Raw genomic sequence first — 49,060 nt, 5'->3', positions numbered from 1 at the left:
GTTTGTCGCGCGGGGCTTACGGGCGGCCGTTTGCGAACGGCCATTCGTAAACGGCCGTTCGCAAACGCCTGCCCTCCCCCCAGTTCGCGAACGCGCATTCGCAAACGGGGTTCATGAATGCCTGTTCGCAAACCGGGTTCACAAACCGTCGTTCGCGAACGCATTCGTCAATGGCCGTTCGCGAACCGCGTTCATGAACAGCCACTCGCGAACCGGATTCATGAACAACCGTTCGCGAACGGCGTTCATGAACCGCCGTTCACAAACCGGTGTTCGTGAACCGCCGACAGCTCACCCCGCCCGGCACGGCGCCCCGCCGCACACGTCCACAACCTGCCCCGTCGTCAGGAACGCCGCCTTCTGTACACGCGCCGCCGCCGAGTTGCGCGGGTCGGAGTGCGGGTCCTCGCCGTAGTCCGGCTCGAACGGCGGAGTATTGGTGGTCGGCGGCGCCGGCGTACCGCTGTCCCACACGACCAGCGCCGACGACCCCGAGAACGGGTAGCGCGTGATGGGCGCGATACCCCAGTACGGCGTCACGTCCGGACTGCGCCCCGGCGCGAGCGCCGGCGTCGCGATCCGCGCGCCCATCGTGCGCGCCTGCGCCTCCGCCGACACGTTCGCCACCTGGTGGTCGCCGAACGCGATCTGCATGAGCACCTGGTGCCGCGGCGTGTGTGGCAGCGGACGGTCCGTCAGGTTCGCGGCGTACCCGTTCGTCTCCGCACGGTCCCACAGCAGTTGCATCAGCAGCAGACCGAGCTGCTGGTCGATCTTGTCCGGGTACGCCTGGTCGATCAGCGGCTGGAACTGCACGAAGTCGCTGCTCCGGTTCAGCAGCAGGCCGCCGTAATTCATACCGGTCACGCCCAGCACACCCCGCCTGACGTCCTGCGACACGGCGACCGTGATGCCGCCCATGATCCCGCCCTGGCTGTTCCCGTCGTAGACCACGCCCTTTCGGGTGTCGATGACCGGACGCCCTTCGGCCGTGCGGAACGCCGGGTCCGCCGCGAAGCCGCGGGGGTTGCCCAGCAGCCGCCCGAGGAACAACGTGTCGAGCACCCCCTGCTGCAACCGGTCCGCCACCGCGTCGAAGTGGCCGATGTTGGTGAGCGACGCGATGACGACCGGGATGTCGTCCTCGCTCATCCCGATCCACTTGGTCGCGCAGAACGTGAAGTTGTGCTCGTTGGCCATCGACCGCACGTTCGAGCCGCGCACCTCCCGCTCGCTGCCCAGCAGACCGTGCCCGTACAGCGAGGCCTGCGACGGCGCCGCAAAGGCACTGCGCGGGATCTCGCACTGGAACGGCGCCTGCTGCACGTTGCCCGGCAGCTGCCGCGGCTTGCCGTCACGGCCGTAGTTGAACGACGAACCCGGCGGCCCTCCCGGCGCGTTCAGATAGCTCGGCACCGCCACGAAGCCCTTGATCTCGCGGGCGATGCGGTCGTCCTGCTCGGGCGTGAAGTCCTGCACCGACGTGATCGTGTACGCGGGCGCCTGCCGCCCCAGGTCCTCGAACGCGTCGTCGCGGATCTCCAGCAGGCTGCCGGTGGTGTTCTCGGTACTCGCCACCGTGAAGTCCCAGGCCAGGTACAGGCTCCGCGGGTCCACGCGGCCGTGGTCGGCGAGTTCGCGCAGCACGGGCCGCAACTGCTTCTGCCGCGCCCACAGCGGGTCGTGGCGCGGGAGCGTGCGGCCGACGAGGCTCGCGAAGACCGAGTTGGGGGCGATCGACGCCCCCGACCCGTCCCGCAGGTTGCGCAGGCCTACCGAGTACGTGTGCCCCGGGATGAAGTTCCGCGCCGGGTGCACCAGCAGGGCCTGCCGGTCCGGGCTCGTGGCGTGCGAGTCCAACTCCGCCCAGTAGGGCCAACGTTGGCCGGTCTCGTTGTCCACGATGACGATCGGCGCGTCCCGCGAGAGCGAGCGCGCGATGTCGGTGACCGGGGCGGCGCCGGACCTCGGCAGGCTTATCCCCGGCACCCGCACCACGAGGGTCGACCCCGGCGAGAACCCGTCGCCGCGGTTGTACGCCCCGGGGTCCGCGGTCTGGCCGGCCGCGTTCACCGGCATCATCGACGGGGTGAGCGCGAGGCGCCTCCCGGTCTCACTGCGCCGGTCCCTGACGGTGTACCAGTCATTCGGGTACGGCAGCATGCACGCGGCCGGGTCGATCGGATCGCATTCGGGCGCGCCCGCGCGCTCCTCGGCGGTCAGCGCCTCCGTGCGGCCGTCGCCGCCTTCGTCGTGGGCAAGTGCGGGACCGGCCGGCACGGACAGCAGCAACGCGCCCGCAAGCGCGACGACGGCACGGGTTCGGGGCCTCAACGGACCACCTCCTGGGACTTCCGCGTACAGGGCATGGACGGCGCCGCGCGCTGAACGCACCTCCCCGACGGCCCTCGGCGCCACGACAGAGGCCCCGGATCGCGGCGGACGATCCGGGGCCGAGTCACGGCGCGACCGGACGCCGGATCCCCCCACCCCCGCCGCGGCACGCTGTGCGGGCTGTCGCAGCAGTGCGCGGCAATGGTTCACTGACATCTTGCTGGTCTCACGACGCGTTGCCACCTGGGAAGTTACGCAGACTTAACGGGGGTGCCCTGTGACCCGTCACAAGCCCGCCACGCCGCGCGGCCGGTCCGTCACCCCCGAAACCGCCCCGCACCACTCCCCCGAAGTACCCGCGGACCCCGCGGACCGCGCCGCACCACCCGGTCCAGCGCCACCCGGTCCGACGCCGCCCGGCCCGACGCCGCCCAACCCGACGCCGGCCGCCCCGACGGCGGCCGGTCCCAACGCGACGGCCCGCCCCCCGCTGCCGCTTACCCTCGGCGGCCGTGCGGTGGGGCCGTGGCTGGAGGGGCGTGCGGCGCGCCTGACCGGGCACGTGGTGCGGCGCATCGTCGACGAACTCCCCGTCTACCGGCTGCTGCCGCGCGAGGAAGTGCACGGCGAAATCGCCGAGATCATCGACCACAACCTGCGCATCCTGGCGCACGTACTGGCCGAGCGGCGGCCCGCCACCGAGGGCGAACTCGGCGCGCAGCGGCTGTCCGCCGCACGCCGCGCCGAGGAGGGCATCCCACTGGACGCGGTGCTCGGGGCGTACCACGTGGGGATGCTCGCAGCGTGGGAGCAGATCTCCGCCGACGCCCGTCCGGAGGAACTGGCGGACGTCAAGGAGGCGTTGGCCCTCCTGCTGCGCATGCTGCGGCAGGTGACGGTCGCGGTGAGTGCGGCGTACCTGGAGGAGCGCCGCACGCTGGAGAACCAGGAGCACCACGGGCGGCGCTCGCTGATGGCGGCGCTCATCGCCGGCGAGCCGGTGGACGACCTGGCCGAACGCGTCGGCCTGCGCCCGGCCCCGAACTACGTCGTGCTCACGCTCGTGATCGGACCGCACCCCGACGAGCGCGACACGACCGGCAGCCCGAAGATCTCGGCGCGGCGCAAACTCCGGCGCGCACAGGCCGAGTTGGAGCGCTTCGCCGACGAACCCGTGCTCGCCGTGATCGACGCGGCCGGCGGCACGGTCCTCCTCCCGGTCTCGGACCGGCCGCCGGCGTGGTCGGACCTGTGCGCGCTGATCGACCGTACGGCCAAGGCCGCAGGCGCGGAGATCACCGCGGCCGGGGCGGTCACCGCACCGGCGGGGGTGCCCGACGCCGTACGCCAGACCGCCGAGGTCGTCGACCTGGTCCGCCGCACCGGCCGCGGCACCGGGCTTTTCCGCCTCGCCGACGTGCTGCTCGACTACCAGCTCAGCCGCCCGGGCGAGGCGCGCGAACGCCTCGCCGCCCTCCTGGAGCCCCTGGCGGCACGGCCCGAACTGCTGGAGACTCTGGAGGTCTTCCTGCGCCTCGGCCTCAGCCGCCGCCGAGCGGCCGCCCGTCTGCACGTGCACCCCAACACGATCGACTACCGCCTGCGCCGCATCGCCCAGCTCACCGGACTGAACGCGGCCCGCACCACGGACCTGCCGGTGATCAGCGCCGCCCTGGTCGCGCGCCACGCCGGCGGAGGCGCCACTTTGCCGATCAATGGTTGAACATGCAACGACACACTGGTTGAATGAGCAACGACCTAGGCGCAGCGGGCGATTCCCCGGCAATGCCCCACGCCACCGTTCCGCGATTTCCTGGGAGTTCCCATGACCACCGCACCTCTGCGTCCCGAGCTCGCGTCCGGCACCTGGGTCATCGACCCGGTGCACTCGGCCGTGACGTTCTCGGTACGCCACCTCGCCCTCGCCGGGGCGCGCGGCGCCTTCGGTGAGTTCTCGGGCCACATCACCGTCGGCGACGACCCGCTGACCTCCGAGGTACGCGCCGAGATCTCCATAGCGTCCCTCAACACCCTCAACGAGGCCCGCGACGGCCACCTGCTCAGCCCGGACTTCTTCGACGCGGCGAACCACCCCACCGCGGTCTTCACCTCCACCGGCGTCGTCCAGGACACCGACGCCGACTACGTCGTCAAGGGCGAGCTGACCCTCAAGGGCGTGACCAAGCAGGTCGAGCTCAAGCTCACGTACAACGGCACCGTCACCGACCCGCAGAGCGGGGCCGAGAAGGCGGGCTTCAGCGCGGTCACCGAAATCCTGCGCAGCGACTTCGGCGTCGGCACGGTCATCACCCTGCCCAACGGCTCCCTCGCGCTGGCCGACAAGGCCCGCATCGAGCTGGAGATCGAGGCCGCGCTCACCACCTGAGCGATCCCCCGACCGGCACGACGACCAGCGCGACGCCGCCGGGCCTGCCCCGGCGGCGTCGTCGCGTTCCGGGCGGCTCGTCCGGCGGCCCCTATGTACGTACGCCGAGAACGCGGTCAGCCGGGACCGCCCGTCGCGACGCCGTCCACCAGGAACGCGCACTCGCCGCTCTCGCGCATCCGCAGGGCGACCTCCACCCGATGCGACACCCGTACGTGCAGCGCGGCCAGCGCTTCCTGGGCGGGCAGCGCCGCGGCACCGATCAGCTCCGGGTCGACCGCGCGCAGGTCGCGGACCTGATCGTCGGTCAGCACCGGTGCGTCGAACAGGAAGTGCATCAGGACGCGGCCGTAGACCCGTGGCGGGGTGACGTCGCACACGAGCAGGCGCCCGAGGTCCAGGTCGAGGCCGATCTCCTCCAGCACCTCGCGCCGGGCCGCGGTGTACGGGTCCTCGCCCTCCTCGGCCATCCCGCCGGGCAGTTCCCACCCGTCCTTGTACGAGGGGTTCACCACCACAACCCGCCCGCGCCCGTCCAGGATCACCGCCCCGGCAGCAACCGCCGCCCCCGCCTGTCCCCCCACGAAATCCTTGACGCCTTCGGCGACCTCGCCGCCCTCGACCTGAGACACCATCAAGTTGCCGCCCTTCGCCGGGGTGCGTACTGTCCCCCGATCATCCCCCTGTTTGCGTGTACGCCGCGCAACACGCCGACACCCCGTGCGGTGCCCTCACGGGTTGCACGGGGTGTGGGTCCTGGGCTCCTGGGCTCCTGGCGTCCGGGAGCCAGGAGCCAGGGAGCGCGGCTACTCGGCGGAGATGGCGTTGAGGATGTTCATCTTTGCCGCGCGGGCGGCGGGGCGGGTCCCGGCGATCAGGCCTCCCGCGGTTCCGGCCGCGAAGAGGACGGCCAGTTGCAGGGGCGGGAGGACGTACGGGAGTTCCTGGTCCCCGGACAGGACCGAGACCGCCGCCCAGGACAGGAACGCACCCAGGACCAGCCCGGTGAGCGCACCGAGAGCGGCGACGTACGCGGACTCCCAGCGGAGCGAGGCCCGCACCTGGCCGCGTTCGGCGCCGACCGCGCGCAGCAGGCCCAGTTCGCGGCGGCGTTCGTGGGCCGCGAGGGACAGCGTGTTGGCGATGCCGCCGAGGGCGATCAGCAGGGCCAGCGCGAGCAGGACGTACACGACGGTGACGAACTGGTCGACCATGGCCATGGACGAGTCGACGTAGCCGTCCCGGTCCTCGACCGGCGGATTGCCGTACTGCACCGCCACCTTCTCGGCGGCCTCCCGCACCTCCGCGGCCGAGGCGCCGGGCGACAGCGCCACCACGGTCAGTGCGTCGACGTCGGTCACCGCATGCGGGGACCACGCCTGACGGTCGATCAGGTAGTCGCCGACGATCGTGGTGCGGTCGTAGATGCCGGACACCGTCAGCGTCGCGCGGGCGCCGTCGGGGTAGGTGATCTCGACCGGCGAGCCCGTCTTCCATCCGGCGTCCTCGGCCTTGGGCTGCGACACCGCGATCCCGCCGGTGCCCAGGCCGGTGGCCGTGCCGGAGTCGAGGCCGAGGTCGAGCGCGGCGTCGAGCCGGGAGGTGTCGGCCGCCACGATCGTCTTGCTCGAACCGTCCAGCAGCGCGTTGCCCTGCTGCATGCCGACGGCGGTCTCGACGCCGGGCAGTTCGCCGGCCTGGCGGGTGAGTTCGGGGCTGTGTCCGCCGCCGGCCCATCCCGCGGGCGACGACCCGCCGATCACGACGTCCCCGACGATGGTGTCGCGGGTCTCGGCCGCCGCGCCGTCCTTGAGCGACGCCGCGAAGACCGCGAAGACGGTGACGACCGCGATGCCGACGAACATCGCCGTGGCCGCGCCGGCCGTACGCCTCGGGCTGCGCAGCACGTTGCCGCGCGCCAGCATCGGCCCCGCGCCGAGCCGCCGGAACGGTGCGGTGATGACGCCGCCGACCGCGCGTACCACGACCGGGGCCACCAGGAGTACACCCGCGAGGGACGCGAGTGCGGCGGCGGCCAGCAGCCACACGTCGTCGGCGAGGATCGTCAGCGTGATGCCCGCCGCCGTGAGGACGGCACCGGCCGCGGTACGCATCGGCGGGATCCCCGCGGACTCGGCCGCGGAAGTGCGGAGCGCCGCGATCGGCGGTACCCGGGACCCGCGTACGGCCGGTACGAGCGCCGACAGGATCGTCACGACGATGCCGACCGGCAGCACGATCATCGCCGTCTCCGCACGGAAGACCAGACCGTCCACCGGGAACGCGAACCCGAACGCCGCGAACATCGCCTTCAGCCCGGCCGCGAGCCCGAGGCCGGCCAGCAGGCCCACGACCGACGCGACCACGCCGATCAGTGCCGCCTCGCCGATGGCCTGCGACCGGATCTGCCGCCGGGACGCGCCCAGCGCGCGCAGCAGCGCCGCCTCGCGCATGCGCTGCGCGGTCACCACGGAGAAGGTGTGGTTGATGGAGAACGCCGCGACCACGAGGGCGATGGCGGCGAAGGCCGACAGGAACGTCCGGAAGATGTTCAGGAATCCGTCGGATACGGCGTCGACCTGTTCCTGTGTCGCGTCCGAGCCGGGCAGGGCCTGCACGCCGGGCGGCAGGACCCGCTGGATGGCGGCGGCCGCGGCCTCCTGGTCGGCGCCTTCGTCGAGGCGTACGGACACCGAGCTGATCTGCCCCGGATCGCGCGCGACGTGGGCCAGCGCGCCTTCCAGGGTGAACCCGGTGTACGAGGAGCCGCCGAACGCGTCGGCGTCGCCGAACCTCGCCACCCCGACAACGGTCACCGGGACCGGAGACGGCGTCAGAACGGTGATGCGGTCCCCCGGTTCGAGGTCGCCCTGTTCGGTGGAGGCACGGTCGACCACGACCTCGTCCGGCGTCTGCGGGGCGCGGCCCTCGGCGAGCGTGTAGGGGTTGAGGGCGGGGTCGCCGACCCAGTTCCCGGCGATGCGCGGACCGTTGCCGGTCAGCATGTCGCCGTCCTTGCCGACGAGTTGCCCGTAGCCGACGACCACGGGCTCGGCGGCCGCGACGCCGGGGACGCCGCGTACCAGGTCGGCCGTGTCGCCGGGGATGGCCGCCCGGGTCGTGCCGGGCTCGTCGGTGACGTCGGTCGCGTTGCGGACCACGACGTCCGTACCCGCGCCGTTGTCGCGGATCAGGCCGGTGATCGAGGACTTGACGGTGTCGGACAGGATCAGCGCGCCGGACAGGAACGCCGTGCCGAGCACGACGGCGAGGACGAGGCCGGCGACGCGGCGCTTGTACGCGACGAGGTTGCGTACCGCCAGGCGGCCGATTCCCACGCTGCCGAGCCGGGTTCCGGGCGGGGAACTCGTGGACTTGTGACGGGTGTTCGCAGAGCTGCTGTTCGCAGGGCCGCTGTTCGAGGGGCTGTTCGTGTTCACAGGGACACACCGGCCTTCGGCAGGTCGAATGCCTTCATGCGGTCCAGGACCGCCTGCGGGGTGGGGGACTCCATGCGGTCGGCGATCCGGCCGTCCGCGAGGAACACGACGGTGTCGGCGTAGCCCGCGGCCACCGGGTCGTGCGTGACCATCAGGACCGTCTGGCCGAGCGAGTCGACGGCCTCGCGCAGCAACCCCAGCACCTCGGCCCCGCTGCGCGAGTCGAGGTTGCCGGTCGGCTCGTCCGCGAGGATCAGCTCGGGCCGGGTGGCCAGCGCGCGGGCCACGGCGACGCGCTGCTGCTGGCCGCCGGACAGCTCGCCGGGCCGGTGGCCCAGGCGGTCGCCGAGGCCGACCGCACCGACGACGCGCTCCACCCACTCGGGGTCGAGGGTGGTGCCGGCCAGGGCGGCCGGGAGCGTGACGTTCTCCCCGGCCGTCAGCGTGGGCAGCAGGTTGAACGCCTGGAAGACGAATCCGATGCGGTCGCGCCGCAGCCGGGTGAGCTGCTTGTCGGAGAGCGTGCCGAGGTCGGTGTCGCCCAGCAGGACCTGGCCGCCGGTCAGCGTGTCCAGGCCGGCGAGGCAGTGCAGCAGCGTCGACTTGCCGGAGCCGGACGGGCCCATCACGGCGGTGTACCGGCCGCTCGGGAATCCGACGGTGACGTCGTCGAGGGCGCGTACCTCGGTGTCGCCGGTGCCGTATGCGCGGACCGCGTGCACCGTGCAGGCCGCGTACCGACCGGGCTCCGCGGCGGACGCGGGGAATACGGGGGACGAACTGGACATGGTGGGCTCCGGGTTCGGCTGAAGGAGGCTGGGAGGTCCCCAGCGGGGAGGTCCGCGGTCGGGAGGTCCGCAGCTGGGAGATCCGCAGTTGGGAGATCCGCAGTTGGGAGATCCGCAGTTGGGAGATCCGCAGTTGGGAGATCGGTGGAGAGGTGTCGCGGAGGAGGCGCCGGGAAGGGTGCTGCGGAACTGCCTCAAGCCTCGTCGCCGGGCACCGCCGTGACGTCCCTCGCCAGGAGTGACCCGCACGCATCCCCCGGGAGTCGCCGGGGGGCGGCGCCGGTACCTGCGCCTACTCCCCCGGGAGCAGTGCCGCGTGCCGCGCTGCGCCGCCGGGAGACGCCGCGACGTCGCCGGTCAGGGGACGTTTCGGACGGTCCGGGCGGCCTACCCTGAAGCGGTGATCCCCTCCACCCCACCCAGCGGTCCCCCCGGGGCGCACCCGCGAACCGGCCGGTCCGCCACCGGCCGGGCGACCGGACCGACGTCCGGCGCGACGTCCGACGCGGCGTCCGACACGGCCTCCGGTGCCGTGCCCGGTACCGCGTCCGGCGCGGCTCCCGGCGACGACAGCCCCCCGCCGCTGTTCGGCCCGCCGCTGCCCCCGCCCTTCGGCCGTATCCCCCGCGACCTCCTCGTCACCCTCGCCCTGGGCGCCTTCCAGATCGGCGGCACCTTCGCCGCCGCGCACAACCAGCGCGACGAACCCGGCCTGCGCGACCTCGACCCGCTGGCAATCGTGCTGGTCGTGATCGGCCCGCTGCTGCTCCTGGTACGCCGCCGCTACCCCGTCCAGGTGCTCGTCGCGTCGCTGCTGCCGCCGCTGGTCTACACGCTCCGCGAGTACCCGCCCGGACCGGTGTTCCTGTCCCTCATCGTGGCGCTGTTCACCGCGATGATCGCGGGCCACCGCGCCGTGTCGTACTCGGTACTCCTCGCGGGGTACCTCGCGATGGGCTGGCTGGGTCCGCTGATCCGCGACAACGAGCTTCCCAACCTCGCATGGGCGGGCGGGGTGGCGGCGTGGCTGCTGGCCCTGGCGGCGTTCAGCGAGGTGGTGCGGGTGCGCCGGGCGTACGTGGCCGCCGAACGCCGCCGCGAGGCCGAGGAGGAAGCGGCCCGCGAGGAGGCGGAGCGCGCTCGCGCGGGCGAGGAACGCCTGCGCATCGCCCGGGAGTTGCACGACGTGCTCGCGCACCACATCTCGCTGATGAACGTGCAGGCCTCCGTGGGGCTGGAGTTGATGGACGCCAATCCCGAGCAGGCCCGGACCGCACTCACCGCCGTCAAGCAGGCCAGCCGCGAGGCACTGGGCGAACTGCGCGGCGTCCTCGCGATCCTCAAGGGCGAGGGCGAGGCGGCCCCGCGTACCCCGACCGCCGGGATCGCGGACCTCGACGACCTGGTGGCCCGTGCGTCGACGGCGCATCTGGCGGTGCGTCTGGAGCGGGACGACGCGGTGCGGGCGCTGCCGGGGCCGGTGGGGCTTGCGGCGTACCGCATCGTGCAGGAGTCGGTCACCAACGCGGTGCGGCACTCGGACGCGTCGCTGGTCACCGTACGCCTGGCTCTGGAGCGGACGCCCGACGGCGAGGCGCTGCGGGTGACCGTCGAGGACGACGGGCGCGGGGACGCCAAGTCCGCGTCGACGTCGGCGCAGGCGGCGACGCCCGCCGCGGGCGGGGGCCACGGCCTGCGCAACATGCGCGAGCGCGCGACCGCCCTCGGCGGCACCCTGACCAGTGGCGCACGGCCCGGCGGTGGATACCGGGTGGTGGCCCTCCTGCCCCTGGCCGGACAAGATGGTGGCGACTCCGCCGCCGACCCGGACTCCGGGACCGGCGGCAGCCGCCGCACCGAAGGGGACGACGCGTGATCAGGTTGGTGCTCGCCGACGACCAGGCGCTGGTCCGTGCCGGGTTCCGGGCCCTGCTCGACGCCCAGCCGGACATGACCGTGGTCGCCGAGGCCGCCGACGGTGCCACGGCACTGGCCGCGGTACGCGAACACCGTCCCGATGTCGTGCTCATGGACATCCGCATGCCCGGTGGCGACGGCCTGGAGGCGACCCGGCACATCACCGCCGACCCGGCGCTGGCGGACACCCGGATCGTCATCCTGACGACCTTCGACCTCGACGAGTACGTCTTCGAGGCACTGCGCAACGGGGCGAGCGGGTTCCTGGTCAAGGACACCGAGCCGGCCGAACTGCTGCGCGGCGTACGGTCGGTGGCGGAGGGCGACGCCCTGCTCTCGCCCGGCGTGACCCGCCGCCTCATCGAGGAGTACACCGCGCAGGCCAGCGCCCCGGCCGAGGTCCCGGACCTCGAACTCCTCACGACGCGCGAGCGCGAGGTTGTGGGGTTGGTGGGCCAGGGCCTGTCCAACGAGGAGATCGCGGAGCACCTGGTGGTGAGCCCGCTGACCGCGAAGACGCACGTCAGCCGGGCGATGGTCAAGCTCGCGGTGCGGGACCGCGCGCAGTTGGTCGTGTTCGCGTACGAAACCGGTCTGGTGCGCCCGGGTCGCCGCTGAGTCCCACGCCGGCGGGCTCGGCGCGGCCCCGCCGCCCGGCCTGTCGCCCGGCCTGTCGCCGGGCCTGCCGCCTTGTCCCGTCGGCTCGGATCAGGAGCCCTGCGCCGCCAGTTGCCGCCAGACGGCCTCCCGGGTGACGCCGAAGCCGGCGAGCACGTCGGCGACCGTACCGGGCAGCGACACCATCGACAGGAGCAAGTGCTCGGTCCCCACGACGCGTTCGCGCCGGTCGACGGCGTCCCGCAGGGCACGTTCCAGGACCTGCTTGGCCCCGGGTGACATGCGGTGGCGTGCGCGCACTGCGGTACGGGCCGCCTGTCCGGCGGGCCGCCGCCCCGTCAGGCTGCCTTCCCCGTGGGCCGCTTCCACCCGCGCGACGACCTCGTGAATGTCGATGCCGAGGGTCGCCAGGGCGTCGGCGTCCGCGTCCGTGAAGCCGCCGCGACGGCGGCGACCGGCCATTCGGCGCGCGATCTCCTCCTGTTCGGCGGCTCCCACGCCCAGTTCGCGCAGTACGCGTGCCGCACGCCCCTCCTGATGCGCCAACAGGGCGAGCGCCATCTCCTCCTCCCCGATACGGTCGCCGCCGGTCTCCGCGACCCACTCGGGCGAACTCCCCACGACGCTGCGCAGGGACGGGCTGAACCGCTCGAACATCACTGCCTCCCATGCTTCTTGTGCACGGCCTGACGGGAGACGCCGAGTTCCTGGGCGATCTCCTGCCACGACCATCCCTGGTTGCGGGCGCTGCGGACCTGTACGGACTCCAGTTGCTCGAGCAGCCGCCGCAACGCGGCGACCGCCCGCAACCCGACCCGTGGATCACGATCCCCGGCCTTCGTGGCCAGGTCGGTTGCGTTGCTCATACCTGTCAATCTAAGTTGACATCGGCGCCTTGTCAACCACAGTTGACGCCGCGCCATGGCGGCCGCTCCCCGGGCCCCGGGCAACCTGCGTCGGTGTCGGCATCGGCGAACAGGGCTTCCGGCGCGCGGCGTTGGCGAGCCGCCGAAGCCATCGATGCGTCCCGGTTTTGGCAACGAAAGTTCCCGATCGAGCATCGGCGCTGCCATGGTCCTCGCGGAGGTGAGGGTGATGGAGACACACCGCGACATGACGGTCGACCGCGCCGACGAGGTCCGGCCGCCGGACGGAACAGCAGTTGACGGAAGAGGCGTTGAGGCACCGGGCGGGCGGATGCCGCTGGGCGTCTATTTGCTGGCTTTCAGCCTGTTCGCGATGGGCAGCGCCGAGTTCCTGCTGGCCGGCGTCCTGCCCGCGGTCGCCGACGACCTGGACGTCTCGCTGTCGTCCGCGGGCACGCTGATCTCGGCCTTCGCGGCCGGCGTCGTCATCGGCGGGCCGCCGCTGGCCGTCATGACGCTGAACTGGCCGCGGCGTACGACCCTGGTCGTCACACAACTGCTCTTCGCCGCTTCCGTCGCGGCCGGACTGGTCACCGACAGCTACGCCGTCCTGCTGGTCAGCCGCTTCGTCAGCGGGCTGGCGTACGCGGGGTTCTGGGCGGTCGCGGCGGTCACCGCGATCAGCCTCGTCACGCCGGACCGCACGGCCCGCGCGTCCGGAGTCGTGGTCAGCGGCTTGGGCATTGCGATGATCGCGGGCGGCCCGGCGGGCGCTCTGCTCAGCTACTTCACCGGATGGCGGGGCGGGTTCTGGGGAGTGGTCGCGCTCACCGTCGCGGGGGCGCTCGCCGTCCTGTTCACGCTGCCGGAGACCCGTGCGGACGGGGAGCCGAGCGTACGGCGCGAACTGCGCACGCTGCGGCGGCCGCAACTGTGGGCGGTATACGGCGTCACGATCCTCAGCACAGCCGCGTACATGATTTCCTTCAACTACCTGGCGGCGTTCCTGACCGACGTGACCGGCATTCCCGAGGTGTGGGTCCCGGCCGTCCTGGCGCTGTTCGGTGCCGGCGCGTTCATCGGCCTCGCGGTCGGCGGCCGAATCTCCGACGGACGACCCTTCCACGCGCTCTTGATCGGAGCGGCCGGGATTCTCGTCGGTTCGGTGCTGCTTGCGCTGCTTGCGGAACACGTGTGGGCCGTCGTACCGCTCGTGCTGTTCCTGGGAGTTGCCGGGTTCGTGCTGAACCCCGCGATCTACGGACGGGTGTTCGCCATCGCCGCGGACGCACCGACGCTCGCGGGGGCGACCACGGTCTCCGCGTTCCAGTTGGGCATCAGCATCGTCCCCGCGCTGGCCGGGGTGGCGCTGGACGCGGGTGCCGGGGTCACGTCGGTCGCGTGGATCGGCGCGGGACTGGCCGCCGCGACTGTGCCGGTCGTACTCCTGGACCGCGCCCTCACCCGTCGGTGACGCCGCGGAGCGCGGGGGGCGCGTTTGCCGGACATCCCCGCGCTCCCACTGGTACGGGCAATTCGCGGACTTCCGGGGAAGAACACCGGAATGGACGCACAGGTGATCGCCGGCGCGCTCGGAGTCGTTGCGGGACTGGTCGGGGCGTACCTCCACCGGCGGGGCCAAGTGCGGTCATGGGCACCGCACTTGGCCATGGGGGCGGCCATGGGGGCGATGGTCCTGCCGCAGCACGACCCACTCGGTCCGGCGGGCTGGATGCTCGTCCTCGGCGGCGCGGCGGCCTGGGCGCTCGGCCGCCCGGGCCCCGGCCTGCCGCGTCGGCGCGTGGCGGTCGCGCTGGATCTGTACGTGATGGGCGTACTCACACTCCTGATGCCGGCCCTGCACGGCGGCGCGGCGCACGGCTCGACCGGCGGCGGCGCGCACGCCGGAACATCCGACTGGTGGCTGGGACCGTACGTCGGCGTCCTCGCCCTCTGGGCCGTCGCCCGCTTCGCCCTCGCCGCCACCGACCGCCGCCGTCCCGCCTTCGCTTGCGCTGCCGAACCCGAGACCGGAGCCGTAATCGGACCCGGCCCCGGACCCGCCCGCGGCGCCGGCGGGGACGTGGGCGTGAGCCCGAGTGTGAGCGCCGGTCCCGGACTCCAGGCGAACCCCTCGGTCACATCCGCCTGTTCAGCCGCGATGATGACCGCAATGGCGCTGATGGCCTTCGTACCCTGACGCCTCGCTCGGGGGACAAGGGCTTCGTGGTCATGTCGTGGCGTCGCGCGCCGTGCTGCGGGACGCGTTCAACAGGGTGGCGGCCAGGATGGCGGCCAGGGCCAGGAGGGCTGCGGCTCCCAGGAGGGCGAGGGAGAAGCCGTCCGTGGCGGCGCGGTTCGGGTCGGCCGAGTCGGCCAGGGCGGCGTCCGTACGGTGCGTGGCGAGGGCGACCAGGGTCGCCAACCCGACGGCTCCGCCGATCTGTTGCATCGAGGTGAAGACGGCGGATCCGAGCCCCGCGTCGTGTTCGCCAGTGCCGGTGAGTGCGGCCGTCGCCAGGGCGGGCAGGGCGAGTCCGCAGCCCAGGCTCGTGACGAGAAGCCCCGGAAGGACGCCGGAGGCGTACCCGTCGCCCGGTTCGATGCCGGCCAGCAGCACGTTGCCGGCCGCGGTGATCAGCAGTGCCGCCACCAGCGCCCACCTCATCCCGAGCGCCGCGACCGCGCGCGAGGACAGCCACACACCGGTCAGGATCCCGGCGCCGTAGGGCAGATAGGCCATCCCGGCGGTGAACGGCTCGTAGTGCAGCACCGATTGCAGGTGCAGCATCAGCAGGAAGGCCATCGCGTACAGGGACGCGGAGACCAGCAGCGTCGCCCCGTTGGCGACGAGGCGCGCGCGGACAGCCAGAAAGGCAGCCGGCACGAGCGGTTCGGCGGTACGCGCCTCCACCGCCGCGAACACCGCGGCCAGGACCGCGGCGAGCACCAGCGGCACGACGGACGCCGCGTCGCCCCAACCCGATTCCGCGGTCTGAAGCAGGCCGTAGACGAGCGCCACGACCGCGCCGGTGCCGAGGACGGCGCCGGGCACGTCGAGCCCCCGCGCGGAGTCGGGCGCCCGGCTCTCCGCGACCAGGCGCGGCATCAGCACCAGTGCGGCAGCAGCTACCGGCAGGTTGATCAGGAAAATCCACCGCCACGACGCGAGGTCCGTCAGCGCCCCCGAGACCACCAGGCCCATGGTGCCGCCCAGCCCGGCGATGCCACCCCAAATGCCCAGCGCCCGGCCGCGCTCCTCGGGACCGGGGAACAGGCAGCTGATCAGCGACAGCGCCGCCGGACTCGCGACCGCGGCACCCGCGCCCTGCACGAAGCGCCCGGCCACGAGCTGCCACGGCTCCTGCGCCAGCGCGCAGAGCAGGCTCGCCGCGCCGAACAGGGCCACGCCCCACTGGAACACGCGGCGGCGCCCGAGCAGGTCCGCCATCCGGCCGCCGAGCAGCAGCAGTCCGCCGAAGGCGAGGAAGTACGCGTTGACGACCCATGCCAGGCCCGCCGTACCGAACCCGAGATCGCCGCGAATGCTCGGCAGCGCGACGCTCACCACGGTGTCGTCCAGAACCAGCATGAACTGGACGAAGCACAGGACGGTGAGAGCCACCATGCGGCGGTCGGCGAGGCCTTGCCGAGGGGTGGAGGGGGCAACGGACGGTACGGTCGCGGCGGACGAAGCTGCCGCGCCCGGAGGATCAATGGGCATACGACGACGCTAGGCGGCACCCACCGTGTCCGCGATCCGCTACCGGGCCACGTGATAGCGCGTTGAGGACATAGCCTTGCGGCCATGAAGGTCGTGCGGGAGTTGGAGGCGCTGAACGCGGACACGGTGCCACCGGGCGTGGGCGCCATCGTCGTCGGGAACTTCCCGCTGACGTCCGGGGACTGGATCGCCGCGCACAGCCACACGCACCACCAGTTGGCGTGGACGCGCAGCGGAGTCCTGGGTGTCGCGGTCGACGACGCATACTGGGTGCTGCCGCCCACGCTGGCGCTGTGGGTGCCCGCCGGAGTCGTGCACCGGACGGGCGCGACGCGCGACGCGGTGCTGTCGAGCCTCTACATCGACCCTGCCCGCTGTGTCCTGGACTGGACGGAACCCACCCCCGTCGCGGTGGACGGGCTGCTCGCGCACCTCATCGCGTACCTCAACCGGGACGACCTCGCCGACGACGTCCGGCTGCGGGCCGAGGCGGTGGTGCCGGACCTGCTGCGGCCGCTGCCGTCGACGCCGATCGACGTGCCGCTCCCCGCCGACGACCGCGTACGCGAGGTGGCGGACGCACTGCTCGCCGACCCCGCCGACGCCCGCGGCCTCGAGGCGCACGCGCGTGCCGTCGGAGTGAGCAGGCGTACGCTCACCCGGCTGTTCGTGCAGGACACCGGCATGAGCTTCGACCGCTGGCGCACCCGCGTACGCCTGCGCGCCGCCCTCCCCCTGCTCGCCGAGGGCCTGCCGGTGTCCCGCGTCGCGCACGCCGTCGGGTACGCCACCCCCAGCGCCTTCCTCGCCGCGTTCCGCCGAACCGTCGGCACCTCCCCCGGCCGCTACCTCCACGGCGATCCGCCCGACGAACACCCGTGACCCGACGAGCGGGTGACGGCGGCCCCCGAAGTTCGGAAACAAGAGGACGGGAGAGCACCGTGATCGGCGGGGCCGTGGCCGGGAGCCGGGGCCGGGCCTGGGACCGGCTCCGGCGAGGGCCCGGACCGAACGCGTCGCCGATGCGGACGGAGCCATCGAGCCGTTGGCCTTCCGCACCGCACCCCGGGGCGCCATACTCGCCCCCCGTGCCCACCCCGCCTGACCAGTCGCACCCATCCCGCACCGAAGATCCGGGCGGCCGCGGTACGGCACGAGTTGTTCCCGGGCGCGATGGCGGCGGCGCCGGGGTCGCCTCGGTCTTCTGGCGGATTCTCGACCGGGCCGTGCGGAGGCGACGCCAAGGGCGTGTGACCTGCGAGTTTTGTCATCATACGTTGACCTGACGTTGCGTCAGTTCTACGGTGGGGGCGGCCCCGGCGGATCGTCGGTGCGGCAGGACGGCCTGGAGGTGTGGTGGCGGCACGGCGGATGGACGGCAAGGTCGTGGTGGTGACCGGGGGCGCCAGTGGGTTGGGGCGGGCGTCGGCGCTGCGGCTGTCGGAGGAAGGCGCCGCCGCGGTCGTCGTGGCCGATCTGGACGGGGAACGCGCCGCCGCGGTCGCGGGGGAGGTCACCGCGGCCGGCGGGGCGGCGAGCGCGTTCGCGGTGGATGTGACCGACGCCGAGCGGTGCGAGGAACTCGCGCGCGACGCGGTCGAGCGGTGGGGACGTATCGACGTCCTGGTCGCGGCGGCCGGGGTCAGCAGCGCCGCCGTCGGCGCCGGCGAGCAGGAGCACGACGGCACCGACGCGGGACTGCTGTGGTCGACCGACACCTGGCACAGGGTGGTCGACGTCAACCTCAACGGCCTGATGTACACGGACCGCGCCGTGGCCCGGCAGATGATCGCCGCAGGTCAGGGCGGGTCGATCGTGAACATCGCGTCGATCTGCTCGGTGTGGACCAGCGGCAACAGCACCCCGTACGCCGTGTCCAAGGCCGGCGCGTGGATGCTCACCAAGTCCCTCGCGGTCGAACTCGCCCCGCACGGCATCCGCGTCAACGCCGTCGGCCCCGGCTTCATCGAAACCCCGATGACCGCCGCGACCCGCGCCGACGAGGCCGCCGCCGCGGGCGTCACCGGCCGCACCCTCATGGGCCGCTTCGGGCAGCCCCGCGAGGTCGCCGACACCGTGCTCTTCCTCGCCTGTGACGAGTCGTCGTACTTCACCGGCTCGATCCTCTACCCCGACGGGGGCTTCAACGCCCCCACCCGCTGAGGACGGCCGCGCCCGCACCGTTCACCCAGTGCCCGAACTCTCACTCCTCTTCCGCGAGGGCGAGGAGTTTGGTGACGGTGGCCCAATTGCGGCCGGTGCCGCGGACCTTGAGCTTGCGTTCGACGACGATCGGAAGCTTGGCGTCGCGCATGCCTTCGGGGAAGTTGTAGTAGATCTCCCGTTCGGAAAGGGCCATTTCCTCGGGGGCGTGGGCGCTCGCGTCGAAGCCTTCGAGCTTGGTGCGGTCGACGGGGTCGGCGTAGAACACCACGAGGAACTTCGAAGGGTGGCCCACGTCGAGGGGGTTCGCGTCGACGGCGGCGCGGATCTCGTCCGCGGTGCGGACCATGACGGCGATGTCGGTGCCGTACTTCGCGGCCAGTGTGGTTTCCACGGCCTTGGCGACCTTGGCCGTCGCCGTGGCGGGCGCGGTGAAGACCGCATTGCCGCTCTGCAGCAGCGTCTTGGCGTCCGCATAGCCGATGTCGGCGAGGAGGGCCCGGAGTTCGGCCATCGGGACCTTGTTGTGGCCGCCGACATTGATGCCGCGCAGCAGTGCGATGTACCGGGTGGTCCGGGTGGTCATGTGAGCGCGTCCTTGGGGTCGAGGAGTCGGGCGACAGTGAAGGCCGAGTCGCCGGGGCGGCCGAAGTCCTGGACCATCCACACCTCGGAAAGGACCGCCTTCGCGAACGCCCAGGCGGTGAGCCGCTCGCGGCCGAGGTCGGCGCCGGGGACCGTGCCGTCGAGGTCCGCGGCGAGGCGGTCCAGGCGCGCGTCGAGCGCCCGGCCTGCCGTACAGCCCAGGGATCCGGCGAGGAAGTCTCCCGGGTTCCACAGCAGTTGCGCGGTGTCGAAGCCCGGGTCGCCCACCGCGCCGTGCGGATCGACGGCCAGCCACGCCGGGCCGTCGGCGCGTCGGGCGCGCAGGACGTTGTCGTGGTGCAGGTCGCCGTGCAGGAGCACCCGGGTTCCGGACGTCGCGACCAGGACGTCGAACACCTCCGCCGCGCGGTCCACCAGGCCGTCGCCGAGCGGGCCACCGCTGCCGAACTCGGCGCGATACCAGGCGAAGTGCTGGGCGTGTGCGGCGATGTCGGGGACCTCGAGCCCGGGTGGCACGGGCCGCCACAACGCGCGCATGGTCGCGGCCAGGACGCCGGTCGCCTCGTCGTCGGCCGCCGCCGTACCGGACGCTGTCACGTCGGCCGCGAGCGGCGTACCGGGCTCGGCGCGCTCCATGAGGTAGGCGTTGAGATCCGGGTCGAAGTCGTATACGCGCACCGCACCTTGGCCGTCCCAGGCGCGCAGGACGGCCGCCTCTGCCGCGAGGTGGCCGGTGCCGGGCGGAGCGATCTTCAGGACGGCCGCGCCCTCCGGCCCGTCCACCGGGACGACGAAGTTGTAGGACAGGGGGTAGGGATCACCGACCGTGAGTGCGCGGCGTGCGGCGTACGCCTCGACCAACTCCGGCAGTTCGGCGAGCCAGGCACGTCCCGCGGCGCCGTGCGCGCCGCTGACGAAGCGCCTGAACGCGCGGTCCGGCTTCCAGTCCGCCCGCATCCCGGTCGGCCCCCGTTCGTGGTCCCCGTACGCCCGCTCAGACCGCCGCGGGCAGTTCGGCCGGACGCGGTTGCAGCAGGGCGTCCATCAGCGGTGCGGACGGGTCGATGGTCAGGTCGAGCGACGCGGGCGGACGGCCCGCCCGGATCAGCAGATCGCCCACGGCCGCCGTCATCGCGCCGTTGTCGGTGCACAGCCGCAGCGGCGGTACGCGCAGGGTGATGCCCGCTTCCGCGCAGCGCTCCTCGGCCATGGCCCGCACCCGCGAGTTCGCCGCGACGCCGCCGACCACGACAAGGGTCGCCACGCCGCGGGCCCGGCACGCCGCGACCGCCTTGCGCGTCAGCACGTCGGCGATCGCCTCCTGGAGCGAGGCCGCGGCGTCGGCGACGTTGGGGTCGCGTCCGGCCCGGCGCTCCCCCTCCACCCAGCGGGCCGCGGCGGTCTTGAGGCCGGAGAAGGAGAACCCGAACGGGTCGTCGCGCGGCCCGGTCATCGGACGCGGGAACCGCACGGCCCGCGCGTCGCCGTCGCGTGCGGCGCGGTCGACGTTGGGACCGCCCGGGTAGGGCAGGCCGAGCACGCGCGCGGCCTTGTCGAAGCACTCCCCCGCGGCGTCGTCCACGCTGTCGCCGAGGTGCTCGATGGGGTCGACGGCCAGGTCGCGGACGTAGAGGAGGGAGGTGTGGCCGCCGGAGACGATGAGCACGACCGACGGGTTCGGCAGCGGTTCGCCGTCAAGGGTCGCGGCGGCGACGTGGCCGGCAAGGTGGTGCACGCCGTACAGCGGCACGTCGAGCGCGACCGCGTACGCCTTGGCCGCCGCGACACCGACCTGGAGCGCCGTCGCCAGCCCGGGGCCCGCGGTGACGGCGACCGCGCCGACGTCGGCCAGCGTGAGCCCCGCGTCGTCCAGTGCCGCCCGGACCACCGGGGTGACCGAGTGCAGGTGTGCTCGTGCCGCGATCTCGGGCACGACACCGCCGAAGCGCGCGTGCTCGTCCATGCTCGACGCGACCGCCTGACCGAGGACGACGCCGTCCCGGACCAGGCCCACGCCGGTTTCGTCGCAGGACGTCTCGATCCCGAGGACCACCGGACCCACCGCTGCCACCATGCCTTCCGCCGCCGGCCTGCCGCTGCCTGCCGCTTGCCTGCCCTATGCGTGCTGCCTGCCCGAGGCCGTTCGCTCCGGTTGCCTGCCGGTACTGTCGCCCGGCCGCCGGGACGATGCTAGTCGCCGAACACGCGATCCGGCGTCCGCGCAGGTCAGCGTGGGTGGGATCGGCGATACCACCGTCATCCGGAATCCGGACCGGGCGGAGTCGGGTTGGCCGCACACGTAGCCAGAACCGCCCATCCCACAGGCCCGGCACCGTCGGGCCCGATCCCCCGGAGGGGACCATGCAGCAGCAGACGCAGACCGCGGCCGACGACCGCCAGGTGCACGGCCACGTCGCGGACGGCTTCGAGGAGGTGCGTACCGAGTTCGAGGCGTTCGTGGCCGCCGAGTACAACGAGCCCGGCTCGCAGTTGGCCGCGTACGTCGGCGACCGCCTGGTGGTCGACCTGTGGGCGGGCGAGGGCATGCGCGGCGACTCGCTGCACCCGGTGTTCTCCATCACCAAGGGCGCGGCGTTCACGGTGGTCGCGATGCTCGTGCAGGACGGTGTGCTGGACCTGAACCGCACGGTGGCCTCGTACTGGCCCGAGTTCGCCGCCGAGGGCAAGGGCGAACTGACGGTGCGTGAGCTGCTGGCCCACCGGTCCGGCGTCATCGGCGTCGACGGCGGCTTCAGCACCGACGAACTGGCCGACGACCGCATTGTGGCGGCGCGGCTGGCGGGGCAGAAGCCCTTCTGGGAGCCGGGCAAGGGGTACGGCTACCACGCCTACGTCATCGGCGGGCTCACCGGCGAGGTCGTGCGGCGCGCCACGGGGCAATCCGTCCAGGAGATCTGGGAGGAGCGCGTACGGGCGCCCTACGGCCTCGACTTCTACATCGGGCTGCCGGAGGACCAGGAGGCCCGCGTCCAGGACGTCCGCCCGATGGCGCCGCCGCCGGAGGTGGCCGCCCAACTCGCGGCGAACCCGCCGGCCCGGGACAGCCACCTCGCGGTGGCGTTCAACTTGCACGCCACCCCGCCCACGGATCTCGCGACGTTCGCGAACACGCGCTCGGTGCGCGCGCTCGGCCCGACCTCGGCGGGCGGCGTCGGCAACGCGCGCGGGCTGGCGCGGTTCTACGCGGCCGCGATCGGCGACGTGGACGGCCGGGCGGCGCTGCTGCGACCGGAGACGATCGCCGAGTTCTCGCGTCTGCGCACGCCGGGCACGGATCTGGTCACCGGCGAGGAGGACCACTTCGGACTGGGGTTCGAGACGTCGCACCTGCGCTACCCGTTCCTGGGCGGCACGGCGTTCGGGCACAGCGGGGCGGCGGGGTCGCAGGCGTTCGCGGACCCGGCGAGCGGGGTCGCGTACGGATACACCCGGCGGCGCTTCCACTTCCCGCCGTCGGGCGGCGCGCCGGAGAACGACCAGCTGGCGGCGGCAGTCGTACGTGCGGCGAAGCGCCTCGGCAAGTAGGGGCCGCCCGTGCCTGCTCATCAGCGGACCGCGACCCGCACAACGGCCAACGGCCAACGGCCAACGGCACAAGGTACGGCCGTCGTGCGGGTCCGCCGAAGAGCGGTGTGACGCCGGTCACATCCTCCCGATCGACTGAACCTTTCCGCCACGCTCGGTCTGTCTTCTCCGTGAGGGTTGAGGGGGCGAGCGTGGCGGACACGGCGCGGGCCGGGGGCACACCGCCCCTGGACGGCGACTTCGCGGGGTACGTGATGCGGCGCTGGCCGGTCGTCGTACGCACCGCCTACCTGGTGTGCGGCGACCGCTCGACTGCCGAGGACCTCGCCCAGGGCGCGTTCGTCCGACTGCACCGGCACTGGAAGCGGGTCAGCGCGAGCGGCGCGCCCGACGCGTACGTCCACCGCATCGTCGTCAACCTGGCCGTCCGCCACGCCCGCAAGCACCGCCGCGAGGTCGCCGACGCGCAGCCGCCGGACGGCGTCGCGGAGGACGGATACGCGCGCGTCGACCAGCGCGACGAACTGTGGCGCGCGCTGCGCAGCCTGCCGCCCAGAATGCGGGCCGTGCTCGTCCTGCGCTTCTACGAGCACCTGAGCGAACGCGAGACCGCCGACGCGCTGGAATGCGCGGTCGGCACCGTCAAGAGCCAGACGTCGCAGGGCCTTGCGCGGTTGCGCGGCCTGCTGGGCGAGACGTACGACGCGGGTCGGCCCCACGGCACAGCACCGTCGGCGGCCCACCGACCGGATGCGGAGCTGCCATGAACCCGGAGACCGAAGGGAGGCTGGCCGCGGCGCTTTCCGAGCGGGCCGACGAAATGCCTTTCGGGGACGCCCCGTTGGCGGCGATCAGGCGGGAGAGCGCGCGACTGGACCGCAGACGGCGGCGTCTGGTGACGGCCGGCGCGGCGTGCGTGGCCGCGACGGTGGTCGCCGCAGGCGCGGTCGCCGCGTTGTCGGACACGGACGGGCAGGCACCCGCGAAGCCGCTGCCCTACCCTTCGGACCTGGCTCCCCGGCCCGCCCCCGGGCCCCTCACGCCTTCGCCGGGTGCGACGGCACCCCCGGACGTGCCGACTGCCGCACCGACGGCGGCGTTTCCGCCCGCCCCCGATCCGGCGATCGGGGCGCTCGACGCGGACGCCGTACGGTCCGCGATGCGTTGGCCGACCCGCGGATCACTGCGCGGCGACCCCGCCGTGCTCGACGCGGCGCGGGCCCGCCTGATCGCGGATTCCGCGACGGGCAAAGGAGTTCTGCGCTCGCCCGACGACGCCGCCTGGCTCGACGTGACCGTCTGGTACGCGGCCGACACCCCGGCCGGCCGCATCGTCGTGGTCGGCGCCACGGTGAACCGGCCCGGCGCTTCGGCGGGTGCGGACATCGTCGTATGGGCGGGCCCGACCGGCACACCGATCGCGGATCTCCGGATCGTCGGCAACGTGGTCGAGTCGCTGGATGCCGACATGACGCTGTCGCGACTGATCGAAACCCCGGGCGGCTGGTGGCTGTTCGCCATGTCGGCGCCCGGCGCGGACGCCGCGAAGGTCTCGTGGCACCCGCAGTTCGACAACCGGGGACCGGCACCCCGGACATGGGTGGACGTCGGTGCCGACGACGGCGTGGTGCTCACCCCCGCCCCCGGACGCGCCGTCGCCGCCCGCATCGCCCTCCTGCGCGGCGGAACGGTCGCCGAACAGCCGGTGATCGAGGACAGCCACGACCTCGACGACCCCAGTTTCCTCCCCCCGGGGCCGACCCCGGACTCGGCCCCGGTCATCGAATGGCTCGCGGCCCGGCTGGCGTTGCCCCTCGGGGTGTCGGCCCGCGACCTGGCCGTCAACGAAGTCGCCTACGGCCGCGGCACGAACGGCCACGCCAACACCCTGCTGACCGTCCGCCTGCCGAGCGGTGCCGTCCTGGTCGCCCTCGTCGCGGACCGCCCCGTCCCCGACGGGCCGCCGCTGCGCAGCCTCATGGTCGCGGTCGCCCCAGGCGCGGTCGCGGCAGGCGACGAAGCCGGCGGCTCCACCGACACGATGGTCCGGGACCGGGTGTGGACGTGGATCAAGGAAGACCGCGTCACCGTGGCCGCACCGTCCGCTCCGGACACCGAAGTACGCCTGAACCAGCCGGGATCGCCGCCCCGCCTCGGGACCCTGGACGCCGACGGCTTCGCCGACCTCCCCGTCCGGCCGGACCTCCCGGTCGCCGGCGTGACGGTCGAGGTCGCCCAAGCGAAGGACATCTGGCGCCCCTCGGTCACCCCCAGCGCCAAAACCCACACCGACCCCTTCAACCTCCGCGACTGAAGCGCGGCCGAACCAACTGTCCCGACGGAACCGTGCCGAGCCCGGCTCAAGGGCCATCGCCGCGCCGCGGAACGGTGCGTGCCCGCCGTCAACGGGTCAACGGGTCAACGGGTCAACGGGGAGCGGACGGCTGCGCAGGCGCCGCAGTGGCCGGTTAGGGCTACTGCGGTGGGGTCGAGTGTGAAGCCGTGTTCGGTGGTCAGGCGCTTTGCCACGTCGGCGAGCAGGTCGGCGGCGACCTCGTCGACGCGGCCGCAGGTGCGGCAGACGACGTGCAGGCGCGGCTCGGCGTCGCCGAGTAGGGACGCGGACAGTTGGTAGGCGGCGGCGTCCTGGCCCATCCTGGTCTGGACGACCAGCCCCAGCCGTTCCAGTGCGTCGAGCGCGCGGTAGATGGTGGTGCGGTGGACGCCCGGGGCGGCGCGGTTCACGCGTACGAAGATCTGATCGGCCGTCAAGTAGCTCTCGGTGTCGGCGAGGACGCGCAGCACGGCGGTCCGGGCGATGGTGACGCGTTCCCCGTGCGCGCGGATGCGGCGTACCGCCTCGTCCACCGGGTCGGGGTGGGAGGGGGTGGGGTGGGGCGCCGCGGGGTCCATATGCAACAGTGTCGCATCTGGGTGCGGAACGGACGACGCCGGGACCGGGGACCGGACGGAAAGCGGGGAGGGCGGCATGGACTCGATGGCGGGATCGCCGGGCGCCGCTGCCGCGCGGCCGATCGAGCCCCCGGCCGACGGCTCTCCGACGACGACTGGAGCATCCGGGGTTGTCCCGGGCCGGGTACGGCAGCGCGCCGACGCGTGCCCGGGCACGGTCGACGCGGCGCCTGCGGATGACGGCCTGGTTGCCCGGGTGCGCCTCCCCGGCGGCCGGATCTCTCCCGCGCAGCTCACCGAACTCGCCGCAGTGGCGGCTACGTTGGGCACCGGATCGGTGGATCTGACCGCGCGGGCGAACGTCCAGGTACGCGGCCTCTCGGCAGACGGCGTCGGCGAACTGGGCCGAAGGCTCGCGCGGGCGGGCCTGCTGCCCTCGCCGACGCACGACCGGGTCCGGAACATCGTCGCGAGCCCCTTCGCGGGGCGGGCGCCCGGTGCGCTGGTCGACGGCGACGAGTTGGTCACCTCGCTCGACGCCGCACTGTGCGCGGATCCGGAACTCGCCTCTCTGTCAGGGCGTTTCCAGTTCGCCGTGGACGACGGAACGCTGCCGGTCGCGACCGCCCGGCACGATGTGGCCCTCGTTGCGGTGGCCCCAGGCGTCGTCGCGTTGCGGGTGGCGGGGGTCGACACCGGGCTGTACGGCACGTCGCCCCACGAGGCAGTCACTCTGGCGACGGCGGCGGCCCGGGCCTTCGTGCGGGCGAGTGAGGCCAGTGGGGCTTGGCACGTCCGGGAACTCCCTGGCGGAGCAGAGGAGTTGGTCGCGGCCCTGGGCGGCGGCCCGGTGCGCTCGCATGAGTCGGACGGTGCCTCGCACGGCGGCCCGGCTCCTCGGACCCGACAAAAGCGCGTCGCGGTCGGTGTCCTCCCGCAGGCGGACGGGCGGCTCGGCATTTCCGCGCTCGTACCACTGGGCCGCCTGACCCAGGCTCACCTGGCTGTCCTGGCCGGATTCGGCGCGCACGGCTTCCGGCTGCGCATCGCGCCGTGGCGTGGCGTGGTGGTCGGCGACGTACCCGAGGTGGAGGGACGCGAGGTCGGGGGACGCGAGGTCGGAGTACGCGAGGTCGGGGTACGCGAGGTCGTCGCGGCGCTCGACGCGGTCGGCCTGCCGTCGGATCCCGGTTCGCCTTGGCTCGGCGTCAGTGCGTGCAGCGGGCTCGGCGAGTGCCGCCGGGCAGGAGCCGATGTGCGGTCGCTGGCACGCGACTTCGTCGCCCGGAGGAGCCACGACGACGGGACCGCCGTGCACTTCGCCGCCTGCGAGCGCGGCTGCGGCAGACCCTCGGGCGCGTCGCTCGTGCTCGCCGACGGTGCCTTTGCCGAGACCGATGCCGAGACCGACGCCGATGCCGACGCGGCCACGATGCCCGGCGTATCGCCCACCCGCTCCGAACCCCCGTACCCCGCACACCTCGAGAGGTCCTCGTGGACGACTGGCTGAAGGACGGCGCCGAGATCTACCGGCGTTCGTTTGCGACGATCCGCGCCGAGGCCGATCTCGCCCGGTTCCCCGACGACGTGTCGCGCGTCGTCGTACGCATGATCCACGCCTGCGGCATGACCGACCTCCCTGACGACGTGGAGTTCCACCCCGACGTCGTTCGCGCCGCCGGCGAGGCGCTGCGCGGCGGCGCGGTGATCCTGTGCGATGCGCAGATGGTCGCGTCCGGTGTGACGCGCGCCCGCCTGCCCGCGGACAACGAGGTCAAGTGCCTGCTGTCGGACCCGCGCGTACCGCAACTCGCGTCAGACCAGGGGACGACGCGCAGCGCCGCAGCGGTGGACCTGTGGGGCGACGACCTCAAGGGAGCCGTCGTCGCGGTCGGGAACGCGCCCACGACGCTCTTCCGGCTGCTCGAACTCCTGGACGCGGGGGCCCCGCGGCCGGCCGCGATCGTCGGGGTGCCGGTCGGCTTCATCGGCGCCGCCGAGTCGAAGCGTGCGTTGGCCGAACGCGCCGGAGACATCCCCTACTTGGTGGTGCACGGACGCCGCGGCGGCAGTGCGATGGCCGCCGCGGCGCTCAACGCGATGGCGAGCGTGCGGGAGTGAGCGCAGCCGTCGCCCCCGACTAGTCGTCAGCCACCACCGAGACCGTCCCTGTGAGCCACCCGCCGGAGCCCCCCGTGACCGAAGCCGCGCTTGACGCCGTGCTCGCATCCACCTCCCCCGCCGCACCCGCAGTCGACATCGACGCCGACGCAAAAGCCGCCGACTCGGCCGCGTCCGCCGCAGGCGCCCCCACCGGCCGCCTCTATGGCGTCGGACTCGGCCCCGGCGACCCCGAGTTGATGACGCTCAAGGCGCACCGGCTGATCACCTCCGCGCCGGTGATCGCGTACCCCGTAAAGAAGGGCGCCCCGGGTGTCGCGATCACGATCGCGGCGCCGTACCTGCGCCCGGAGCAGATCCGGCTGCCGATGGAGTACCCGGTCACGACCGGCGAGACCGACCACCCGGGCGGCTACGACGGCGCGCTGGCCGAGTTCTACGACTCCACGGCGGCCGAGATCGCCGCGCACCTGGACGCCGGGCGCGACGTCGCCGTGCTGTGCGAGGGCGACCCCTTCTTCTACGGCTCGTACATGTACTGGCACGAACGCCTCGCCGACCGCTATCGCGCCGAGGTCGTCCCGGGTGTCACGTCGGTCAGCGGGGCATCGGCCGTGCTGGGCCGACCGCTCGTGCAGCACGACGAGGTGCTGACCATCCTGCCGGGCACGCTGCCGCCCGATGTGCTCGCGGCACGGCTGCGCACCGCCGACGCCGCGGCGGTGATCAAGCTGGGGCGCCGGCACTTCGGGCACGTGCGCGAGGCGTTCGAGGACGCCGACGCCGCCGGGCGCGCGTGGTACGTCGAGCGGGCGACCACCGATCGGCAGCGCGTCGCGCCGTTGTCGGAGGTCGACGCCGGATCGGTCCCGTACTTCTCCCTCGTCATCGCCCCGTCGCCCTCCCCCGGCACGCCGTTCGCGACCAACCGCACGCCGGACACGGTCGTCACGGAGGAGTACGCGGTGCCCGCCCCCACCGGCGTCCTCGGGTCGGTCGACGTGGTGGGACTCGGCCCGGCCGGGCCCGCGTGGCTGACCCCGGAGGCGCACGCCGCTCTCGCGGCGGCCGACGATCTGGTGGGGTACGGCCCGTACGTCGCCCGCGTGCAGCCGCGTCCCGGCCAGCGGCGGCACATGACCGACAACCGGGTGGAGGCCGAACGCGCGCGCCACGCCCTGGCGCTCGCCGAGGCAGGTGCGCGGGTGGCGGTCGTGTCGTCCGGTGACGCGGGCGTCTTCGCGATGGCGTCCGCGGTCCTGGAGGCCGCCGACGAGACCAAGAGCCCCGTGCCCGTGCGGGTCGTCCCCGGGCTCTCCGCCATGCAGGCGGTCGCCTCCCGGGCCGGGGCGCCGCTGGGGCACGACTTCTGCGTCATCAGCCTGTCCGACCGGCTCAAGCCCTGGGACGTGATCGCGCGCCGCCTGACCGCCGCGGCGAGTGCGGACCTCGCGGTCGCGCTCTACAACCCGGCGTCGAAGGAACGGCGGCACCAAGTGGCCGACGCGCGGGACCTGTTCCTGGCGTACCGCGATCCCGCGACGCCCGTGGTCGTGGGGCGGGACGTGGGCGGCCCCACCGAAGCGGTGCGGATCGTACCGCTGGGCGAACTCGACCCGGAGACGGTCGACATGCGGACCCTGCTCATCGTGGGCGCGTCGACGACGCGGACGTACCCGCGGCCGGACGGAAGCCTCGGGGTCTACACGCCGCGCCGCTACCCGGCCTGAGCGCGCGGGACGGCGCCTGCCCACGTACCGCACAGGTCCGACGGCACAGGTCTGACGGCACAGGACAGTCAGGACCGCGAGGCAACAACGCGGCCGCGGGGTGCCTCACTCCAGGACGTGCGCGACCCACCGCTCCGCCTCGGCGACCGAGGCCACGCACGTCTCGGCGGCCACCGCCGGACGGCTGATCACGACGACCGGCAGCCGCAGTTCGCGCGCCGCGTCGAGCTTGGCGGCGGTCTGCCCGCCGCCGCTGTCCTTGGTGACCACGACGTCGATCGCGTGCCGGCGCATCAGCGCGATCTCGTCCTCGACGGTGAAGGGGCCGCGGGCGAGCAGGAGTTCGAGGTTGCGCGGGACGGCGTCCTCGGGCGGCTCCACGCTGCGCAGCAGAAACCACAGGTCGTCGAGGCCGGCGTAGGGCGTGGTCTCCATGCGCCCGGTGGTCAGGAACACCCGGCTCCCGACGCCGGGCAGCAGCGCGGCGGCCTCCTCGGCCGACCCGACACGCCGCCAGTCGTCGCCGTCGCGCTCGGTCCAGCCGGGCCGCTGGAGTCTGAGCAGCGGTACGCCCGCCGCCGCGCACGCCGCGACGGCGTTGGCGGAGATCCGCGCGGCGAAAGGATGCGTCGCGTCCACGACGGCGGCGGCACGATGCTCGCGGAGCCACGCGGCGAGTCCCGGGGCACCGCCGAAGCCGCCGACCCTCGTCTCACCCGGCGGCAGAACGGGCGCCTTCGTGCGGCCGGCCAGGGACGAGACGACGCGTACGCCGCCCGGCGGCGGCTGCGCCACCAGGCGCGCCGCCAACTGCCGCGCGTCGGACGTACCGCCGAGGATCAGGACGACCCGCCGCTCCGCCACCGCCCGTTCTCCTGCCTGTCCGCGCCGGGGGCCGCGCCAACCGCCGCCGTGGCGCCTGATCCCCGCGTTGTGCCGATCCCCGATCCCGATCCCGGTGCCGCGACGGCGCCGGTGTCGCGTCCATCCCACCATCCCGCTCCGGGGGCCGCGCCAAGCCCCCCGGGGCGGGCGCCGTACCGGCGCACCACGCCAAGCACTCCGCGCGCACCCGCGCGCCCGCCGGGAAGGCCGATAAAGCTGACATATAGTGAGGAACCACTATCTCTAGTCGCCGAGTCCCGGAGGCCGCCGTGGACGCCCGTGCCCAGCAACTGGCCGATGCGCTCGTCGCGAAGTGGTCCGCCCCGGCCGGAGTCGAACTCATGACCGCCGGCGCCACCGTCCTCGGCCAGATCATGGGCGAGGGACCGCTGCCGGTACGCGACGCCGCGGCAGTGCTCGGCTGGCCGGACGAGGACGTCCTGCGCCGCTTCGACGCCATGGGCTTCCGGCTGGAGCTCAACGGCAAGGGCGACATCGCGGGCGCGGGGCTCTCCCTGCTGCCGAGTGCCGCGCACACGGTCGAGATCAACGGCACGCGCTACCACGGCTGGTGCGCGATGGACGTCCTGATGTTCCCGATCGTGTTCGGCAACTCGTCGCCCGCCGCGTCCCGTTGCGCGGCGACGGGCGACCGTGTCCACCTCACCGTCACACCGGACGGGCTGAAGGACCTCGACCCGGCCGGCATCCACGTCACGCTGGCCCCGGCCGCCGGCGGCGAGATCCGCGAAGTCTTCTGCAACCGCGTCAACTTCTACGGCAGCCGGGAGGCCGCGGAGGCGGCCGCCGGAGCCGACCCGGACCTCGCCGTGTGCACGGCCGCCGAGGCGTGGACGGTGGCCCGGCGGCTGGCCGCACTCTTCTGACCGGGGCGGCCCGGTCGGCGGAGTCCGAAGGCGCGACAAGCGGATCGACGCCACACCGACTCCCACACCGGCGCCGCCCCCGAACCCGGCACCGAGCGATGTCCGCGGGCACCGGCGGCGGTGCGCGCGGGCATCGTCCGGACGCCCAGCCGTCGACATACGGCCGGCGGGCGGTCATCCCAGCTGGCCGACCTTGTAGTCGCCGTTTGCGGGCTGCTTGACCATGACGTTCCCGCGGTTGAAGGCGTTGATGACGGAGATCGCGCAGACCAGCGCGGCGAGTTGCGCCTCGCTGTAGTGCTTGGCGGCGTTCTCCCACACTTCGTCGGTGACTCCGCCGGCCGCGTCGGCCATGCGCGTGCCCTGCTCCGCAAGCTCCAGCGCCGCGCGTTCGGCCTCGGTGAAGACGGTGGACTCGCGCCAGGTCGCGACCAGGTTGATGCGCGTCGCGGACTCGCCCGCATGTGCGAGCTCTTTGGTGTGGATGTCGATGCAGACGCCGCAGCCGTTGATCTGGCTGGCCCGGATGTTCACCAGCTCCAGCGTGGAGTACGGCAGATCCGTCTCCCTGAGCAGGTGGCCCGCGGCGATGAAATTCTTCATGATCTTCGCGACGACCGGGCTGCCGAAGAGGTTGAGTCGAGCGTCCATGATGCAACTCCTGTGTCGTCGTTGTGGCCTACACCCCCCGAGACGAGACAGCCGCAACCCCTGTGACATCGACCGGCCCCCCGCCTTCGGAGCGCACGGGCGGCCGCTTTCGAAGCTTGCCGGGGCTGCATCGGTGACGGCCGATTCCCGCCGGTCATCGGGTGCGCGGCCCGCTGTACTGGATCTTGCCGCCGCCACCCGGCGGCGTCCGATCCGGCGCCGAGCCGATGCCGAGCCAGCGGGAGAAGCACCGTGCCCACCGCCAAATCCCCCGTACCTGCTCCCCTACCCGAACCTGCGCCCGTCCCGGGTCCCGACACCGAAGGCCGCTCGGTGCCCGGCAGCGGCGGCCGTACCCCTGCCCCCGACGCACCCGCGCACTGGTCCGCCGTCGTCGGCGTGGCGCTGGGCATCTTCACCATCGTCACCAGCGAGATCCTGCCGATCGGCATGCTGACCGGCCTCGCCGACGACTTCGGCGTCTCCGACGGCCGGGCGGGTCTCCTCATGACGCTGCCGGGAGTGCTCGCCGCGCTGTGCGCTCCCCTCGTCGCGGTCGCCGTCGGCCGCGTCGACCGGCGGATCGTGCTCACCGTGCTGATGGCCCTGCTCGTCCTGGCGAACCTGCTGACGGCGTGCGCCCCCGCGTTCTGGGTCGCGCTCGTCGCCCGGGCGCTGGTCGGCCTGGTCATCGGCGGCTTCTGGTCGATCGGCGCCGGACTGGCGCCACGGCTGGTGCCCGCCGCCTCCGTGGCGACCGCCACCGCGGTGGTCTTCGCGGCGGTCCCGGCGGGCTCCGTCCTCGGCGTACCCGCGGGCACGCTGCTGGGCCAACACGTGGGTCGGCGCGCCGCGTTCGTGGTCCTGGCGGCGCTCGCGCTGGCGGTGGCCGTCCTGCTCGCGACGGCCCTGCCCGCGCTGCCGGTCGGCACGGTGACAAGGCCGCGTACGCTCGCGGCTCTGCTCCGGACCCGCGGCGTGCGGGCGGGCCTCGCGGTGACGGGTCTGGTCGTGGTCGGGCACTTCGCCGCGTACACGTACGTCACCGCGTTCCTCCGCGACACCACCCACGTGGACGGCACGCGTATCACCGTGTTCCTTCTCCTCTACGGCGCCGCCGGGGTCGCCGGCAACTTCGTCGCGGGCGCCACGCTGGCCCGGGGACCGCGCGCGACGTTCGCGGTGTCCGCGATCGGGATCGCCGCCGCCGTGCTGCTGTTCCCCGTCCTCGGACGGTCGTGGCCGGGAGCGGTGGGGCTGCTGGTCGTCTGGGGGTTCGCGTACGGCGCCGTCCCGGCAGCGTCGCAGACCTGGTTCGCGCGCTCGGCGCCGAACGCGCCCGAGGCGGCCATGGTGGTCTTCACCTCGTCGTTCCAGGCGACCCTTGCCGGCGGCGCCTTGCTCGGCGGTGTCGTCGTCGACGCCACGTCGGCGTCCGCCGTCATGGTGCTCTCGGGCGTCGTCTGCCTGGCCACGGCCGCGACGGTGGCGCTCTCCGCCGGGCCGAAAGGCGATTGATCCACAGGCGGTGGTCGCAAGACCTGTCACCTTCAAGGGTGACCAGTCGGCACCTCGGGCGGTTTACAGGGCGACGGCCGGTGAGGAATCCGGCGCCGGGCCGGGGGCGGCAACCGCCCCGGGTCGAGCGGAGCCACCACCCCGGTGCTCTACCGTGCTCCCTGCGGGGCGGCCGGCGGTGCGGCCCGGCGGTGTGCGGGTGACGGTGCGGCAAAGCGGGCGAGGGGCGGCGGCAACAGGTGGGCAGTGGCGTCAAGCAGTCGCTGGGGCGGGAGTTCGGGTGGCTGTGGGCGTCGTACGCGACGGGCACCTTCGGCACCTGGCTCGCCTTCGGCGCGTTCCCGCTGATCGCGATCATGATCCTGGACGCCGGGCCCGCCGAAGTGGCGGTGCTCGCGGCCTCCGGGCCTGCGGTGGGTGCGGTTCTGGCGGTGCCGACGGGGCCGTGGGTCGAGTTCCGCCGCAAGCGCCCGGTGATGATCGGGGCGGACCTCGTCCGGTGCGCGGCCATGGCGAGCGTGCCGGTGGCGTACGCGCTCGATGCGCTCTCCCTGGTGCAGCTCGTGCTCGTGTCGGTGGTCGTCGCGGCGGCGGACATCACGTTCCTGGCGGCCGGGGGCGCGTATCTGAAGACCCTGTTGCCGCCTGATCAGTTGCTCGTCGCCAACGCCCGGCTCGAAGGCACGACCTGGACCGCCTCCGTGCTCGGGCCGCCCGCGGGCGGCGCCATGATCGGACTGTTCGGACCGCTGGTCACGGTGGCGGCCGACGCGGCCAGCTACCTGCTCTCCGCGACGGGGATCCGCGCGATAGGCCGCCGGGAGCCGCGCCCTTCGCGGGTGAAGGACCGGGCGGCGCCGGGGTCGCGGATGCGGGCCGGGGACCTGCTCGACGGGTGGCGGCACATCCTGTCCGACCCCGTGCTGCGGCCGCTGTTCTTCAACGGGGTGCTGGTCAACGGTCTGATCATGGCGTCCGCGCCGCTGCTGGCCGTCCTGATGCTCGACGACTACGGCTTCGCCCCGTGGCAGTACAGCCTCGCCTTCGCGGTGCCGTGCGTCGGCGGGCTCGTCGGCTCCCGGCTCGCGCCCGGCCTGGTGGCGGCCTACGGGCAGCACCGGGTCCTGCTGGCGGCCGGGACGTTGCGGGCGTGCTGGCCCCTGGGGCTGGCGTTCATCGGCCCGGGAGTGTCCGGGCTCATCCTCGTGATGGCCGTCGAGTTCGGACTCATCGCCTGCTGCGGAGTGTTCAACCCGGTGCTCGCCACGCGGCGGCTCCTGCACACGGACACGGACCGGGTCGCCCGGGTGCTCACCGCGTGGTCGGTCACCAACAAGGCCTCTATCGCGGCCATGACCGCCCTGTGGGGGCTCCTTGCCGCCGCGTTGAACAGCCCCCGGACCGCGATCGGCATCGCCGGTCTGCTGCTGCTCGCGACGCCGCTGCTCCTCCGGCATCCGCCGCGCGGCGAGGGCGACGAGGCCGGGGAGAGCCCGGATGAGCGGGAGGGTCGCGACGGCTCGGACAGCCGGGACGGCGAGGACGCGGCGTACGACGCGGTTCAGCCCTAGGTCGTGTCTTCAAATTCTCGCCGGGCCCGCGAACCGTGGCACGCACGCTCGCCGCGAATTTGAAGACACTCCCTAGGCCGCGGTTCGGTCCTGGGACGCGGTTCGGCCTGCGCGGTTCACCCGTGGATCGTCGCCGCACCCCTCGTCTTGTCGGCGAAAGGTCCGGTGCCGGTGAAGGCGAGCGCCGCGAAGCGTTCGGCAATGAGGCGGTGGGTGGCCGCGTCCGGGTGGATGCGGTCGGGGAGCGGGAGTTCGGCGGCGTCGGCTTCGCCGTACAGTTCGAGGCCGTCGAGGTAGTGCAGGTTCGGGTCGGCGGCGGCCCGGTGCGCCACGATGCGGGCGAGTTCGGCGCGGATCGTGGTCAACGTGAGGCGCGTACGGTCGGCCGGGTCGCCGGTGGCGCGGAAGCCCATGCGCCCGGCGGCCAGTTCGTCGGGGTCCAGGAACGCGGGGCCTGGCGTGTCCTCGTGGATCGCGCAGTGGATGGACGACACGACCAGCAGCGGCGTGGTCGGATGCCCCTCGCGGATGGTGTCGAGGAACCCGTGCACCGCAGGGGCGAAGGCGCGCAGGCGCATCAGGTCGTGGTTGACCAGGTTGATGCCGAGCTTGACGCTGATCAGGTCCGCGGACGTCTCGCGCATGCTGCGGGCGGTGAACGGGTCGAGCAGCGCGCTGCCGCCGAAACCGAGATTGACCAGGTCGACACCGCCGAGTGCGGCGGCGAGGGCGGGCCAGGTGGTGGTCGGGCTCGCGGCGTCGGAGCCGTGGCTGATCGAACTACCGTGGTGCAGCCAGACCTTGCGGCCTCGGTCGGGCACCGGCTCGACAGGGGCGTCGGTACGCAGCGCGACCAGCTCGGTGGTCTCGTTGTGCGGAAGCCAGATCTCGACGTCCTTCAGGTCGGACGGCAGCCCCGCGAACCGGAGGGTGCCCGGGGCGCCCCGTCGGGTCTCGGCGGTTCCGGCGGCCATGTCGACGATCAGCGTGTCGCCGCCGGCCACGGTGCCCTGGGCGGTGAGGCGGCCGTCGAGGAGCAGGTCGTACACGCCGTCGGGACGCGGCGGAGCGCCGGGGTAGACGCGCTTGGTCGGCACGGTGTCGAGTTCGACGGCCGTCGCGCGGGTCCGGAAGGCCAGACGTACGCCTGACGGCTGCGACTCGGCCATCGCCAACTGCCCGTCGAGCCACTGGGCACGCGCCCACGCGGGCAGCCGATGCGGCAGCAGGCCGCGGTCGGTGCGCTCCAAATCGAGGGCGCCGCGCAGCAGTTCGGCGGAAATGGGGGTGCTGACGAGGTTCTCGGCGGGGTGGGACATGAGTGGTGCCCTCGTGGTCGGTGGAGCGGTCGGTGGGTTGGCCGCGCAGCGCCGGTCAGGACGCCGGCGCCGGTCAAAACGGCAGCCGGTCAGGACGGCAGCGCGGGTCAGGACGCCGGCGGGTCGGCCGCGGGCCAGTTCCGCAGCAGGGCGTCGAGGGCGTCGAGCATGCGCGACCAGGTCTCCTGCGTGTCGGGGGCGCTATGGCTGAAGCCGCCTCCCATCTCCAGCGAGATGTACCCGTGGAAGACACTGCCGAGCATGCGTACGGCGTGGGTCTGGTCCGGTTCGGCGAGGTCGTAGCCGCGCAGGATCGCGCGCGTCATCTGCGCGTGCCGGGCCCCGGCACTGGCCGCCGCGGTCTCGGCGTCGAGACGCAGTTGCGCGGCGGCGTAGCGGCCCGGGTGCTCACGGGCGTAGTCGCGGTAGACGTCCGCGAACGCGGTCAGCGCGTCCTTGCCCGCGCGTCCGGCCAGCGCGGCGGCGACCCGGTCGGCCATCTCCTCGAGGGCGAGCAGGGCGATCCGGGTCTTGAGCTCCTGGGAACTCGCCAAGTGCGAGTAGAGGCTCGCGACTTTCACGTCGAACCGCCGCGCGACCGCCGAAAGGGTCACCTGGTCGAAGCCGGCCTCGTCGGCCAGTTCGGCGCCCGCCCGGGCCAGGCGTTCGGCGGTCAGTCCAGCGCGTGCCATGCCCGTCCTGCCTCTCTGTCGGCAGAACCGAGTATGCATCTGCCTAACTCTTTTAGGCAAACGGCAAAAATCCTTAGCTTTGCGAGGCGGCCTGGGCGGCCACCACCCGGTCGGGGGCGGTGCGGGAGGCATACTCGGTGGGACGGACGACGGGGACGGACCGGCCCGTCACCGCCACCTGCCCCCGGGACACGATCGGCCTTGTATCCGCTGCCTGTTGCGGGCAGGCTCCGACGCATGGCCGAACTCGATCTTGCAGTCCGCGACCTGCTCGCGAAGCAGGCGATCACCGAAGTCGTCTACACCTACTGCCGTGCCCTGGACCGCATGGACCGCGACCTCGCGCTGTCGGTGTGGCATCCGGGCGGCACCGCCGACTACCCGCCGATGTTCAGCGGCACCGGCGAGGGCTTCGTCGACTGGGTGTGGAAGGCGCACGAGGCGCTGACCTCGCACTCCCACCAGATCACGAACATCCTGATCCGGATCGGCGCGGACGGCACGAGCGCGGTGAGCGAGTCGTACGTCACCGTCCTGCTCCGCGGCCCCGGCGCCGACGACTCGGCGATCTCCGAGATCACCACGCGCGGCCGGTACGTCGACCGCTGGTCACTGCGCGACGGCCGCTGGGCCGTGGACGCGCGGCGCCACATCCTGGACGCCCAGACCGTGCAGACGATCCCGCGCGAACTCGCCGACTTCGTGCCGCCGGAGGACGCGGGCCGCCGCGACACCGACGACCCGTCGTACGCGGTCTTCCGGCCGTAGCGCGACCTTCTCGGGCCGACCCGCCACGGCCGCTCCTCAGCGGCCGTCCGCCCACTCGGTGACGTCGAGGGTGTCACCGATCGCGAGCTTGCCCGGGCGTACGACCGAGTACTGCGCGCCGAACAGCACCCCGCCGCTCGCGCCACGGCGGTACGTGGCCAGCGTACGCAGCGGCTCCGGCCCGGCCTTCACGCCGCGGACCTGGTCGACGGTGGTGACGACGCAGCGCCCGGCCTGCTTGGCGAAGGCGAGTTCGGTGTTGCCGACGAGCATCCGGCGCACGTCGTCCTCGCGATGCGGCTCGGTCCAGCCGTCGACCACGATGTTCGGCCGGAAGCGCGTCATGGGCAGCGGACCGGCGTCGCCGAGGCGCGCGTTGAGCCCGTCGAGCGACGCGCGCGACACCACGAGCAGGGCCCCGCTGTCCGCGAACGCCGCCGTGCCGGGGACCAGCCCGGGCGTGACCCGCTCGTGCTCGGGCGGCACCCGGACCAGGCGGCTCGGCACCGCGAGGACGCCGGTCAGCCACGCGGCGACCGCGTCGCCCTGGTCGATGCCGCGGTACGGCGTCCCGAACATCTCGATGTCGACGCGCGGCGACTCGGTGACCACGTCCAGGAACAGTTCGCCGGCTTCCGCCGCGCGCAGCGCCAGTCGCCGCCCGTCGGCGTCGATCCCCGCGTGCACGACGGACAGCCGGGGGTCGGTGCGCTGGCTGCGGAAGACACCGCGGTCGTCGACGACCATGAAGGTCCGGTCGTGCGCGATCCCGGCGTCGGTCAGCACGGCCTCGGACGCCGGCAGCGCCGCGCACCCCTTGACCGGATAGACGTTGAGTTCGACGACCGATGCCATGGCGACAGAATATCCGGGCTGGTCACGCCCCTCGGAATCCCGCCTGCCGCCGGGCTACAGCTCCTCACCCGACAGCAGCGGCTCGAAGGCCTCGTACGCCTCGATGTTCCGGAAGTGGCGCGCGTACAGGTCGGCGCCGTCGCCCAGGTCGTCCCGGAGCACCGGGGCGACGTCCACGACGTGGCGCAGCGTCCAGGTGACCGTACGCCCGTCCTCGTTCAGGTACGACGTCTGCGCCGCCCGGCCCAGAGCCTCCGCCTTCGCCCGCGCCTCGTCCTCCCCCACCGCGCGCACCAGCACGAAGCTTTCCTGGAACAGCGGCGCGTCTCCCGACACGTGGGACTCGCTCACCAGCACCGCAACGTAGCTCTGCATCCCGACCACGCTACCCACCGGGTCCCGGTACGAGGCCGTCCGCGCCCTCGAACACGCCGAGTGGATCGAGGCGGCCGAGACCGTCCGGGGCGGCGCCCGAACGGAGCGGACCGTCCACCGCACCTAACCGACGTCGGCGCGGCCTGCGCTGCGCCGCAGCCCACCGCGGCTCAGTCCGGCACGGCTCGCTCTCGGGCCGGCGAGTACAAGTGGCTTTCGCAGAAGCCGGTTTCGTCGCCGAGCACCCCGCCGACCATGATGACGGCCACGGACTTGATGCCGTTGTCGTGGACGAGGGACGACAGGTCGGCGAGGCGGCCGCGGACGACGAGTTCGTCCGGGCGGGACGCGCGGGCGACCACGGCCACCGGACAGTCCGCGCCGTAGAGCGGCACCAACTCGTCGACGATGCGGGCGGTTTCGCGGACCGCGAGGTGCAGGACGAGGAGCGCCCGGGACTGTCCGAGGGTGGCCAGGTCCTCACCGGGCGGCATCGCCGTGGAGTTGTTGGAGACACGCGTCAGGACGACGGTCTGGCCGACCCCGGGCAGGGTGAGTTCGCGGCCGAGGGTGGCCGCGGCGGCGGCGAACGCCGGTACGCCCGGGGTCAGGTCGTACGGGATCCCCAGCGCGTCCAGGCGGCGCATCTGCTCGCCCACCGCGCTGAAGAACGAGGTGTCGCCGGAGTGCAGGCGCACCACGTCCAGGCCGTCGGCGTGGGCGGTCCGCATCTCCGCCACGATCTCGTCGAGGGTGAGGTTCGCGGTGTCGACGAGCCGGGCTTCGGGCGGTGCGGAGTCGAGGAGTTCGCGCGGGACGAGGGCACCCGCGTACAGGCACACCGCGGCGTTCTCGACGAGCCGCAGGCCGCGTACGGTGATCAGGTCGGCGGCGCCGGGGCCCGCGCCGACAAAGTGCACGGTCATGCGGTGGACTCCTCCCGGAACTGGGCGGACGGTTCGCGGTCGGCCTCGGCGCGGCCGGGTTTCACCGCGACCCATTGCGTGACCGGCATGAGGGTGCGCCAGCCGGTGAACCGGCCGACGGGGGTCGAGCGGCTGATCTGAATGCGGGTCAGGTCCCCGCCCAACTCGGCCCGGTGGCGCACCAGTTCCGCTTCGGTCTCGGCTGTGACGGCGTTGGCGACGAGGCGTCCGCCGGGGCGCAGGGCCGCCCAGCAGCGCTCCACCACACCGGGCACGGTCAGGCCGCCGCCGATGAACACCGCGTCGGGGGTGTCGGTGTCGGCGAGGAGGTCCAGGGCTCCGGGCGCCGCGCCGACGAGGACGTACAGCCAGGGCACCCCGAGGCCGGCGGCGTTCGCGCGTACGCGGTCGGCGCGTTCCTCGTGGGACTCGATCGCGACCGCGCGGCAGGCGTCGTGCGAGCGCAGCCACTCGATGCCGATGCTGCCGCTGCCCGCCCCGACGTCCCACAGCAGTTCGCCCGGGCGCGGGGCGAGGGCCGCGAGCGTGATCGCGCGGACCTCACGCTTCGTCAACTGGCCGTCGCTGCGGTACGCGTCGTCGGGCAGACCGGGAACCGTGCCGGCCGGGACCGGGGGCGGGGCCGGAGCCGCGGTTGTCGGAGCCGGAGCCGGGGCAGCGGTTGCCGGAGCCGGGGTGGGGGCGGGGGCCGCCGCGGGCGGCCGCTCAGGCATCCTCGCCGCCTTCGAGATCTCCCTCGACCTCCAGGTACGCATCCCGCAGCCCCGCCAGCGTCGCCGCCTCGGGCTTTTCCCACAGCCCCCGGTCCGCCGCCTCGATCAGCCGCTCGGCGATGCCGCGCAGCGCCCAAGGGTTGGAGGTCCGCATGAACTCGCGGTTCTCCGGATCGAGCACGTACTCGGCGGCGAGGCGCTCGTACATCCAGTCCTGCACCACGCCCGTCGTCGCGTCGTAGCCGAACAAGTAGTCGACCGTCGCGGCGAGTTCGAACGCCCCCTTGTACCCGTGCCGCCGCATCGCCTCGATCCAGCGGGGGTTCACCACGCGGGCCCGGAACACCCGGGCGGTCTCCTGCTCCAGTGTCCGGGTCCGGACCGCGTCGGGCATCGTCGAGTCGCCGATGTACGCCGCGGGTGCGGTCCCGGTCAGCGCGCGCACCGCCGCGACCATGCCGCCGTGGTACTGGAAGTAGTCGTCCGAGTCGGCGATGTCGTGTTCGCGCGTGTCGGTGTTCTTGGCGGCGACGGCGATGCGGCGGTACGCGCCCTCCATGTCCTGCCGCGCGAACACCCCGTCCAGGCCCCGGCCGTACGCGTAGCCGCCCCACGTCGCGTAGACCTCGGCCAGGTCCGCATCGTCGCGCCAGGTCCGGGAGTCGATGAGCGGCAGCAGCCCGGCCCCGTACGCGCCCGGGCGCGAGCCGAACACGCGTGTGGTGGCCCGGCGTTCGTCGCCGTGCTCGGCGATGTCGGAACGCACGTGCGCGCGCACGAAGTTGTCCTCGTCGGACTCCTCCAGCCCGGCGGCCAGCCGCACCGCGTCGTCGAGCAGCAGCACCACGTGCGGGAAGGCGTCCCGGAAGAACCCGGAGATGCGCACCGTCACATCGACGCGCGGGCGGCCGAGTTCGGCGAGCGGGACGGGCTCCAGGCCGGTGACGCGCCGCGACGCGTCGTCCCAGACCGGGCGTATGCCGAGCAGCGCCAGCACCTCGCCGACGTCGTCGCCGCTGGTGCGCATGGCGCTCGTGCCCCACACCGACAGCCCCACCGAGCGCGGCCAGTCCCCGGTGTCCGCACGGTACTTGGCGAGCAACGAGTCGGCGAGCGCCTGGCCGGTGTCCCACGCGAGACGGCTGGGCACCGCCTTGGGGTCGACGGTGTAGAAGTTGCGGCCGGTCGGCAGCACGTTGACCAGGCCGCGCAGCGGCGAACCGGAGGGCCCGGCCGCGACGTAGCCGCCGTCGAGGGCGTGCAGCACCGCGCCGATCTCGTCGCCCGTTCGGTCGAGCCGGGGCACGACCTCGGTGGCCGCGAAGACTAGTACGTCGGTGACGGCCGACAGGTCCGCACCGGGGACGCCGTCCAGCACCTCGGCCGACACGATGGTCGCGGCGGCCGGGTCCCAGCCGCGCGCCTCCATGCCCGCGACCAGCGCGAAGGCCCGCGCCTCGGCGTCGTCCGTGTCGCGGCGCCCGGCGGTGCCGCCCTCCACCAGGCCCAGGGCCTCGCGGAGTCCGGGCAGCGCGGCGGTACGCCCGCCCCACACCTGACGCGCCCTCAGCATCGCGGTGACCAGGTTGACCCGGCCCTCCCCCGTCGGGGCCGTCCCCAGCACGTGCAGCCCCTCACGGATCTGCGCGTCCTTGACCTCGCACAGCCAGCCGTCCAGGTGCAGCAGGAAGTCGTCGAACTCCGCCTCGTGCGGGCGGTCGTCGATGCCCAGGTCGTGGTCGAGCCGGGCGGCCTGCACGAGTGTCCAGATCTGTGCCTGCACGGCCGGCGCCTTGGCCGGGTCCAGTGCCGAGACGTTGGCGTACTCGTCGAGCAACTGCTCCAGGCGCGTCAGGTCGCCGTACGTCTCGGCCCGCGCCATCGGCGGTACCAGGTGGTCCACGATGACCGCGTGCGCGCGGCGCTTGGCCTGCGCGCCCTCGCCCGGGTCGTTGACCAGGAACGGGTAGATGAGCGGCAGGTCGCCGAGCACCGCGTCCGGCCCGCACTCGGCGGACAGGCCCAGGTTCTTGCCCGGCAGCCATTCCAGCGTGCCGTGCTTGCCCAGGTGCACGAGCGCGTTCGCGCCGAACCCGCCGGCATCGCGGGCGGCGTCGAGCCACCAGTAGGCGGCCAGGTAGTGGTGACTGGGCGGCAGGTCGGGGTCGTGGTAGATGGCGACGGGGTTCTCGCCGAAGCCGCGCGGCGGCTGGATGATCAGCACGATGTTGCCGGCGCGGAGGGCGGCGAGGACGATCTCGCCGTCGGGGTCGCGCGAGTGGTCGACGTACAGCTCGCCGGGCGGCGGGCCCCAGTGCTCCTCGATGTTGGCGCGCAGGCCGACCGGGAGCCGGGCGTACCGCTTGCGGTACTCGGCGGCACCGATGCGCACCGGGTTGCCTTCGAGCTGGGCCTCGGACAACCACTCGGGGTCCTGGCCGCCCGCCGCGATGAGGGCGTGGATGAGCGCGTCGCCGTTCGGGGGTTCGATGCCGGGCAGGGCGTCGGGGCCGTCGACCGGGCCGACGTCGTATCCGGCGTCGCGCAGCGCGCGCAGCAGCGCGACGGCACTTGCGGGTGTGTCGAGTCCGACCGCGTTGCCGATGCGCGCGTGCTTGGTCGGGTACGCGGAAAGCACGACACCCACCCGGCGTTCGGCGGCCGGGACGTGGCGCAGCTGGGCATGGCGTACCGCGATGCCCGCGACGCGCGCGGCCCGCTCGGGGTCGGCGGCGTAGTACGTGAGGCCGTCGGCGCCGGTCTCCTTGAAGGAGAACGGCACGGTGATCAGGCGGCCGTCGAACTCGGGCACGGCGACCTGGGTCGCGGCGTCCATGGGCGACAGGCCCGCGTCGCCGGCCTCCCACTCCGCGCGGCTGGTGGTGAGGCTGAGCGCCTGGAGGACGGTGATGTCGAGGCCGGCCAGGGCGCCGACGTCCCACGCCTCGTCGTCGCCGCCCGCGGAGACCTCGGCGGGCCGGGCGCCGCCCGCGGCGAGGACCGTGACGAGCAGTGCGTCCAGTTCGCCCAGCGCGTCGAACAGCGCGGGTTCGGCGCCGCGCAGCGAGGCGCACCACACCGGGACCGCCCGGCCCCCGGCGTCCTCGATCGCGTCGCAGAGCGCGGACACGAAGGCGGTGTTCCCGGCGAGGTGGTGGGCGCGGTAGTAGAGCACGCCGACGCCGGGGGCGCCGGGGTTGCGGGTCGGGCGGTCCAGGCGGCCCCAGGCGGCGACCTCGACGGGCGGCTCGAAGCCGTGCCCGGTCAGCAGGAGGGTGTCGGAGAGGAACCCGTGGAGGTTCGTGAGGTTCTCGGCGCCGCCCTGGGCGAGGTACGCGTGGGCCTGGGCGCTCACCCCCGCCGGGACGGTGGCCAGCTCCATGAGCGCGGCGTCGGGGGCCTGTTCGCCGGATACGACCACCACCGGGCGCGGGCCCGCGAGCAGCGCGTCGAGACCTTCCTCCCAGGCGCGGCGGCCGCCGAGGAGGCGGACGACGACGAGATCGCAGCCGTCGACGAGGGCGGGCAGGTCCTCGGGCGAGGTGCGGGAGGGGTTCGCGAGCCGCCACGCGCCCGCACTGGCCTTGGCGCTGAGCAGGTCGGTGTCGGAGGTGGAGAGGAGGAGGATCACCGGGCCACCTCCGCGCGGCGCGCTGTCGCGTCCGGGGCGAAGGCGGGGTTGCCCGCGGGTATGCGTACGCGTGGTGCGGCCTGCGGGCACGACGGAGTCGTCACTGTGCGCGCCTCTCCGGGGTCCTCGCCCCATCGGACAACAGGGGTGGAACGCGCAGTTCCTGACTCCCGCACCGCACCGCTGCCTCCGGCAGCCGCGCGGGCGGTCACAGTGGCGGGACCGTGCCGGACTTGCACCGGCTTCCTGTCCGCGTCCTCCCCGCACCGGCGAGGGCCGGTGCGGGGTCAGCATCGCCTAGGGCACCACAGTCCCGCAAGTTCGGGCGGCTTCCCGCGATACGTAACGATTCAGGAAAACAGCCGAAAAGCATACTCTGACCAACAACACGGTCTAACTTCGTATATATGCCGGGTAGTTGGAGCGCACGAGGATGTGCGGACCGGCGTGCGCTCCTCCTGGAGTGCCTCGTGGAGCGCGCGCCCCGGCACTGGGCGGCGATGATCGCGCACGGCGCGCGGACCATGGCCCCGGTCGAGTGGCGCGGCGAGCCGCCCGCCGAACAGGCGGCGCGCATGGCCCGGGTGCAGTTGTCGCGCGTGGTCGAGGGACCGGCGTACGCCTTCGACGACGTGGCGGTTCGCGCGCTGCTCACCGCCTCGGTCGGCCTCCGCCTCCCGATGGCGGCCGAAGTGCTGCCCGCCACCCGGGGGTTGCTGATGTTCCAGTTCCCGGTCGGCGTCGACCCGTCGGACAACTGCACGCCGCTCACCGCCGCGACGTGGGGGCCGAGCCTGCCCCGGCACTTCGCGGGCGTATGGCTGACCTGGTGGTTCGACGCGGAGGCCGCCGCGGCGCGCGAGGTACGCGAGGGGCGGCTGTCCGAGACGGAGGCGCGCCTCGGCCTCGCCCACGTGGGACCGTGGCTGCCCGCGGGGCATCTGACGGTGCCGTACGTGCCCATCCTGGAGACGCGGCTGTGGCCCCGGCGCGCGTCCGACCGCGTGGATCCCGAAGCGCTGATGGTGCGGGCGATAGCGGGGTCGTGGCTGGCGCTGACACACGGCCTGCTGCGCCCGGTGCCGGCCGCCACCGAGCTGACGAGCCCTCAACCACCGGGCTCCGCACCGCTGGTGGGCCTGCACATGGTGCGGGCGGCGGGCCGCGATCCGGCCCTGCTCGCCTCCGGCATCCGGGCCGCCGCCGACGGCGCGGCCGCGGCGGCCCGGCACCGCTACGGCCCGGTGCGGGACTTCACCGGACGCCCGTACCCGCCGGAGCCCGACGACGGCGTGGCATGACGGGACTTGGCGGCGCCGGGTCGGCCGGTCATGGGACTGCCGCTCAGTCTCTGCCGCCCACGCCGCTGAGCACCGCCTGCTGCTCGGCCCGGGTCTACTCGCTTCCCGTACGCGACCAGAACTCCTGCCACGACGCCCACTTCTCCGGCAGTTCGGCCCGCGTGATGAGGGGGTTGCCGGGGAAGTTGTACCGGTCCGCGACCCGGAGCGGGTGCTCCTGCACATCCGCCGCGTAGAACACCTTGGGTTTGCGGCTGCGGAAGTACCAGCGGCCGTCCCGGCGTTCGTAGCGGTCCCAGTACTGCATGGGCATGACCACCCAGAGGTCGCCCACTTCGTGCTCGGGACGGCAGTAGACGACTCCGGTGGCGTGGTCCTCGTCCACCAGGTCGATGATGTGGTTGCCGATCAGGTGGAACGTGATGCCGTACGGCCGCAGTACCGGGTCGAACCAGCGGGCCAGCGCCTCGCGGCCCACGCCGCCCTCGCCGGTCTGCACGTCGTCGACGAAGAGCGAGGCGAGCGCCGGCACGTCGCGGCTGTCGAGCGCGAGCGCGTACCGGGCGGCGAGCTGTCGGATCTCCTCGTACGCCTCCAGCCGCGCGAGGCGGTCGGTCTCGGTCCCGGTCATGCTGCCGCTCCTCGGGTGGTCCACTCCCCCGTCGATCAAGGTCCCCGCCAGTCTGACACACCGTCAGATAGCTGGGCTCAGACGTCCTCGTCCAGCAGCCCCAGCTCGTGGGCGAGGACCGCGGCCTGCGCCCGACTGCGCACCCCGAGCTTGGGGAGGATGCGGCTCACGTGCGTCTTGGTCGTCGCCTCCGCCATGGCCAGGTGCTCCGCGATCTCCTGGTTCGACATACCGCGCCCGAGGCACACGAAGACCTCGCGCTCGCGCGGCGTCAGCGAGTCGAGCGCCGCCTGGGCCGCCGAGTCGGGACGCGCTCCCGCCTTCGAGCCCGCGTCGGTCGCGAAAGCGGCGATCAGACGGCGGGTCACCGAGGGGGCGATCATGCCCTCGCCGCGCGCGACCAGGCGTACCGCCTCGGTGAGCACCTCGGCGTCGGAATCCTTCAGCAGGAAGCCGGACGCCCCCGCCCGCAGCGCGCCGAAGACGTACTCGTCGAGGTCGAACGTCGTCAGCACCAGCACGTCGGCAAGACCGTCGCGCACCACCTCGCGGGTCGCGGCCACACCGTCCATGCGCGGCATCTGCACGTCCATGAGCACGACGTCGGGGCGAAGCTCGCGCGCCAGCCGGACGGCCTCCTCGCCGTCCGAAGCCTCGCCGACGACCTCGATCCCCGGCGCCGACCCCAGGATCAGGACCAGCCCGGCGCGGACCGCGCCCTGGTCCTCCGCGACGACGATGCGAATGGTGCCGGCGGTGCCTGTGTCCATGCTCTGCCTGTCTCCCCGGTGCGGTGGTCTCGTGGTCGTGCTGTCATGCGGTCAGAGCGTCCGGTTGTCAGGTCGTCGTGCCGTCAGGTCGTGCGGTGGATCGGCCGGCCCGAGCCTTGGGCGCCGTCCGGGTCCCCGAGCGGCAACTCGGCCCTGACCTGCCAGCAGGCCGTCTTGCCGTCCGCCCCCTCCCCGGGCCCGGCCGATTCCTCCGGCCTCGGCCCCGCCTCGAACGACCCGCCGAGCAGGGACGCCCGCTCGCGCATGCCGACCAGGCCCGCGCCCGCGCCGGGTGCGCGCGGCCCGTCGCCGGGGACGTACGGGCTTTCCACCGCGACCACGAGGCGCCGCGTCGACTGCACGAGACGCACCTTCACCATCCCCGGGGCCGCGTGCTTGAGCGCGTTCGTCAGCGACTCCTGGACGATCCGGAACGCCGCCAGCTCCACCGGGGCAGGCAGCTGCCGGCCGCTGCCGTTGAGCCTGCGGTCGTCGAGCGAGAACTCCAGCCCGTTGTCGGCGCCGCTGCGGGACGCGCGGGCGAGCATCGCGTCCAGCGAGTCCAACCTCGGTACGGCCGCCTGCGCCCCTTCGTGGTCCCCCGCGAACGCCGTCTCGCCACCGCCGCTGCCGCGCAGCAGCCCGATCAGCCGCCGCATCTCCGCGAGCCCCTGCACACTGCTCTCCCGGATCACCGCCAGCGCCCGGGAGGTCGCCTCCGGATCGTTCTTCGCGACCGTCATCGCGGCCGTCGAGTGGATCGCGATCGCGGAGAGGTGGTTGGCCACCACGTCGTGCAACTCGCGTGCCATCCGCGCGCGTTCCTGTTCGACCGCGGAACGCCTGTCCAATTCCGCCAGCAGCGCCGTCTGTTCGGCACGCAGGCGTTCGGCCGCCGCCTCGTCGCGGTGGGTCCTGATGATCCAGCCGGTCCACGCGGACGTCAGCGTCACCAGGCCGGCGAACACGCCGACGATGAGCGCCTTGACGTCGCGCAGGACGCTGAGCGCGACCACGGTGCTGAGGATCGTGAACACGACGCAGGCCGGCGCGACCCGGCGGGCGGTGCGGAGCGGTGCGTACAGGGCGGCCGCGTAGATCAGGTCGGCGAAGAGGATGACGGTGGCTACGTTCGGCACCGTCGTCTGGTCCACGACGACCGTGACGGTGCCGATCGCCAGGGCGGTGCGCGGTGCGCTCCGGCGCAGCACCGTCGTGCAGGCCATGACCGTGAGCGGGATCAGGGTCAGCGCGCGGGGCAGGTCGTGGTACGAGTCGTTCAGGCCGACGGCCCACACCGCGACGCCGCCCACCCAGCCGGCGGCGGCGAGCAGCAGGTCGTGGGGATGGGGGCGCTTCCGTGCCATGCCGGCCTTTCGAGTGCGGGTGCCGAGTCGGGGCTGCGGCGGTGATGCGGGGGTCTGGCTGCGTGGTCCTGCCGTGGGGTCCTGCTGTGGGGTCCTGCTGTGGGGTCCTGCTGTGGGGTCGGTCGGGTCGTGCTGTACGAGTCCATCGCACCACGTGCGACTACGCCGCGCCGCCCTCCCCGGGGCGTGTCCATGGTGACTCCGCGTACATCGAACTATGCAGCCCACGATCGTCGCACCCGACGACGATTCGGGGGCCTTTCGCCGGGAGTCTGGAAGCAGGACGGAAGCCCGAGCGGCGACAAAGGAGACCGTGATGATGATCGCCCTGATCGTCGGGTGCGAGATCGCCTTCTGGGTGATCCTGGCCCTCGCGCTGACCACGAGGTACATCTTCCGCCTGCGGCGCACGAGCACGGCGCTGCTGATCGCCGTACCGCTCGTCGACGTGGTCCTGCTGGTCGCCACGGTCGTCGACCTGAGCAACGGGGCGACCGCCGACTTCAAGCACGGGCTGTCGGCCGCGTACATCGGCTTCTCGGTCGCGTACGGGCACTACATCATCAAGTGGGCCGACGCCCGGTTCGCACACCGCTTCGCGGGCGGTCCCCCGCCGGTCAAGCCGCCGAAGTACGGCATGGCCCGGGCCGCGCACGAGTGGAAGTTCGCCGGCATGACCGCGGTGGCCGCCGGTGTGACCGCCGGGCTGCTCCAACTGGCGATCTGGACGATCGACGACTCTTCCCGGACGGAGGAGTTGTCGGCATGGCAGTGGCGGATGGGCGTGGCCGCCGGGATCAACGCCATCGTGGCCCTGACGTACACCATCTGGCCCAAGGAGCGCCCGGGCGGCGACGGGGACGGCGGCCAGCACCGCGACGGGCAACGCGACCCGCGGATCGACAAATACCTGAGCGGCAAGTACTAGGACCCCTGTGAGGGATCGTTTCGGGTGGGCCGTGTCGGAGGGATCCCTCGGACACGGCCCACCGCCGGCTCAGCCCATGTGGGCACGGCCCACCGCCGG

At 73.2% G+C, this 49,060-nt stretch carries 43 protein-coding genes and 1 riboswitch; of the genes, 20 read left to right on the top strand and 23 right to left on the bottom strand.

All coding sequences use genetic code 11. The features are described from left to right. Window positions 1-291: 291 nt before the first annotated feature. Entirely contained in the window at window positions 292-2,334 is a 2,043-nt protein-coding gene (locus tag AB0C36_RS23205) for a hypothetical protein (protein WP_358356889.1), read from the bottom strand. 277 nt (window positions 2,335-2,611) lie between these two features. On the opposite strand from AB0C36_RS23205, the gene AB0C36_RS23200 reads away from it, so the two are divergent. Further along, entirely contained in the window at window positions 2,612-4,057 is a 1,446-nt protein-coding gene (locus AB0C36_RS23200) for a PucR family transcriptional regulator (RefSeq protein ID WP_358356887.1), read from the top strand. Window positions 4,058-4,159: 102 nt separating this feature from the next. Further along, a complete protein-coding gene (locus AB0C36_RS23195; protein WP_358356886.1) occupies window positions 4,160-4,720 on the top strand; it encodes a YceI family protein in 561 nt (186 codons plus the stop codon). A gap of 116 nt (window positions 4,721-4,836) precedes the next feature. Here AB0C36_RS23195 and AB0C36_RS23190 read toward each other — a convergent pair whose 3' ends face one another. The 3 genes from AB0C36_RS23190 to AB0C36_RS23180 form a co-directional block, all read right to left on the bottom strand. After that, window positions 4,837-5,355, bottom strand: a complete 519-nt coding sequence (locus AB0C36_RS23190) for an NUDIX domain-containing protein (RefSeq protein WP_358356885.1) — start codon at window positions 5,353-5,355, stop codon at window positions 4,837-4,839. Window positions 5,356-5,526: 171 nt separating this feature from the next. Further along, window positions 5,527-8,058 carry an FtsX-like permease family protein gene (locus AB0C36_RS23185; RefSeq protein ID WP_358356883.1) on the bottom strand — a complete coding sequence of 844 codons (2,532 nt, stop codon included), beginning with the start codon at window positions 8,056-8,058 and terminating at the stop codon, window positions 5,527-5,529. Window positions 8,059-8,156: 98 nt separating this feature from the next. Beyond that, window positions 8,157-8,948 carry an ABC transporter ATP-binding protein gene (locus tag AB0C36_RS23180; RefSeq protein WP_358356881.1) on the bottom strand — a complete coding sequence of 264 codons (792 nt, stop codon included), beginning with the start codon at window positions 8,946-8,948 and terminating at the stop codon, window positions 8,157-8,159. Between the two features lie 400 nt (window positions 8,949-9,348). Between AB0C36_RS23180 and AB0C36_RS23175 the strand changes: the two genes are divergently transcribed. After that, a complete protein-coding gene (locus AB0C36_RS23175) occupies window positions 9,349-10,824 on the top strand; it encodes a sensor histidine kinase (protein ID WP_358356879.1) in 1,476 nt (491 codons plus the stop codon). After that, window positions 10,821-11,483, top strand: coding sequence for a response regulator (locus tag AB0C36_RS23170; protein WP_358356877.1), 663 nt, complete (start codon window positions 10,821-10,823; stop codon window positions 11,481-11,483). The genes AB0C36_RS23175 and AB0C36_RS23170 overlap by 4 nt, the downstream gene beginning before the upstream one ends. A gap of 90 nt (window positions 11,484-11,573) precedes the next feature. Here the strand turns inward: AB0C36_RS23170 and AB0C36_RS23165 are convergent, their stop codons facing one another. Then, the gene (locus tag AB0C36_RS23165; RefSeq protein WP_358356876.1) at window positions 11,574-12,140 is read right to left on the bottom strand and encodes a Clp protease N-terminal domain-containing protein; all 567 of its coding nucleotides are present in this window, start codon (window positions 12,138-12,140) and stop codon (window positions 11,574-11,576) included. Continuing rightward, window positions 12,140-12,349 (bottom strand): HTH domain-containing protein, encoded by a 210-nt coding sequence (locus AB0C36_RS23160; protein ID WP_358356874.1) that lies wholly within the window; start codon window positions 12,347-12,349, stop codon window positions 12,140-12,142. Before AB0C36_RS23160 ends, AB0C36_RS23165 begins: the two co-directional genes overlap by 1 nt. Before the next feature lie 229 nt (window positions 12,350-12,578). On the opposite strand from AB0C36_RS23160, the gene AB0C36_RS23155 reads away from it, so the two are divergent. Continuing rightward, on the top strand, window positions 12,579-13,823 hold the full coding sequence (locus tag AB0C36_RS23155; RefSeq protein WP_358356872.1) for a Cmx/CmrA family chloramphenicol efflux MFS transporter: 1,245 nt from the start codon (window positions 12,579-12,581) through the stop codon (window positions 13,821-13,823). Window positions 13,824-13,913: 90 nt separating this feature from the next. Continuing rightward, entirely contained in the window at window positions 13,914-14,549 is a 636-nt protein-coding gene (locus AB0C36_RS23150) for a DUF5134 domain-containing protein (RefSeq protein ID WP_358356871.1), read from the top strand. Between the two features lie 30 nt (window positions 14,550-14,579). On the opposite strand, the gene AB0C36_RS23145 is transcribed toward AB0C36_RS23150, so the two are convergent. Next, complete coding sequence (locus AB0C36_RS23145) at window positions 14,580-15,977, bottom strand: MFS transporter (protein WP_358356895.1); 1,398 nt, start codon at window positions 15,975-15,977, stop codon at window positions 14,580-14,582. A gap of 180 nt (window positions 15,978-16,157) precedes the next feature. Here AB0C36_RS23145 and AB0C36_RS23140 point away from each other — a divergent pair, with 180 nt between their 5' ends. Beyond that, window positions 16,158-16,955, top strand: a complete 798-nt coding sequence (locus tag AB0C36_RS23140) for a helix-turn-helix transcriptional regulator (RefSeq protein ID WP_358356869.1) — start codon at window positions 16,158-16,160, stop codon at window positions 16,953-16,955. Window positions 16,956-17,429: 474 nt separating this feature from the next. Beyond that, window positions 17,430-18,236: an SDR family NAD(P)-dependent oxidoreductase gene (locus AB0C36_RS23135; RefSeq protein WP_358356867.1), complete on the top strand. Its 807-nt coding sequence runs from the start codon at window positions 17,430-17,432 to the stop codon at window positions 18,234-18,236. A 40-nt stretch (window positions 18,237-18,276) separates the two neighbouring features. Here AB0C36_RS23135 and AB0C36_RS23130 read toward each other — a convergent pair whose 3' ends face one another. The 3 genes from AB0C36_RS23130 to tsaD are packed head-to-tail and all read right to left on the bottom strand — an operon-like array spanning window position 18,277 to window position 20,916. Next, on the bottom strand, window positions 18,277-18,822 hold the full coding sequence (locus AB0C36_RS23130) for a DUF1697 domain-containing protein (protein WP_358356866.1): 546 nt from the start codon (window positions 18,820-18,822) through the stop codon (window positions 18,277-18,279). Beyond that, window positions 18,819-19,799 carry an aminoglycoside phosphotransferase family protein gene (locus AB0C36_RS23125; protein WP_358356864.1) on the bottom strand — a complete coding sequence of 327 codons (981 nt, stop codon included), beginning with the start codon at window positions 19,797-19,799 and terminating at the stop codon, window positions 18,819-18,821. The genes AB0C36_RS23130 and AB0C36_RS23125 overlap by 4 nt, the downstream gene beginning before the upstream one ends. Window positions 19,800-19,836: 37 nt before the next feature. Beyond that, complete coding sequence (gene tsaD, locus AB0C36_RS23120; protein ID WP_435839104.1) at window positions 19,837-20,916, bottom strand: tRNA (adenosine(37)-N6)-threonylcarbamoyltransferase complex transferase subunit TsaD; 1,080 nt, start codon at window positions 20,914-20,916, stop codon at window positions 19,837-19,839. Between the two features lie 287 nt (window positions 20,917-21,203). Here tsaD and AB0C36_RS23115 point away from each other — a divergent pair, with 287 nt between their 5' ends. From AB0C36_RS23115 to AB0C36_RS23105, 3 genes are all read left to right on the top strand, one after another. Further along, window positions 21,204-22,388 (top strand): serine hydrolase domain-containing protein, encoded by a 1,185-nt coding sequence (locus AB0C36_RS23115; RefSeq protein WP_358356862.1) that lies wholly within the window; start codon window positions 21,204-21,206, stop codon window positions 22,386-22,388. 191 nt (window positions 22,389-22,579) lie between these two features. Next, a complete protein-coding gene (locus tag AB0C36_RS23110) occupies window positions 22,580-23,155 on the top strand; it encodes a SigE family RNA polymerase sigma factor (RefSeq protein ID WP_358356861.1) in 576 nt (191 codons plus the stop codon). Next, window positions 23,152-24,702, top strand: coding sequence for a hypothetical protein (locus AB0C36_RS23105; RefSeq protein ID WP_358356859.1), 1,551 nt, complete (start codon window positions 23,152-23,154; stop codon window positions 24,700-24,702). The genes AB0C36_RS23110 and AB0C36_RS23105 overlap by 4 nt, the downstream gene beginning before the upstream one ends. A gap of 104 nt (window positions 24,703-24,806) precedes the next feature. Here AB0C36_RS23105 and AB0C36_RS23100 read toward each other — a convergent pair whose 3' ends face one another. Continuing rightward, on the bottom strand, window positions 24,807-25,301 hold the full coding sequence (locus AB0C36_RS23100) for a Fur family transcriptional regulator (protein ID WP_358356858.1): 495 nt from the start codon (window positions 25,299-25,301) through the stop codon (window positions 24,807-24,809). A gap of 76 nt (window positions 25,302-25,377) precedes the next feature. Here AB0C36_RS23100 and cobG point away from each other — a divergent pair, with 76 nt between their 5' ends. The 3 genes from cobG (at window position 25,378) to cobJ (ending at window position 29,152) form a co-directional block, all read left to right on the top strand. Then, window positions 25,378-26,811 carry a precorrin-3B synthase gene (cobG, locus tag AB0C36_RS23095; RefSeq protein WP_358356857.1) on the top strand — a complete coding sequence of 478 codons (1,434 nt, stop codon included), beginning with the start codon at window positions 25,378-25,380 and terminating at the stop codon, window positions 26,809-26,811. Continuing rightward, window positions 26,796-27,422, top strand: coding sequence for a precorrin-8X methylmutase (locus AB0C36_RS23090; protein WP_358356855.1), 627 nt, complete (start codon window positions 26,796-26,798; stop codon window positions 27,420-27,422). The genes cobG and AB0C36_RS23090 overlap by 16 nt, the downstream gene beginning before the upstream one ends. A gap of 239 nt (window positions 27,423-27,661) precedes the next feature. Continuing rightward, a complete protein-coding gene (cobJ, locus tag AB0C36_RS23085; RefSeq protein ID WP_358356891.1) occupies window positions 27,662-29,152 on the top strand; it encodes a precorrin-3B C(17)-methyltransferase in 1,491 nt (496 codons plus the stop codon). Between the two features lie 105 nt (window positions 29,153-29,257). On the opposite strand, the gene AB0C36_RS23080 is transcribed toward cobJ, so the two are convergent. Further along, window positions 29,258-30,016, bottom strand: a complete 759-nt coding sequence (locus tag AB0C36_RS23080) for a cobalt-precorrin-6A reductase (RefSeq protein WP_358356853.1) — start codon at window positions 30,014-30,016, stop codon at window positions 29,258-29,260. 290 nt (window positions 30,017-30,306) lie between these two features. On the opposite strand from AB0C36_RS23080, the gene merB reads away from it, so the two are divergent. Beyond that, window positions 30,307-30,924, top strand: coding sequence for an organomercurial lyase (gene merB / locus AB0C36_RS23075; RefSeq protein WP_358356851.1), 618 nt, complete (start codon window positions 30,307-30,309; stop codon window positions 30,922-30,924). A gap of 174 nt (window positions 30,925-31,098) precedes the next feature. Here the strand turns inward: merB and AB0C36_RS23070 are convergent, their stop codons facing one another. Then, on the bottom strand, window positions 31,099-31,575 hold the full coding sequence (locus AB0C36_RS23070) for a carboxymuconolactone decarboxylase family protein (protein ID WP_358356849.1): 477 nt from the start codon (window positions 31,573-31,575) through the stop codon (window positions 31,099-31,101). 252 nt (window positions 31,576-31,827) lie between these two features. On the opposite strand from AB0C36_RS23070, the gene AB0C36_RS23065 reads away from it, so the two are divergent. Both AB0C36_RS23065 and AB0C36_RS23060 read left to right on the top strand, forming a co-directional pair. Continuing rightward, a complete protein-coding gene (locus AB0C36_RS23065; RefSeq protein ID WP_358356848.1) occupies window positions 31,828-33,093 on the top strand; it encodes an MFS transporter in 1,266 nt (421 codons plus the stop codon). A gap of 239 nt (window positions 33,094-33,332) precedes the next feature. After that, on the top strand, window positions 33,333-34,664 hold the full coding sequence (locus AB0C36_RS23060; RefSeq protein ID WP_358356846.1) for an MFS transporter: 1,332 nt from the start codon (window positions 33,333-33,335) through the stop codon (window positions 34,662-34,664). A 116-nt stretch (window positions 34,665-34,780) separates the two neighbouring features. Here the strand turns inward: AB0C36_RS23060 and AB0C36_RS23055 are convergent, their stop codons facing one another. Beyond that, on the bottom strand, window positions 34,781-35,983 hold the full coding sequence (locus AB0C36_RS23055) for a GDSL-type esterase/lipase family protein (RefSeq protein ID WP_358356845.1): 1,203 nt from the start codon (window positions 35,981-35,983) through the stop codon (window positions 34,781-34,783). A gap of 107 nt (window positions 35,984-36,090) precedes the next feature. Next, window positions 36,091-36,675: a TetR/AcrR family transcriptional regulator gene (locus AB0C36_RS23050; RefSeq protein WP_358356843.1), complete on the bottom strand. Its 585-nt coding sequence runs from the start codon at window positions 36,673-36,675 to the stop codon at window positions 36,091-36,093. Between the two features lie 237 nt (window positions 36,676-36,912). Between AB0C36_RS23050 and AB0C36_RS23045 the strand changes: the two genes are divergently transcribed. After that, window positions 36,913-37,443: a nuclear transport factor 2 family protein gene (locus AB0C36_RS23045; RefSeq protein ID WP_358356841.1), complete on the top strand. Its 531-nt coding sequence runs from the start codon at window positions 36,913-36,915 to the stop codon at window positions 37,441-37,443. A gap of 36 nt (window positions 37,444-37,479) precedes the next feature. On the opposite strand, the gene AB0C36_RS23040 is transcribed toward AB0C36_RS23045, so the two are convergent. The 5 genes from AB0C36_RS23040 to cobN all read right to left on the bottom strand — a co-directional run bounded on the left by AB0C36_RS23040 (window position 37,480) and on the right by cobN (window position 43,964). Continuing rightward, window positions 37,480-38,298 carry an MOSC domain-containing protein gene (locus AB0C36_RS23040; protein ID WP_358356840.1) on the bottom strand — a complete coding sequence of 273 codons (819 nt, stop codon included), beginning with the start codon at window positions 38,296-38,298 and terminating at the stop codon, window positions 37,480-37,482. 54 nt (window positions 38,299-38,352) lie between these two features. Next, on the bottom strand, window positions 38,353-38,673 hold the full coding sequence (locus AB0C36_RS23035; protein ID WP_358356838.1) for a DUF4288 domain-containing protein: 321 nt from the start codon (window positions 38,671-38,673) through the stop codon (window positions 38,353-38,355). 170 nt (window positions 38,674-38,843) lie between these two features. Continuing rightward, window positions 38,844-39,599: a precorrin-4 C(11)-methyltransferase gene (cobM, locus tag AB0C36_RS23030; RefSeq protein WP_358356837.1), complete on the bottom strand. Its 756-nt coding sequence runs from the start codon at window positions 39,597-39,599 to the stop codon at window positions 38,844-38,846. Next, the gene (gene cbiT, locus AB0C36_RS23025) at window positions 39,596-40,333 is read right to left on the bottom strand and encodes a precorrin-6Y C5,15-methyltransferase (decarboxylating) subunit CbiT (RefSeq protein ID WP_435839103.1); all 738 of its coding nucleotides are present in this window, start codon (window positions 40,331-40,333) and stop codon (window positions 39,596-39,598) included. Before cbiT ends, cobM begins: the two co-directional genes overlap by 4 nt. After that, window positions 40,326-43,964: a cobaltochelatase subunit CobN gene (gene cobN / locus AB0C36_RS23020; protein WP_358356835.1), complete on the bottom strand. Its 3,639-nt coding sequence runs from the start codon at window positions 43,962-43,964 to the stop codon at window positions 40,326-40,328. Before cobN ends, cbiT begins: the two co-directional genes overlap by 8 nt. A gap of 157 nt (window positions 43,965-44,121) precedes the next feature. Beyond that, window positions 44,122-44,213: riboswitch (cobalamin riboswitch) on the bottom strand. 221 nt (window positions 44,214-44,434) lie between these two features. Here cobN and AB0C36_RS23015 point away from each other — a divergent pair. Then, window positions 44,435-45,265, top strand: coding sequence for a hypothetical protein (locus tag AB0C36_RS23015; RefSeq protein WP_358356834.1), 831 nt, complete (start codon window positions 44,435-44,437; stop codon window positions 45,263-45,265). A 94-nt stretch (window positions 45,266-45,359) separates the two neighbouring features. On the opposite strand, the gene AB0C36_RS23010 is transcribed toward AB0C36_RS23015, so the two are convergent. From AB0C36_RS23010 to AB0C36_RS23000, 3 genes are all read right to left on the bottom strand, one after another. Further along, window positions 45,360-45,896, bottom strand: a complete 537-nt coding sequence (locus tag AB0C36_RS23010) for a nuclear transport factor 2 family protein (RefSeq protein ID WP_358356833.1) — start codon at window positions 45,894-45,896, stop codon at window positions 45,360-45,362. Window positions 45,897-45,973: 77 nt separating this feature from the next. Continuing rightward, a complete protein-coding gene (locus tag AB0C36_RS23005) occupies window positions 45,974-46,666 on the bottom strand; it encodes a response regulator (RefSeq protein ID WP_358356831.1) in 693 nt (230 codons plus the stop codon). A gap of 83 nt (window positions 46,667-46,749) precedes the next feature. Further along, window positions 46,750-48,033, bottom strand: coding sequence for a sensor histidine kinase (locus AB0C36_RS23000; RefSeq protein WP_358356830.1), 1,284 nt, complete (start codon window positions 48,031-48,033; stop codon window positions 46,750-46,752). Window positions 48,034-48,349: 316 nt separating this feature from the next. Between AB0C36_RS23000 and AB0C36_RS22995 the strand changes: the two genes are divergently transcribed. Continuing rightward, window positions 48,350-48,961: a hypothetical protein gene (locus tag AB0C36_RS22995; RefSeq protein WP_358356828.1), complete on the top strand. Its 612-nt coding sequence runs from the start codon at window positions 48,350-48,352 to the stop codon at window positions 48,959-48,961. Window positions 48,962-49,060: the final 99 nt, after the last annotated feature.

Origin of the sequence: Streptodolium elevatio (assembly GCF_040649515.1) — a bacterium.
Lineage (GTDB): Bacteria > Actinomycetota > Actinomycetes > Streptomycetales > Streptomycetaceae > Yinghuangia > Yinghuangia elevatio.
The sequence above is the reverse complement of the archived record's forward strand: the minus strand, read 5'-3'. Positions and strand labels throughout refer to the sequence as shown.

Coding starts and splice junctions, on each gene's coding strand:
- AB0C36_RS23130 (WP_358356866.1), bottom strand. CDS start 18,822: ATGACCACCCGGACCACCCGGTACATCGCACTGCTGCGCGGCATCAAT.
- AB0C36_RS23180 (WP_358356881.1), bottom strand. CDS start 8,948: ATGTCCAGTTCGTCCCCCGTATTCCCCGCGTCCGCCGCGGAGCCCGGT.
- AB0C36_RS23165 (WP_358356876.1), bottom strand. CDS start 12,140: ATGTTCGAGCGGTTCAGCCCGTCCCTGCGCAGCGTCGTGGGGAGTTCG.
- AB0C36_RS23190 (WP_358356885.1), bottom strand. CDS start 5,355: ATGGTGTCTCAGGTCGAGGGCGGCGAGGTCGCCGAAGGCGTCAAGGAT.
- AB0C36_RS23160 (WP_358356874.1), bottom strand. CDS start 12,349: ATGAGCAACGCAACCGACCTGGCCACGAAGGCCGGGGATCGTGATCCA.
- AB0C36_RS23145 (WP_358356895.1), bottom strand. CDS start 15,977: ATGGTGGCTCTCACCGTCCTGTGCTTCGTCCAGTTCATGCTGGTTCTG.
- cobJ (WP_358356891.1), top strand. CDS start 27,662: ATGACGCTCAAGGCGCACCGGCTGATCACCTCCGCGCCGGTGATCGCG.
- tsaD (WP_435839104.1), bottom strand. CDS start 20,916: ATGGTGGCAGCGGTGGGTCCGGTGGTCCTCGGGATCGAGACGTCCTGC.
- AB0C36_RS23070 (WP_358356849.1), bottom strand. CDS start 31,575: ATGGACGCTCGACTCAACCTCTTCGGCAGCCCGGTCGTCGCGAAGATC.
- AB0C36_RS23115 (WP_358356862.1), top strand. CDS start 21,204: ATGCAGCAGCAGACGCAGACCGCGGCCGACGACCGCCAGGTGCACGGC.
- AB0C36_RS23100 (WP_358356858.1), bottom strand. CDS start 25,301: ATGGACCCCGCGGCGCCCCACCCCACCCCCTCCCACCCCGACCCGGTG.
- AB0C36_RS23125 (WP_358356864.1), bottom strand. CDS start 19,799: ATGCGGGCGGACTGGAAGCCGGACCGCGCGTTCAGGCGCTTCGTCAGC.
- AB0C36_RS23005 (WP_358356831.1), bottom strand. CDS start 46,666: ATGGACACAGGCACCGCCGGCACCATTCGCATCGTCGTCGCGGAGGAC.
- AB0C36_RS23010 (WP_358356833.1), bottom strand. CDS start 45,896: ATGACCGGGACCGAGACCGACCGCCTCGCGCGGCTGGAGGCGTACGAG.
- AB0C36_RS23150 (WP_358356871.1), top strand. CDS start 13,914: ATGGACGCACAGGTGATCGCCGGCGCGCTCGGAGTCGTTGCGGGACTG.
- cbiT (WP_435839103.1), bottom strand. CDS start 40,333: ATGCCTGAGCGGCCGCCCGCGGCGGCCCCCGCCCCCACCCCGGCTCCG.
- AB0C36_RS23040 (WP_358356840.1), bottom strand. CDS start 38,298: ATGGCATCGGTCGTCGAACTCAACGTCTATCCGGTCAAGGGGTGCGCG.
- AB0C36_RS23035 (WP_358356838.1), bottom strand. CDS start 38,673: ATGCAGAGCTACGTTGCGGTGCTGGTGAGCGAGTCCCACGTGTCGGGA.
- AB0C36_RS22995 (WP_358356828.1), top strand. CDS start 48,350: ATGATGATCGCCCTGATCGTCGGGTGCGAGATCGCCTTCTGGGTGATC.
- AB0C36_RS23155 (WP_358356872.1), top strand. CDS start 12,579: ATGGAGACACACCGCGACATGACGGTCGACCGCGCCGACGAGGTCCGG.
- AB0C36_RS23050 (WP_358356843.1), bottom strand. CDS start 36,675: ATGGCACGCGCTGGACTGACCGCCGAACGCCTGGCCCGGGCGGGCGCC.
- AB0C36_RS23055 (WP_358356845.1), bottom strand. CDS start 35,983: ATGTCCCACCCCGCCGAGAACCTCGTCAGCACCCCCATTTCCGCCGAA.
- AB0C36_RS23000 (WP_358356830.1), bottom strand. CDS start 48,033: ATGGCACGGAAGCGCCCCCATCCCCACGACCTGCTGCTCGCCGCCGCC.
- AB0C36_RS23105 (WP_358356859.1), top strand. CDS start 23,152: ATGAACCCGGAGACCGAAGGGAGGCTGGCCGCGGCGCTTTCCGAGCGG.
- AB0C36_RS23140 (WP_358356869.1), top strand. CDS start 16,158: ATGAAGGTCGTGCGGGAGTTGGAGGCGCTGAACGCGGACACGGTGCCA.
- AB0C36_RS23195 (WP_358356886.1), top strand. CDS start 4,160: ATGACCACCGCACCTCTGCGTCCCGAGCTCGCGTCCGGCACCTGGGTC.
- cobG (WP_358356857.1), top strand. CDS start 25,378: ATGGACTCGATGGCGGGATCGCCGGGCGCCGCTGCCGCGCGGCCGATC.
- AB0C36_RS23045 (WP_358356841.1), top strand. CDS start 36,913: ATGGCCGAACTCGATCTTGCAGTCCGCGACCTGCTCGCGAAGCAGGCG.
- cobM (WP_358356837.1), bottom strand. CDS start 39,599: ATGACCGTGCACTTTGTCGGCGCGGGCCCCGGCGCCGCCGACCTGATC.